Source organism: Actinospineispora eucalypti, from assembly GCF_039543365.1.
Classification (GTDB): Bacteria; Actinomycetota; Actinomycetes; order Mycobacteriales; family Pseudonocardiaceae; genus Pseudonocardia; species Pseudonocardia eucalypti.
In genome coordinates, this window is record NZ_BAABJP010000068.1 from 149763 (window position 1) to 205463 (window position 55701).

57 protein-coding genes and 2 pseudogenes (1 of these 59 cut by a window edge) are annotated in these 55701 nt (G+C 72.8%); 31 read left to right on the top strand and 28 right to left on the bottom strand.

What is annotated here, in order from left to right:
- Nucleotides 1-196, bottom strand: a pseudogene (locus tag ABEB12_RS40975) (DHA2 family efflux MFS transporter permease subunit); the annotation flags it as partial.
- 454 nt (nt 197-650) lie between these two features.
- On the opposite strand from ABEB12_RS40975, the gene ABEB12_RS40980 reads away from it, so the two are divergent.
- Nucleotides 651-986, top strand: coding sequence for a DUF2867 domain-containing protein (locus tag ABEB12_RS40980; protein ID WP_425572322.1), 336 nt, complete (start codon nt 651-653; stop codon nt 984-986).
- Here ABEB12_RS40980 and kynU read toward each other — a convergent pair.
- The 3 genes from kynU to ABEB12_RS40995 are packed head-to-tail and all read right to left on the bottom strand — an operon-like array spanning nt 919 to nt 3556.
- Nucleotides 919-2151: a kynureninase gene (kynU, locus tag ABEB12_RS40985; RefSeq protein WP_185065694.1), complete on the bottom strand. Its 1233-nt coding sequence runs from the start codon at nt 2149-2151 to the stop codon at nt 919-921. The two genes, ABEB12_RS40980 and kynU, sit on opposite strands and share 68 nt — an antisense overlap.
- Nucleotides 2151-3005 (bottom strand): tryptophan 2,3-dioxygenase, encoded by an 855-nt coding sequence (locus ABEB12_RS40990; protein ID WP_345703589.1) that lies wholly within the window; start codon nt 3003-3005, stop codon nt 2151-2153. Before ABEB12_RS40990 ends, kynU begins: the two co-directional genes overlap by 1 nt.
- A 14-nt stretch (nt 3006-3019) precedes the next feature.
- Nucleotides 3020-3556: a cupin domain-containing protein gene (locus ABEB12_RS40995; RefSeq protein WP_185065696.1), complete on the bottom strand. Its 537-nt coding sequence runs from the start codon at nt 3554-3556 to the stop codon at nt 3020-3022.
- A gap of 138 nt (nt 3557-3694) precedes the next feature.
- Between ABEB12_RS40995 and ABEB12_RS41000 the strand changes: the two genes are divergently transcribed.
- From ABEB12_RS41000 to ABEB12_RS41015, 4 genes and pseudogenes are all read left to right on the top strand, one after another.
- Nucleotides 3695-3928 (top strand): DUF3311 domain-containing protein, encoded by a 234-nt coding sequence (locus ABEB12_RS41000; RefSeq protein ID WP_185065697.1) that lies wholly within the window; start codon nt 3695-3697, stop codon nt 3926-3928.
- Nucleotides 3928-5418 (top strand): sodium:solute symporter family transporter, encoded by a 1491-nt coding sequence (locus tag ABEB12_RS41005; protein ID WP_185065698.1) that lies wholly within the window; start codon nt 3928-3930, stop codon nt 5416-5418. The genes ABEB12_RS41000 and ABEB12_RS41005 overlap by 1 nt, the downstream gene beginning before the upstream one ends.
- Nucleotides 5415-5729: a TIGR04076 family protein gene (locus ABEB12_RS41010; protein WP_185065699.1), complete on the top strand. Its 315-nt coding sequence runs from the start codon at nt 5415-5417 to the stop codon at nt 5727-5729. Before ABEB12_RS41005 ends, ABEB12_RS41010 begins: the two co-directional genes overlap by 4 nt.
- Nucleotides 5726-6619 (top strand): annotated as a pseudogene (locus ABEB12_RS41015) (LLM class flavin-dependent oxidoreductase); the annotation flags it as partial. The gene ABEB12_RS41010 and the pseudogene ABEB12_RS41015, both read left to right, overlap by 4 nt.
- A 96-nt stretch (nt 6620-6715) precedes the next feature.
- On the opposite strand, the gene ABEB12_RS41020 reads toward ABEB12_RS41015, so the two are convergent.
- The 7 genes from ABEB12_RS41020 to ABEB12_RS41050 form a co-directional block, all read right to left on the bottom strand.
- Entirely contained in the window at nt 6716-7339 is a 624-nt protein-coding gene (locus ABEB12_RS41020) for a LysE family transporter (protein WP_185065700.1), read from the bottom strand.
- A gap of 145 nt (nt 7340-7484) precedes the next feature.
- Nucleotides 7485-8729, bottom strand: coding sequence for an alpha/beta hydrolase (locus ABEB12_RS41025; RefSeq protein WP_185065701.1), 1245 nt, complete (start codon nt 8727-8729; stop codon nt 7485-7487).
- Nucleotides 8726-8971, bottom strand: coding sequence for a hypothetical protein (locus ABEB12_RS41030; protein WP_185065702.1), 246 nt, complete (start codon nt 8969-8971; stop codon nt 8726-8728). Before ABEB12_RS41030 ends, ABEB12_RS41025 begins: the two co-directional genes overlap by 4 nt.
- Entirely contained in the window at nt 8968-9621 is a 654-nt protein-coding gene (locus tag ABEB12_RS41035) for a VOC family protein (RefSeq protein WP_345703590.1), read from the bottom strand. The genes ABEB12_RS41030 and ABEB12_RS41035 overlap by 4 nt, the downstream gene beginning before the upstream one ends.
- Entirely contained in the window at nt 9618-11141 is a 1524-nt protein-coding gene (locus ABEB12_RS41040) for an FAD-dependent monooxygenase (protein ID WP_185065703.1), read from the bottom strand. The genes ABEB12_RS41035 and ABEB12_RS41040 overlap by 4 nt, the downstream gene beginning before the upstream one ends.
- Nucleotides 11138-12760 carry an AMP-binding protein gene (locus ABEB12_RS41045; RefSeq protein ID WP_185065704.1) on the bottom strand — a complete coding sequence of 541 codons (1623 nt, stop codon included), beginning with the start codon at nt 12758-12760 and terminating at the stop codon, nt 11138-11140. The genes ABEB12_RS41040 and ABEB12_RS41045 overlap by 4 nt, the downstream gene beginning before the upstream one ends.
- An 11-nt stretch (nt 12761-12771) precedes the next feature.
- Nucleotides 12772-13989, bottom strand: coding sequence for an MFS transporter (locus ABEB12_RS41050; RefSeq protein ID WP_185065705.1), 1218 nt, complete (start codon nt 13987-13989; stop codon nt 12772-12774).
- A gap of 97 nt (nt 13990-14086) precedes the next feature.
- On the opposite strand from ABEB12_RS41050, the gene ABEB12_RS41055 reads away from it, so the two are divergent.
- Complete coding sequence (locus ABEB12_RS41055; protein ID WP_185065706.1) at nt 14087-14839, top strand: TetR family transcriptional regulator; 753 nt, start codon at nt 14087-14089, stop codon at nt 14837-14839.
- A gap of 127 nt (nt 14840-14966) precedes the next feature.
- Complete coding sequence (locus ABEB12_RS41060; protein WP_221498789.1) at nt 14967-16061, top strand: alpha/beta fold hydrolase; 1095 nt, start codon at nt 14967-14969, stop codon at nt 16059-16061.
- 4 nt (nt 16062-16065) lie between these two features.
- Here the strand turns inward: ABEB12_RS41060 and ABEB12_RS41065 are convergent, their stop codons facing one another.
- Entirely contained in the window at nt 16066-16821 is a 756-nt protein-coding gene (locus tag ABEB12_RS41065) for a PEP-utilizing enzyme (RefSeq protein ID WP_185065707.1), read from the bottom strand.
- Between the two features lie 405 nt (nt 16822-17226).
- Nucleotides 17227-17520, bottom strand: coding sequence for a hypothetical protein (locus ABEB12_RS41070; protein ID WP_185065708.1), 294 nt, complete (start codon nt 17518-17520; stop codon nt 17227-17229).
- A gap of 258 nt (nt 17521-17778) precedes the next feature.
- Between ABEB12_RS41070 and ABEB12_RS41075 the strand changes: the two genes are divergently transcribed.
- On the top strand, nt 17779-18327 hold the full coding sequence (locus ABEB12_RS41075; RefSeq protein ID WP_345703591.1) for a hypothetical protein: 549 nt from the start codon (nt 17779-17781) through the stop codon (nt 18325-18327).
- Here the strand turns inward: ABEB12_RS41075 and ABEB12_RS41080 are convergent.
- The gene (locus tag ABEB12_RS41080) at nt 18311-18625 is read right to left on the bottom strand and encodes a 4a-hydroxytetrahydrobiopterin dehydratase (protein WP_185065709.1); all 315 of its coding nucleotides are present in this window, start codon (nt 18623-18625) and stop codon (nt 18311-18313) included. The two genes, ABEB12_RS41075 and ABEB12_RS41080, sit on opposite strands and share 17 nt — an antisense overlap.
- 21 nt (nt 18626-18646) lie before the next feature.
- Nucleotides 18647-19849 carry a helix-turn-helix domain-containing protein gene (locus ABEB12_RS41085; RefSeq protein ID WP_185065710.1) on the bottom strand — a complete coding sequence of 401 codons (1203 nt, stop codon included), beginning with the start codon at nt 19847-19849 and terminating at the stop codon, nt 18647-18649.
- A 335-nt stretch (nt 19850-20184) separates the two neighbouring features.
- Between ABEB12_RS41085 and ABEB12_RS41090 the strand changes: the two genes are divergently transcribed.
- The 3 genes from ABEB12_RS41090 (at nt 20185) to ABEB12_RS41100 (ending at nt 21441) form a co-directional block, all read left to right on the top strand.
- Nucleotides 20185-20463 (top strand): hypothetical protein, encoded by a 279-nt coding sequence (locus tag ABEB12_RS41090; protein ID WP_185065711.1) that lies wholly within the window; start codon nt 20185-20187, stop codon nt 20461-20463.
- A 62-nt stretch (nt 20464-20525) separates the two neighbouring features.
- Nucleotides 20526-20714 (top strand): hypothetical protein, encoded by a 189-nt coding sequence (locus ABEB12_RS41095; RefSeq protein ID WP_185065712.1) that lies wholly within the window; start codon nt 20526-20528, stop codon nt 20712-20714.
- 181 nt (nt 20715-20895) lie between these two features.
- Complete coding sequence (locus ABEB12_RS41100) at nt 20896-21441, top strand: hypothetical protein (RefSeq protein WP_185065713.1); 546 nt, start codon at nt 20896-20898, stop codon at nt 21439-21441.
- On the opposite strand, the gene ABEB12_RS41105 is transcribed toward ABEB12_RS41100, so the two are convergent.
- A complete protein-coding gene (locus ABEB12_RS41105; RefSeq protein ID WP_185065714.1) occupies nt 21438-21869 on the bottom strand; it encodes a hypothetical protein in 432 nt (143 codons plus the stop codon). The genes ABEB12_RS41100 and ABEB12_RS41105 overlap by 4 nt on opposite strands.
- A 110-nt stretch (nt 21870-21979) precedes the next feature.
- On the opposite strand from ABEB12_RS41105, the gene ABEB12_RS41110 reads away from it, so the two are divergent.
- Both ABEB12_RS41110 and ABEB12_RS41115 read left to right on the top strand, forming a co-directional pair.
- Nucleotides 21980-24643, top strand: a complete 2664-nt coding sequence (locus ABEB12_RS41110; protein ID WP_185065715.1) for a LuxR C-terminal-related transcriptional regulator — start codon at nt 21980-21982, stop codon at nt 24641-24643.
- A 76-nt stretch (nt 24644-24719) separates the two neighbouring features.
- Nucleotides 24720-26273 (top strand): AMP-binding protein, encoded by a 1554-nt coding sequence (locus tag ABEB12_RS41115; protein ID WP_185065716.1) that lies wholly within the window; start codon nt 24720-24722, stop codon nt 26271-26273.
- Here ABEB12_RS41115 and ABEB12_RS41120 read toward each other — a convergent pair whose 3' ends face one another.
- Nucleotides 26274-27185, bottom strand: a complete 912-nt coding sequence (locus ABEB12_RS41120; protein WP_185065717.1) for a LysR substrate-binding domain-containing protein — start codon at nt 27183-27185, stop codon at nt 26274-26276.
- 89 nt (nt 27186-27274) lie between these two features.
- Between ABEB12_RS41120 and ABEB12_RS41125 the strand changes: the two genes are divergently transcribed.
- From ABEB12_RS41125 to ABEB12_RS41135, 3 genes are read left to right on the top strand one after another with little or no spacing between them, the layout of a single operon-like run.
- A complete protein-coding gene (locus ABEB12_RS41125; RefSeq protein ID WP_185065718.1) occupies nt 27275-28504 on the top strand; it encodes an acyl-CoA dehydrogenase family protein in 1230 nt (409 codons plus the stop codon).
- A gap of 9 nt (nt 28505-28513) precedes the next feature.
- Nucleotides 28514-28879: a hypothetical protein gene (locus ABEB12_RS41130; protein WP_185065719.1), complete on the top strand. Its 366-nt coding sequence runs from the start codon at nt 28514-28516 to the stop codon at nt 28877-28879.
- Nucleotides 28880-28888: 9 nt separating this feature from the next.
- Complete coding sequence (locus tag ABEB12_RS41135; protein ID WP_185065720.1) at nt 28889-29620, top strand: SDR family oxidoreductase; 732 nt, start codon at nt 28889-28891, stop codon at nt 29618-29620.
- A gap of 2 nt (nt 29621-29622) precedes the next feature.
- On the opposite strand, the gene ABEB12_RS41140 is transcribed toward ABEB12_RS41135, so the two are convergent.
- From ABEB12_RS41140 to ABEB12_RS41160, 5 genes are read right to left on the bottom strand one after another with little or no spacing between them, the layout of a single operon-like run.
- Nucleotides 29623-30630: an LLM class flavin-dependent oxidoreductase gene (locus ABEB12_RS41140; RefSeq protein WP_185065721.1), complete on the bottom strand. Its 1008-nt coding sequence runs from the start codon at nt 30628-30630 to the stop codon at nt 29623-29625.
- Entirely contained in the window at nt 30627-31445 is an 819-nt protein-coding gene (locus ABEB12_RS41145; RefSeq protein ID WP_185065722.1) for an alpha/beta fold hydrolase, read from the bottom strand. The genes ABEB12_RS41140 and ABEB12_RS41145 overlap by 4 nt, the downstream gene beginning before the upstream one ends.
- Nucleotides 31446-32234 (bottom strand): ABC transporter permease subunit, encoded by a 789-nt coding sequence (locus ABEB12_RS41150; protein ID WP_185065723.1) that lies wholly within the window; start codon nt 32232-32234, stop codon nt 31446-31448.
- Nucleotides 32231-33049: an ATP-binding cassette domain-containing protein gene (locus tag ABEB12_RS41155; RefSeq protein ID WP_221498790.1), complete on the bottom strand. Its 819-nt coding sequence runs from the start codon at nt 33047-33049 to the stop codon at nt 32231-32233. The genes ABEB12_RS41150 and ABEB12_RS41155 overlap by 4 nt, the downstream gene beginning before the upstream one ends.
- Nucleotides 33050-33054: 5 nt before the next feature.
- The gene (locus ABEB12_RS41160) at nt 33055-34032 is read right to left on the bottom strand and encodes an ABC transporter substrate-binding protein (protein WP_185065724.1); all 978 of its coding nucleotides are present in this window, start codon (nt 34030-34032) and stop codon (nt 33055-33057) included.
- Nucleotides 34033-34201: 169 nt separating this feature from the next.
- On the opposite strand from ABEB12_RS41160, the gene ABEB12_RS41165 reads away from it, so the two are divergent.
- The 13 genes from ABEB12_RS41165 to ABEB12_RS41225 all read left to right on the top strand — a co-directional run bounded on the left by ABEB12_RS41165 (nt 34202) and on the right by ABEB12_RS41225 (nt 48893).
- On the top strand, nt 34202-36532 hold the full coding sequence (locus tag ABEB12_RS41165) for a CoA transferase (RefSeq protein ID WP_185065725.1): 2331 nt from the start codon (nt 34202-34204) through the stop codon (nt 36530-36532).
- The gene (locus ABEB12_RS41170) at nt 36529-37299 is read left to right on the top strand and encodes an enoyl-CoA hydratase-related protein (protein ID WP_185065726.1); all 771 of its coding nucleotides are present in this window, start codon (nt 36529-36531) and stop codon (nt 37297-37299) included. Before ABEB12_RS41165 ends, ABEB12_RS41170 begins: the two co-directional genes overlap by 4 nt.
- An 85-nt stretch (nt 37300-37384) precedes the next feature.
- Nucleotides 37385-38599, top strand: a complete 1215-nt coding sequence (locus tag ABEB12_RS41175; protein ID WP_185065727.1) for a Rieske 2Fe-2S domain-containing protein — start codon at nt 37385-37387, stop codon at nt 38597-38599.
- The gene (locus ABEB12_RS41180) at nt 38600-39541 is read left to right on the top strand and encodes a DODA-type extradiol aromatic ring-opening family dioxygenase (protein WP_185065728.1); all 942 of its coding nucleotides are present in this window, start codon (nt 38600-38602) and stop codon (nt 39539-39541) included. It abuts the gene before it with no gap.
- Complete coding sequence (locus ABEB12_RS41185; protein WP_185065729.1) at nt 39538-40812, top strand: peptidase dimerization domain-containing protein; 1275 nt, start codon at nt 39538-39540, stop codon at nt 40810-40812. The genes ABEB12_RS41180 and ABEB12_RS41185 overlap by 4 nt, the downstream gene beginning before the upstream one ends.
- An 8-nt stretch (nt 40813-40820) precedes the next feature.
- Nucleotides 40821-41672 carry an alpha/beta fold hydrolase gene (locus tag ABEB12_RS41190; RefSeq protein WP_221498791.1) on the top strand — a complete coding sequence of 284 codons (852 nt, stop codon included), beginning with the start codon at nt 40821-40823 and terminating at the stop codon, nt 41670-41672.
- A 112-nt stretch (nt 41673-41784) separates the two neighbouring features.
- Nucleotides 41785-42651 (top strand): alpha/beta fold hydrolase, encoded by an 867-nt coding sequence (locus ABEB12_RS41195; RefSeq protein ID WP_185065731.1) that lies wholly within the window; start codon nt 41785-41787, stop codon nt 42649-42651.
- Nucleotides 42651-43604 (top strand): alcohol dehydrogenase catalytic domain-containing protein, encoded by a 954-nt coding sequence (locus ABEB12_RS41200; RefSeq protein WP_185065732.1) that lies wholly within the window; start codon nt 42651-42653, stop codon nt 43602-43604. The genes ABEB12_RS41195 and ABEB12_RS41200 overlap by 1 nt, the downstream gene beginning before the upstream one ends.
- Before the next feature lie 77 nt (nt 43605-43681).
- Nucleotides 43682-43849, top strand: a complete 168-nt coding sequence (locus ABEB12_RS41205) for a hypothetical protein (protein WP_185065733.1) — start codon at nt 43682-43684, stop codon at nt 43847-43849.
- 145 nt (nt 43850-43994) lie between these two features.
- Complete coding sequence (locus tag ABEB12_RS41210) at nt 43995-44759, top strand: IclR family transcriptional regulator domain-containing protein (RefSeq protein ID WP_221498792.1); 765 nt, start codon at nt 43995-43997, stop codon at nt 44757-44759.
- A gap of 87 nt (nt 44760-44846) precedes the next feature.
- A complete protein-coding gene (locus tag ABEB12_RS41215; RefSeq protein WP_185065735.1) occupies nt 44847-46787 on the top strand; it encodes an FAD-dependent oxidoreductase in 1941 nt (646 codons plus the stop codon).
- Nucleotides 46787-47455, top strand: a complete 669-nt coding sequence (locus tag ABEB12_RS41220; RefSeq protein ID WP_185065736.1) for an isochorismatase family protein — start codon at nt 46787-46789, stop codon at nt 47453-47455. The genes ABEB12_RS41215 and ABEB12_RS41220 overlap by 1 nt, the downstream gene beginning before the upstream one ends.
- Before the next feature lie 4 nt (nt 47456-47459).
- Nucleotides 47460-48893, top strand: coding sequence for a cytosine permease (locus ABEB12_RS41225; protein ID WP_185065737.1), 1434 nt, complete (start codon nt 47460-47462; stop codon nt 48891-48893).
- 27 nt (nt 48894-48920) lie between these two features.
- Here the strand turns inward: ABEB12_RS41225 and ABEB12_RS41230 are convergent, their stop codons facing one another.
- The 4 genes from ABEB12_RS41230 to ABEB12_RS41245 all read right to left on the bottom strand — a co-directional run bounded on the left by ABEB12_RS41230 (nt 48921) and on the right by ABEB12_RS41245 (nt 53752).
- Nucleotides 48921-50342, bottom strand: coding sequence for an FAD-dependent oxidoreductase (locus ABEB12_RS41230; RefSeq protein WP_185065738.1), 1422 nt, complete (start codon nt 50340-50342; stop codon nt 48921-48923).
- 23 nt (nt 50343-50365) lie between these two features.
- Complete coding sequence (locus ABEB12_RS41235) at nt 50366-51631, bottom strand: cytochrome P450 (protein WP_185065739.1); 1266 nt, start codon at nt 51629-51631, stop codon at nt 50366-50368.
- Nucleotides 51628-52446 carry an SDR family oxidoreductase gene (locus ABEB12_RS41240; protein WP_185065740.1) on the bottom strand — a complete coding sequence of 273 codons (819 nt, stop codon included), beginning with the start codon at nt 52444-52446 and terminating at the stop codon, nt 51628-51630. The genes ABEB12_RS41235 and ABEB12_RS41240 overlap by 4 nt, the downstream gene beginning before the upstream one ends.
- A gap of 88 nt (nt 52447-52534) precedes the next feature.
- Entirely contained in the window at nt 52535-53752 is a 1218-nt protein-coding gene (locus ABEB12_RS41245) for an alpha/beta hydrolase (RefSeq protein ID WP_185065741.1), read from the bottom strand.
- 92 nt (nt 53753-53844) lie between these two features.
- Here ABEB12_RS41245 and ABEB12_RS41250 point away from each other — a divergent pair, with 92 nt between their 5' ends.
- Nucleotides 53845-54432, top strand: coding sequence for a TetR/AcrR family transcriptional regulator C-terminal ligand-binding domain-containing protein (locus ABEB12_RS41250; protein ID WP_185065742.1), 588 nt, complete (start codon nt 53845-53847; stop codon nt 54430-54432).
- On the opposite strand, the gene ABEB12_RS41255 is transcribed toward ABEB12_RS41250, so the two are convergent.
- Nucleotides 54429-54797 (bottom strand): nuclear transport factor 2 family protein, encoded by a 369-nt coding sequence (locus ABEB12_RS41255; RefSeq protein WP_185065743.1) that lies wholly within the window; start codon nt 54795-54797, stop codon nt 54429-54431. The genes ABEB12_RS41250 and ABEB12_RS41255 overlap by 4 nt on opposite strands.
- 375 nt (nt 54798-55172) lie before the next feature.
- Here ABEB12_RS41255 and ABEB12_RS41260 point away from each other — a divergent pair, with 375 nt between their 5' ends.
- Nucleotides 55173-55514 carry an Lsr2 dimerization domain-containing protein gene (locus ABEB12_RS41260; protein WP_185065744.1) on the top strand — a complete coding sequence of 114 codons (342 nt, stop codon included), beginning with the start codon at nt 55173-55175 and terminating at the stop codon, nt 55512-55514.
- Nucleotides 55515-55581: 67 nt separating this feature from the next.
- On the opposite strand, the gene ABEB12_RS41265 is transcribed toward ABEB12_RS41260, so the two are convergent.
- A protein-coding gene (locus ABEB12_RS41265) for a TIGR03560 family F420-dependent LLM class oxidoreductase (protein WP_185065745.1) crosses the window boundary here: on the bottom strand, nt 55582-55701 show its 3' portion. 807 nt of this gene lie beyond the right edge of the window; 120 of the gene's 927 nt are visible here — the last part of the coding sequence; the start codon falls outside the window, past its right edge; it ends in the stop codon at nt 55582-55584.

The following is a 55701-nucleotide window of genomic DNA, read 5'->3' on the forward strand; positions in this document are numbered from 1 at the left end:
CCTTCTGGATGGACGGCACCGCGACGTTGACGATCGTCACGTCGAGTACCGCCATGAAGTTCCCGACCACCAGTACCAGCACCGCCACCAGCCAGCCGCCGCTTTCGGCGGGCCGTGCCGGGCGGGGTGCCTCCGGCGGCCGGTCGGGCGCCTCCGGGAAAGGGGCACGGCTCGGTGCCAGCTCCGTATCCTGCATTGCCGGGTTCCTCTTCCAGGAAAAGGTCATGGGGTATCGCCGGAAATGGGCAGAGGCATTTCCGGGGTGCGTTTAATTCACCATATCAGCAGTTCAGGGGTCTGTTTTGTAATCAGGATCGCGCTTGACGAAATTGTTCAACTGTGGGCAACGGGCAAATTTCTAACACTTTCGTGTTCTACGATTTGCGTTTTCCGTCGAGCTCTGCACCCATTTTTTGGGTCGATCGGGGCTTGATCGCCGGCGGTGGTGGTTCCGCCTCGAATATCGACGCTGATCCGCCATGAACGACGATCACCCAGATCGGCGGCGGCGCTGCTGATCGCCCTGATCGGGATCACCCGTTGAGCGGGCGCGGGGCTTTCGGTCGGCTCCGCGCGGTGCCCGACGGCCGGTCATGGCGTTTACCGGCGCGGGACGGCGGTATCCGTGCCGTGCGGCTGAAGGAGGACGGGTGCACGACGAACCACCGATGTGCCTGGTGGCCGGGGCGACCGGCTACCTGGGCGGGCGCCTGGAACCCCGCACGCTGCTGCGCCTGCGCGCCGAGATGAAGGTGCCCGGCCTGGCCTGGCTGGAACTGGGCATCCAGGAGGAGGACGGCGGCCGGGCGACCTACCGCCAGCGGGCGATCTTCGTGCCGCGCGGGCTGGCCGGGCACCTGTACTGGTGGAGCGTGGCCCCGTTCCACGCCGTGGTTTTCGGCGGCATGGCCCGCAACATCACCCGCACCGCCGAGCGTGCCGGACCAGATCACGGAACACCGCCATCGCCCGGTAGGCCTCGCTGAAGCTGGTGGTGAGCGGGGACAGGCCGACGCGGATGGCGTCCGGGGCCCGGTGGTCGATGATCACGCCGGCGGCGATCAGCCGCTCGGACAGCGCCGGGCCATCCGGGTGGGTGACGGTGACGTGCGCGCCGCGCCGGCCCGGATCGCGGGGGGAGGCCAGCCGGACGCCGTGCGGGGCCAGCCACTGGTCGGTCAACCGCACCACCAGTTCGGTCAGCTCGACCGCCTTGGCCCGGATGCGCTCGATGCCCGCCTCGGCGACCAGCGCCACCCCCTCGGCCACGCCGACCAGCCCGGTGATCGGCGGGGTGCCGGAGAGCAGGCGGCGCATGCCGGGCGCGGGCTGGTAGCCCGGCGCCATGTCGAAGGGGCGCCGGTGGCCCATCCAGCCCCAGATCGGCTGGGCGAACCGGTCCAGGTGCTCGCCGCGCACGTACATGAACGCGGGGGCGCCCGGGCCGGCGTTGAGGAACTTGTAGGTGCAGCCGGCGGCGAAGTCCACCCCCCACTCGTCCAGCGCCAGCGGCACCGACCCGACGCTGTGGCACAGGTCCCACACGGTGAGCGCGCCGGCCCGGTGGGCCAGCTCGGTGATGGCCGGCAGGTCGGTGAGGTAGGCGGAGCGGTAGGCGGTGTGGGACAGCGTGACCACGGCGGTGCGCTCGGTCAGCACCTCGCCCACCTGCTCGGGGGTGACCCCGCCGGCCGGGTCGGACTCGATCCAGCGCACGGTCAGGCCCAGCTCGTCGGCCACCGCCTGCACCACGTAGCCGTCGGTGGGGAAGTTCTGCCGGTCGCCGACGATCTCGTCCCGGCCCGGGCGCATCGCCGCCGCGCCGCGCAGCAGCTTGTACAGGCAGACCGTGGTGGAGTCGGCCACCGCGGTCTGCCCCTCGGCCGCGCCCAGCGTGGCCTCGGCCAGCCGGTCGCCGATGGTCAGCGGCCAGTCCATCCAGCCCTCGCTCCACGACCGGATCAGCCGGCTGCCCCAGCCGTCGGTGACCAGGCCGGCCAGCGCGTCGGCGGTGGCCCTCGGCGGCCGGCCGAGGGAGTTGCCGTCCAGGTAGGCGACCAGGTTCTCGTCGTCCGGCGCCACGAACCGGTCCCGGAAGTCGCGCAGCGGGTCCCGTTCGTCCAGCAGCCGAATCTCGTCGGGAACGGACATCACGTCAGCTCGGTGCGCACGGCCAGGATCTCGGGGAAGAACGTCAGGTCCAGCGCGGAACGCAGGAAGCCGACGCCGCTGGAACCGCCGGTGCCGCGCTTGCCGCCGATGATCCGCTCGACGGTCTTCAGGTGGCGGAACCGCCACAGCTGGAAGCTCTCCTCCACGTCCACCAGCACCTCGCAGGTCTCGTAGGCCGGCCAGTTGCCGGCCGGGTTGCGGTAGATCTCCCGGAACACCGCCACCAGTTCGGGGCAGAACTCGTGCGCCTCGGTGACGTCGCGGTCGACCAGCGCGGCCGGCACCGGGTAGCCGGCGCGAGCCAGGTGGCGGAGGAACTCGTCGTACAGGCTGGGCGCGGCCAGCGCGGCGCGCAGCTCGCCGGCCGAGGGCGAGTCCGCGCCGAATACGTCGATCATGTCCCCGTTCTTGTTGCCGAGCAGGAACTCCACCGTCCGGTACTGCACCGACTGGAACCCGGACGCCGGCCCCAGCACGTCCCGGAACTGTACGTACTCGGTGGGCGTGAGGGTCTCCAGCACCGACCACTGCTCGAACAGCTGGCGCTGCACCGCCTTCACCCGGGCCAGCGCCTTGAGCGCGGGCCCGAGGTCGTCCCGCCCGATGGCCGCCATGGCGTGCCGCAGCTCGTGGATGATCAGTTTGAACCACAGCTCGGTGGTCTGGTGCTGCACGATGAACAGCAGCTCGTCGTGGTGCTCCGGGCGGCTCAGCGGGCGCTGCGCGCCGAGCAGCTGGTCCAGCCGCAGGTAGCCGGCGTAGGTCTGGTCGGCCGGCAGGTTGCGGTGCACGCCGGGCTCGACCGGCCGGGCGTTGCGGCTCGAGGTTGGCACGGCGGACCTCCCGGTCACGGGGATGGGGGAGTCACGGAGACGAGGAACTCGGCGCGGTCGGCGGACCGGTTGACGTAGCGGTGCGCGAGCCGGGAGTCGAAGGTGATCGCCTCGCCGGTGCACACCGTGCGGGGCCGGCCGTCCAGTTCCACGGTCAGCGCGCCGGCCAGCACGAACGCGCACTCCAGCGAGGCGTGGCTCCACGGTTCCTCGCTGATCGCCTCGCCCGGCTCGAGCACCGCGCGCAGCACCTCCAGCTGGCCGTTGCCGGGGGTGAGCCGCTCGTAGCCGATCCGGCCCTTCGGGCCGCGCAGGACGGACCGCTCGCCGGGCCGGCTGATCCACACCTGGGGCGCGGACTCGTCCTCGAACAGCGAGGCCACCGACTCGCCGAACGCGCCGGCCAGCCGGCGCAGGGTGGACAGGCTGGGCTCGGTGACCCCGCGCTCGACCTGGCTGAGCAGGGTCGCGGACAGCCCGGTCTCGGCGGCCAGCGCGCGCAGGCTCAGCCCGCGCCGGGTGCGCAGCGCGCGCAGTTGGTCGCCGATCATCGATGCCCTTCCTTGCAGTAGTACTGCACGAGGCTAGGCCGGTTCCCCACTAGTCACAAGCTTGACGTCGGTCGATCGGCGAACGTACGGTCCCGTTTCGTGCATTCACAGTGCACATGCCGAGAACCGGGAGCCGTGATGGCCACACCCCCGTCCCGCCGACGCTCTCTCACCCACCGGTGGCTGCTGGTGGTGCCGTTCGTCTGGCAGGTGGCCGCGGTGCCGCTGGTCAACCGGGTCAGTGCGGCGCCGCTGCACATCCCGTTCCCGATGCTCTGGCAGATGGCCGGCGTGCTGCTCACCTCGGTGCTGATCGGGGTGGTGTTCCGGCTGGATCGCGCCGCCGGCGCCCTCGACGAGGACGAGCGCTGATGGCGCTGGGCATCGCGGTGGCCATCGTGCTGGCCACGGCGGTCGGCGCGATCGGCTACGGGCGCCGGGCGGGCGCGCGGCCGACGATGGTGAACTGGGCGGTCGGCGGCCGCCGGTTCGGCCCGCTGCTGTTCTGGTTCATGAACGCCGGCGAGGTCTACACGATCTTCGCGCTGCTCGGCATCTCCGGTTACGCGTTCGCCATGGGCGCACCGGCCTACCTGGCCTTCACCTCGGTGTCCCTGAGCTACGCCCTGGGCTACTGGCTGATGCCGAAGATCTGGCGGGCCGGCCGCCGGCACGACCTGATCACCCAGCCGGACTTCTTCGCCGCCCGCTACGACGCGCCGTGGCTGGGCGTGGTCACCGGCGTGGTCGGCATCGCGGCGCTGGTGGTCTACGTGCAGATCCAGCTGGTCAGCCTGCGCCTGATCGTGGACGTGGCCCTGGGCGGCGCGCTGCCCGAGTGGGGCGCGGTCGCGCTGGGCGCGGTGCTGATGCTGGCCTTCGTGATGACCGTGGGCCTGCGCTCGGCGGTGTTCTCGGCGGCGGTGAAGGACGTGCTGGTGGTGGTGCTGGTGGTCGGCCTGGCGGTGACGGTCGCCGCCCGGGTCGGCGCGGCCTCCATGCTGGATGTGTTCCGCCTGGCCGAGGAGCGCCACCCGGGCATCGGCTGGCTGCCCGGGCTGCAACCGGAGGCCCACACCGACACGGTCTGGCTGATGACCTCGGCGCTGAACGTGGCCCTGGGCAACTGGGTGTTCCCGCACCTGTTCCAGGTGTCGTTCAGTGCCCGATCGGCCACCGCGATCCGGCGCAACGCGGTCTGGCAGCCGCTGTACTCGCTGTCCTACTTCTTCATCGTGCTGCTCGGGTTCGCCGCGCTGCTCGGCGGGGTGCGGCCGACCGAGGAGAACGCCAACGGCGCACTGGTCCAGCTGGTCAGCCAGTCCTACCCGGCGTGGGTGGTGGGGGTGTTCGCCGGCACCTGTTTCCTGCTGGCGATGGCCCCCGGCTCGGTGCTGCTGATCACGATGGGGTCCACGTTCGCCCGCAACGTGCTGCGCCCGCTGCGGCCGGGGCTGACCGACCGGGGCGCGGTGGCCGCGTCGCGGCTGGCCATGGTGGCGCTGGCCGGGGTGGCGGTCTGGCTGACCCTGCGTGACGACTCGTCGCTGGTGCGGATCCTGCTCTACGCCTACGCGGCGATCGGCATGCTGGCGCCCGGGGTGTTCCTGGCCTTCCTCTGGCGGCGGACCACGGCGATCGGCGTGCTGGCCGGCATCGTGGCCGGGTTCGTCGCGCTGCTCGCCCCGTTCGCCACCGGCTTCTGGTCGGCCGCGCTGCCCAACTGGGAACCGGGGCTGATCGCGATGGGCATCGACGCGGTGGTCACGGTGGCGGTCAGCCTGGTCACCCGGCCGCCGGGGGAGGCCGCCGTCGCGGTGGGCGTCCCGGTCGCCGCCCAGGAGCGGGAGGAGGCGCGATGAGCGAGACCGTGCTGTACGACCTGCGGGTGGTGGTCGAGCGGATCGAGGGCCGCTCGGTGTGCGGCATGCGGGTCGGCGACCACTTCGACCTGGTGAACAGCGCCCAGCTGCGGATACCGGAGGGCCGGCACTTCTGCGTGTACGCGCTGGCCGCTGTGCTGCCGCTGCTGGCCGCCAAGCAGCGGCGACTGGAACCGGGCGACTGGCTGGAGCAGGACTCGCTGGTGTGCTGCCCGGACCCGGAGGAACGCCTGGTCATGCGGATCGAGCGGCTGGGCCTGTGCCGGCTGCGCACCGAGGACCTGACGTGACCGAGATCGGCCTGGGCCTGCAGGGGGACAAGCGACCCGGCGACTACGCCCGGCTGGCGGCGCTGGCCGAGGGCCACGGGTTCGACGTGCTCAGCGTGTACGGGGACCTGATGTTCCAGCCGCCGATCGTGCCGCTGCTGGAGATGGCCGGGGCGACCCGGCGGGTGCGGCTGGGCGCCGCCTGCTGGAACCCGTTCACCCTGCACCCCTACGAGATCGCCGGCCAACTCGCCGCGCTGGACCACGCCTCCGACGGGCGCGCCTACCTCGGCCTGGCGGCCGGGTCCTGGCTGGACGCGCTGGGCCTGCGGCGGGCGCGGCCGGTGCGTGCGGTGCGCGAGGCCATCGAGATGGTCCGTTCGTTGCTCGCCGGGGATGCGCGCGGATACGCCGGCGAGGTGTTCCGGCTCGAGCCGGGTGTGCGGCTGCGCTATCCCGTGCGCCGGGCCGAGGTGCCGGTGCTGGTCGGGGCGTGGGGGCCGGGGATGGCCGCGATGGCCGGCCGGGTGGCCGGCGAGCTGAAGGTGGGCGGCACCGCGAACCCGGCCATGGTCGGCGTGCTGCGGGACCGGATCGCGGTCGGCGCTGCCGCGGCCGGCCGTCGCGCGGAGGACGTCGGCCTGGTGGTCGGCGCGGTCACCGTGGTGGACGAGGACCGGGCCGCCGCGCGGGCCAGGGCGCGCGCCGAGGTGGCCATGTACCTGGGCGTCGTCGCCGGGCTGGACCCGACCGTGACCGTGCCGCCCGCTCTGCTCGACGAGGTCAACCGGCGGGTGGCCGCGCACGACCACGCCGGCGCGGGCGCACTCGTCCCGGACGAGCTGCTCGACCGGTTCGCCTTCGCCGGCACCCCGGAGGACGTGGCCGGGCAGGTGCGGAAGCTGGTCGACGCCGGCGTGTCCCGGGTGGAGTTCGGCACCCCGCACGGCCTGGACGACGCCCGAGGCATTGACCTGCTGGGCCGCCGGGTCCTGCCGCTGCTGGACCTACTCGACGGCGAGCCGGGCGCCGAAGCCCAGCAGCGCGGTGCCGGTGACCGTGTCCATCGCGCGGCGCACCCGGCGGCGGGTGAGCCAGCCGTGGGTGCGGTGCACGAACAGGGTGAGGGCCAGCAACCACGCCGAGCCCAGCCCCGCGACGGTGTAGGCCAGCAGCAGGGCGTCCGCGGTCGAGGTGACGCCCGGCTGGAGGAACTGCGGTAGCACCGACAGGTACATCACCAGCACCTTCGGGTTGGTGATGTTGCACAGGAAGCCCTCGGCGTAGGCCCGGGACCTCGCTCCCGGGCGGTCCCCGATCCCGTCCAGCCGGTGGTAGTCGCCCCGGCGCGCGCTGCGCAGCGCCTGCACGCCGAGGAAGCACAGGTAGGCCGCGCCGATCCAGCGCACCGCCGTGAACAGTGGCTGGGAGCCGACGACGAGCGTGCCGAGCCCGACGGCGGCCGCGCTGCCCTGCAGGACGCTCGCGGTTCCGATGCCCAGGATCGCCAACGCCCCGCGCCGTGCACCGCCGACCATGGCGTGCCGGAGCGTGACCATGGTGTCCGGGCCGGGGACCAACACCACGACAACCACGACAACCAGGTAGCTGACGTACACGTGCCAGGTCATTGCCCGGAGTCTACGAGCGGCCGCACGCGCCTCGCCTGCTCGCCCCGCCGAGCGCGCGCTGGGTCCGGTTTTGATCAAGGAAACACCGGACTGAGCCAGCGCTCGACGACCAGCGGCGATCATTCAGCCCACCTCGGCCGGGGCTCTAACGGGCGGTGGGGAACCGCTCGGACAGCCACTCGGTGAGGTGTCGTCCGGCCAGCTCGGCGCCCGGGGGTTCGCCGGGGGCAATCGGTCCGCCGAAGTGGGTGCCCCGGACCCGGCGCACGGTGAGGTCGGCCGCGCCCAGCGCGTCGATCATGACCCGGCTGTCGGCCGGGAACGCGGCCTGGTCCCCGGTCAGCTCGAGGAACAGCGTCGGCGCGCGTACCCCGGGCGCGGCGCGCGTGAAGCCGGCGTTCGAGCTGAGCCCGGACCAGGTGGAAAGCCAGGCGTCCGGCGTGGTCAGCCGGCCGAACCCGACCAGCCCGTAGTTGATCAGGTCCGGCCGGCGGCCGAACAGTGAGCCGTACGGCCGCTCGTTGGGGTCGAGCGAGAGGTCCACGGTCCTCGGGTCGGCGTCGGTGCGGTACACCGTGATCAACCGAGGAGCCAGGGCGGCGCGGCGGTCCCGGGGGTCGCCGCTGCTCTTGGCCTGCCGGCGGGCGGCCGACGTCTCCGCCGCCAGTTCCCGTGCGTGCGCGTCGATCCGGGTCACCCGGTCGCGCTGGGCGGCCCGGTAGCGGGCCAGGAAGTCGGGGCCGTACCGCGAGCTCGCCGGCGGCTCGGCGAAGCCGTTCGCCGGGTCGAACGGGTCCAGCTCCGGGATGCGGGACAGCGGGTCGGCCTCGTCGGCCACCGACGGGTCGATGCAGTGCAGCAGCAGCTGCCCCTGGCCCGGGTGCGGGGCGAGGAACACCGCGCCGTCCGGCACCGGCAGCGCCGCGTCGGCCAGTCCGGTCGGTCGGCCGGCCGGCGTGCTGGCCACCCGTTCGCCCGGCGGCAGCCCGGCCTGCTCGTGGTAGTACGCGTACAGCGCGCCGCCACCGGAGTGCCCGAGGGTGACCAGCCGGTCGAAGCCCAGGTCGCGCAGGTGGCAGAGGCCGGCGGCGGCGTCCAGCAGGGCCTGCTCGTGCACCAGGTTGACGTCGTTGTTCACCGATCGGGAGGTCTGCGTCCAGACCGCGCAGCCGGCGCGCAGGATCAGCGGCACCAGCGGATGGTGGGTCTGGTCCTGGCGCGGGTGCATGATGCACACCACCGTCCCGGCGCCCGGCACGGTGCGCAGCGCGCCGGTCACGGTGGCGCCGTCCGCCGTGTCGAGCTGGTAGAGGTCGGTGCGGGTGGCGTCCGGCAGCGGCTCTCCGCGCTGGTGGCGGCCGGCGCCGAGCCGGGTCTGCGCGCGGGTCATGCCGGCACGACCCGCAGCGCGTCCTTGTCGTGCTGGGCCACCCGGGCGTCGGTGAGCCCGGCGATGCAGCTGTACCAGACGGCGTGCCGGCATCCGGTGGCCCGCCGGTCCACGGTGATCGTCCCCGGCGCGCTGATCACGAAGTAGGGGCCGAGCCGGTCGACCCGCACCGCCGGGTCCTCGGCGGCCACCTTGGGCACGGCCAGGTTCTCCGGGACGTCCAGCACGAACAGCGTGGTCACGACCGGGCCTCCTGGGTGCGCCGAGCGTCCCACTCCGCCGCGCGTTGCACGATCAGCTCCGCCTTGCGGGTGAGCAGCTTGGCCAGGCTCGGCTCCGGGCCGCCGGCCACCTCGACCAGGGCGTCCACGGTCAGCTCGGCGTCCAGGTCCTCCTGCGGGGTCACCGGGCGCATCGCCCGGGTGATCTCCACCATGTAGCCGTTCGGGTCGTGCGTGTAGATCGACTCGATGGTCTCGTGCTTGACCTGCATCTCCACCGGCCAGTCGCTGGCGTCCAGCCGGCGGCGGTACTCCAGCAGGTGGTCCTCGCCCTCGACGTGGATGGCCAGGTGCCGGGAGTCCACGAAGTAGCCGGGGACCTCGGGGCCGAAGCCGGCGTACACGTCGCCCTGGGGCTGGCGGTGCACCGGCTCGAGGCCGAAGTAGTAGAAGAAGGCGATCCGGTCGTCGTTGCCGATGTCGAAGAAGAAGTGCACGAAGTCCGGGTGCCGTTCCCGGCCCCAGCCGGCGGCGCAGATCGAGTGCACCACCGGGAACCCGAGCACGTCGCGGTAGAAGCGCACGGTCCCGGCGGGGTCGAAGGTGGGGAAGGCGGCGTGGTCGACGCCGAGGGCGAGGTGTTCCACGGTGGTTCCTCTCTGCTCGGTCACGGTCGGTTCTGGATGGCGATGAGGTCGGTGCGCCCGGCGGCGAGCCCGGCGGTGAGATCGGGGAAAAGCTCGGCCGGCCCCTCGGCGATCACCATTGGCAACCCGGCCAGGCGCAGCCGCTCGGCGAACTCCAGGCGGGTGAGCAGGTCACCCCGGTCGGCCGGGCCGGTGACCCAGGCCGCGCGCCCGGCCCGGGTCAGCCGCCGGACCAGCTCGTCCGCCTCGGCGCACCACGGATCGGCCGGGACGTTGGTGACCTCGGTGAAGTCGGTCAGCATCCCTCGGTGCACGACCCGGCTGGGGAACCCGGCCCACGGCCGGGCGGACACCCAGGCGTCCGGGTCGGCCAGGTCCACCCGCTCCGGCGGCTCGCCCGAGTACTGGGCCAGCCCGGCGCGCACCACGCCGGGCGTACTCGCGGCGAAGCGGGCCAGCGGGACGTTGCCCGCCCGGCTCATGTAGGCCACGGTCAGCTGCTCCACCGGGAGGTGGGTACGGGCGGGGAAGGAGTCCCACCAGCGCTGGCTGCGCCGGGCCAGCGCCTGCATCCGCGCCACCTCGGGCTTGCGCCTCCGCTGGTAGCCGGCGAAGGCGGCGTCCCGGTCCGGTGCGGCGGCCAGCGCCTCGCACAGCGCGATGGCGTCCTCCATGGCCAGCTTGGTGCCCGAGCCGACCGAGTAGTGCGCGGTGTGCGCTGCGTCGCCGAGCAGCACCCGGTTGCCGTCCGACCAGCGTGCGCAGGTCACCGTGCGGAAGCGCTGCCAGCGGGTGCGGTTGCCGATCAGCCGGTGGCCGCGCAGCCGCTGGGCGAACGCGTCCGACAGGTAGGCCAGGGCGGTCTCGTCGGAGGCGTCCGAGGGGGTCTCGTCGGTGGTCCGGTCGAAGCCGGCCCGCCGCCACGTGCCCTCGTCCGCCTCGACCAGGAAGGTGCTGCGGTCCGGCGCGTAGGGGTAGGCGTGCGCCACGAAGGTGCCGTGCTCGGTGGTGGCGGGGGCGAACATGGCCTCGTCCAGCGCGAAATCGGTGCCGGCCCACAGGAACAGGCCCCGGCCGACCTCCACGCTCGCCCCGAACGCGTCCGCTCCGCCGGTCCGGGTCGCGCTGCTCACCCCGTCGGCCACCACCACGACGTCGGCGTCCAGGTCGGCGGGGTCGACCCGCTCCCCGTGCCGGAGCTCCACGCCGGCCTTCTCCGCGTGCCGGCCGAGCACCGCCAGCAGCTCGGTGCGGGCGATCGCCACCAACCGCCCGCCGGGCACCCGGGCGACCCGGTCACCCACGCGCATGCTCATGTCGTGCGGATAGGAGGCGGCCAGGATGTCGCGCAGGCTGTCCGGGTCGGCGGCCTCCAGGTTGCGCTGGGTGCGCGCGCCCAGCGCGACGCCGAACCCGAACGTGGTCTCCGGCAGTCCCTGCTCGTGCACGACCACCTCGAGCCCCGGGTCGGCCAGCCGCATCAGCCGCGCCGCGTACAGCCCGCCCGGGCCGCCGCCCACCACCGCCGCCTTGCGCACCTTCATCGGGCCGCCACCCGCTCGCGCAGCTCCTTCTTGGCCACTTTCCCGACGTTGGTCAGCGGAAACGCCTCCACCAGCTCCACCCGTTCCGGCCACTTGTACTTCGCCAGTCCCTGCCCGCGCAGGAACTCGCCCAGCGAGGCCACGGTGAGCGGGGCGGCGCCGGATTCCATGATCAGGAATGCGCAGGCGCGTTCGCCGAGTACCGGGTCGGGCATGCCGACCAGGGCGGCGTTGTGCACGTCGGGATGGCGCACGATGATCTCCTCGACCTCCTCGGAGTGGATCTTCTCCGCACCCCGGTTGATGACGTCCTTGATGCGGCCCTCGATGGAGTAGTAGCGCCGGCCGTCCACCGGGCGGCACACCGCCAGGTCACCGGTGCGGTAGAAGCCGTCGGCGGTGAACGTGGCCGCGTTGTGCGCCGCCGCGCGGTAGTAGCCGGGGATCGTGTACGGGCCCCGGCAGGCGAGCTCGCCCAGCTGGCCGTCCGGGACCTGGTTCTCCCCGCCGACCTCGAGCACGCGCACCTCGTCGGCGGGGGAGACCGGCACGCCGACCGTGTGCAGCCGGACCCGCTCCGGCGCCTCGGCCGGGGTGCCCAGGAACATGCCCTCCGCCATGCCGAACATCTGGTTGCACGGCACGCCCAGCTCGGGCTCGATGCGCACGGCGACCTCCAGCGGCAGCTTCTGCCCGCCGACGCACATGCGTCGCACCCCGCGAAGGCCCTCGCCGGTGGCGGCCGCGTGGTCCAGCAGCCGGATGACCACGGCCGGCGGGACCAGCGGGATGCAGGTGACCGACTCCCGGCGCACGGTGTCGGTGATCGTTGCCGCGTCCGCGCCCGGGGCCAGCACGAACGCCGCGCCGCGCCAGTGCGCCGGCTGCAGGGCGGCGGCGATGCCCGCGTTGTGCATGATCGGCAGCGCGTGCAGCACCACCGATTCCTTGTCAATGTCCAGCGCGTCCGCCCAAGCGGCCGAGTTGTGCACGTACTCGCGGTGCCGGCGCGGGGCGACCTTGGGCAGGCCGGTGGTGCCGCCCGACAGCTGGAAGGCGACCACTCCATCCGGATCGACGGCGACCGGGTCCCGCGAGCCCGCCGCCAGCAGCTCTTCGAAACCGATCGCCCGGTCCAGCTCACCGCCTATCGAGATGACGGTCTCGAGGCCGACCGCGGCGGCCACCGACGGCAGGTCCTGGCCGGCGAAGTCGGCCTGCACCAGGTGGCCGGTGGCGCCGACGTGCTCGGCCAGCAGCCCGATCTCCCGATGTCCGTGCATGGGCAGCGTGCAGACCGGGACCACCCCGGCCTTGACCGCCCCGTAGTAGGCGATCACGGTCTCCGCGATGTTCCCGGCGGAGAACATCAGCCGGTCCCCGGGGCGCAACGGGGTGACGGCGAGCAGGCCGGCTGCGAAGGCGTCGGTGCGGCGGTCCAGCTCGCGGTAGGTCAGCCGGGTGGTCGGGGTGATCAGTGCCGGGCGGTCGGCGAAGCGGGCGGCGGCGTGCCGCAGCTCGTCGCCGACCGTGCGCTCGCCCCACAGGCCCCGGCGGCGGTAGGCGGCGGCGCGGTCCGGGGCGAAGTCGGGAAGGTCGGTGATCGTCTCGGCCAGCATCGGTGCGCTCCTCACTGCATGGTCCCGCTGGCGGCAAGGCCCTCGGCCGGGCGGGGCGCGGCGGTCCGGGGCGGGACGGCGCCGGCGGCCAGTGCGCCGAGCACCGCGACGGCGGCGAACGCGGCGAAGTTCCAGCCGAGGCCCAGCCCGGCACCGATCAGGTAGCCGCCGAGCAGCGGGCCGGCGACCGCGCCGAGCCGGCCGATCCCGGTGCTGACGCCGAGCGCGGTGGCCCGGTTCCGGCCCGGGTAGTGCAGCGCGACGTAGCCGAAGACGACGATCTGGGTGCCGACGGAGGCCGCGCCGGCCACCGCGATCAGCAGGTAGAGCAGCACCGGGGGCAACGGCTGGGAGAGCAGCCCGATCGACGTGGCGCCGACGGCGAACGCCGAGGTGGCGGCCACCCGCCCGCCGTACCGGTCCGCGACCGCCGAGCCGGCCAGCCCGCCGGCGATCGCGCCGAGGTTGAACACCAGCAGGAAGGCGATCGCCGAACCCAACGCGTAGCCGGCCTGCCGCATCAGCTGCGGCAGCCAGGTGTTCAAGCCGTAGACCAGCAGGAACCCGGCCACGTTGGCCAGCGCGAACAGCCCGAGGGCCACGCCGGCCCGGCCCCGGGTGAGCCCCGGATCGCGCACGCCGGGTTCCCGGGCGAAACCCGGCGACTCGGGCAGCAGCCACGCGGCCAGCGGGAGCAGGGTGACCAGCGGCAGCGCGCCGAGGGCGAACAGCGCCCGGAAGCCCGCCGACTCCAGCAGCGCGATGCCGGCCAGCGCGGCGAGCACCCCGCCGACCGGGAAACCGCACAGCATGACCGCGTTGAGCAGGTTGCGCCTCGGCGCCGGCGCCGACTCCACCACCAGCGCGATGGCGATCGGCGCTATGCCGCCGAAGCCGAGGCCGGCCAGGAAGCGGGCCAACCCGAGCAGCTCGGGGGAGGGCGCGGCCGCGACCGCCAGCATCATCACCGAGAACCAGGCCAGCGTGGCCAGGAACATCCGGCGGCGGCCGAACCGGTCGGTCAGGGCGCCGGCGGCGATGGCGCCGACGAACATGCCCAGCAGGGCGTAGCTGCCGATCGCGCCGACCTGCGGCGCGCTCAGCCGCCACCCGGGGTCGGCCATCAGCGCGGGCACCGCCGAGCCGTAGACGATCAGGTCGTACCCGTCGAACACGATCGCGGCGAACCCCAGGGCGACGACGGTCCGGTGGTTGGTTGGTGCGGGCATCGCTCCTCCTCAAGTTGCAACATACATGTCAAAATATCGACATCAATGTCACAAGGTCCGATCGGGTGAACCAGGGCGGCGATCTACGATGAGCGGGATGACGGTGGAAGAACGGCCAGCGGCCCAGGGTGACGGCGCCCCCGCGCGGGGTCAGGCGCGTCGGCGGATCGTGTCGAACGAGCTGCTCGAATGCTCGGCGCGCCTGTTCGCGCGGCAGGGATTCGCCAATACCAGCTTCCAGGACATCGCCGACGCGATGGGTATCAGCCGACCGGCTCTCTACCATTACGTCAGCAACAAGGAAGAACTGCTGACCGCGCTGGTGCGGGACGTTCTGGAACGCGTCGTGGAAATCCTGGAGGACGCCAAGGCGCGCACCGATCTGGCCGAGGACGCCCGAATAGAGCTGGCGCTGCGCGGAATCGTCATCAACAACGCCGGAAACACCACCCGGTTCCGGCTGCTGGACCGCAGTGAACCGGATCTGCCGGCGGAAATCGCGGAACTGCACCGGCAGGCCCGCCGGCGGGTCCTGGCCCTGTTGACCGGCCTCATCGAGGACGCGATCGCCGCCGGGAAACTGCGCCCGCTGCCGGCCCGGACGGTCGCACTGGGCATGCTGGGAATGGCCAACTGGGTCGCCTGGTGGTACCGCCTGGAAGCCGACGGCGCCCCGGAGAACATGGCCGACGTGTTGGTCGACATGGCGATGACCGGCATCCGCCGCGCCGACGACCGGACCGTCGCCCCCGGCCCCTGGCCCGCTCTCCAGCTGCTCAAGGAAGACCTGGCCCACCTCGAGTCGGCCATGCGCACCGCCGAGCAACCCTCGCCTCCCGACCCGGCCTAGCTCCCGGAGCCTGACTATCCGCTGGTGGCGGCGCTGTGACACGGGTGTCGGAAATTTGTCGGTGATGTCGCGACTTCTGCTCATGTGGCTCGTTCTCCACGGCAAGAGCACTCAGCGAGGAGGAGCGATGAGACGGCTGATCGGGCTGGCGAGCGGGCTGGCGGTTGCCCTGGCCGCGGTGACGGTGGGCAGCGCGACGGCGGTCGACATCGGGCTGGACGACGTCGCCGAGGGCGTGGTGGTCAGTGCGGAACCCGCGGAATCGCCGAGTGGGGCCGACTGTAAGAACATCTGGTTCCGGGTTCGCCAGTTCGCCTCGGCGCCGGCGAACCAGCGCGTGTTCGGGCAGCTCTGCCATCGCGGCGAGCTTTCCGCCGACACCCCGGTGCAGATTCTGATTCACGGCGGCAGCTACAACCACGCGTACTGGGACTGGCCCTATCAGCCCGGGAAGTACTCGTACGTCGACGCCGCGACGAAAGCCGGATTTGCCACGCTGAACATCGACCGGCTCGGCTACGGACATTCGGACCACCCGAACCCGCTGACCCTCGACTTCAATGTCGCCGGATTCGTCACCCACCAACTCGTCCAGGCCCTGCGTTCCGGCGAAGTCGGGCCGAAGTTCCGGAAAGTCGTCCTGAACGGCCACTCGATGGGCGGACTCACCGCGCAGCATGCCGCGTCGGAGTTCCACGACGTGGATGCCGTAATCGTCACCGGCGTCGGGCACAACTTCGCGCCGAAGGGAATCGCGCAGGTCGCGGACAAGTTCTATCCCGCCGACATCGACCCCAAGTTCCTCGGCCGGGGCTACCCGCCGGGCTACCTGACCACGCTGCCGGGCAACCGGGCGAAGACGTTTGTCGCACCCGCTAAGTACGACCCCAAGATCGAGGCCTACGAGGAACGGCTCAAGGACACCCTCAGCCCGACGGAGCTGACCGGCATCACCGCCGACTCCTACAACCACTCGATCACCAGGAACATCCGGGTCCCGGTGCTGTACGCGATCGGCCAGCACGACCTCATCTGGTGCCCGACGACCCAGGACTGCAACACCGACCCGCAGGCCCGCGACGAGGCCAACTACTACCGGAAGGGCCTGTACACCCGGTACGTGGTGCCGGGCTCCAGCCACTCGATCAACGTCACGCTGGCCGCGCCCGACTTCTACCGGGAGACGTTCCGCTGGCTGGCCGAGCAGGACATCCGTCCGTGAGCCATCAGGCCGGTTCGTCGATGGTGACCCGGCCGGTGACGCCGTCCACCGTGATAGTGGCGCCGTCCGGGATGAGCGTGACCGCGTTGCGCACCTGGGCCGACGGCATGCCGTACTCCCGGGCCAGGCACGCGGCGTGGGCGAGCGGGCCGCCGGTCTCGGTGACGATGCCGGAGATGATGTTGAACGCGGCGGCCCATCCGGGGTCGGTGGAGTTGCACACCAGGATCTGGCCCTTGCGCAGCCGGCCCAGCTCGGCCAGCGACCTGACCACGCACGCGGCGCCGGTGACCACCCCGGAGCTGGTCCCCGAGCCCCGCAGCACGCCGTCCTGGGCGCCGTCGTCCTCGGCCTGGTCCAGGTCGACCGGCTGGCCCTTGTGCAGGTACATCGGCATCTGCACCTCCTTGGCGTGGAACCGGTCCCAGTCCCGCATCCGGGCGGTGATCTTGGCCCGGGTGAGCCGGGTGGCCGTGCCGGTCTCCAGCAGGGTCCACAGCTCGTCCACGGTGAGGAACCAGAAGTCGCGATCGGTCTCCACCAGGCCGCGTTCGGTCAGCCGGCGGTTGGCCTCCAGGAAGCAGCGCTTGATCGTGAAGGTGCTGCGGTCCACGCAGTTGCGCTCGGTGTCCCGGAACACGATGAACCGCTGGATCCAGTCGACCACGATCTTGACCGCCTCGGCCCGCAGCGCCCCGAGCGGACCGCGCCGCAGCCTCTCGCACACCTCCTGGAGCACCTGTTGTCCAGCGTTGGACACAGGGCGCAGCTCCCGTTGTTGATCTCTGGCCGCTCGGTCAGGCGCTGTCTGGACTGGGCGGGGAGCGGGCGGCGTGGTCGTCGCGGTGGTGCCGGCAACCGGACCGGGGATGGGTGAAGCCGGCACGGATGGCGTTGGTGAGGGCGCAGCGGGCGGCGGGGACGGCAACGGAGAGGTCACAGGGGCTTCCCTCTGGTGGCTGATGGGGCACCGATACCTTCGGAGCCACTGTGACCCCCGTTGCTCAGGTGGCCCCGTGCTTACCCGCGTTACTAGGCGGGCCGCCGCCCAGACCGATGCATCCGGCCCGGACGGCGGTCCCGTCGCGGCTCTGAGGGGTGTCTCCCGGACGGTTGAGCCGCACCCGGTTCAACGAACGACCCCGGCGGCCGGCGTCTCGCCCGATCAGAGTGCGTCGGGCCACTCGAACCGAAGCCCCTCGTCCATCAGTCTCTGAATGAACTCGTCGAGCGAAACGATCATGTCCGCCAGTGCCTCGCGGTCTGCCTCCTCGGCGAACTCGGGGATCTGCTTTACGAGTGCATCGCGCGCTGCCTTCACCTCTTCCAGCTCGCGCAGCTCCAACATGTTGGGGGTGTCCGCAACCTCTTGAGCACGGTCGAGGAACCTCAGGATCGTGCGGTAGTGCTCGTTGTCGTGCACGTCGTGCACGTCGTGCACGTCGTGCACGTCGTGCATGCGGGCTCTCCTCGGCGCGTTGGTCGCGGCACCGGTACTTCGGAGCTGGTCTGACCTGCGTTACCAGGTGGCTAGCGGGCCGCGCGGTCACAACCCAGCAACATCCGGGCGTCTCCTTCGCCGTGCGTGTAACACCGGGCTCGCGCTGGGCGAACCGCCGTAGGCCTGGCCCGCCGCTGCCTCGGAGGCCCCACCATGACGACACCACCCGGCCCACCTAGATCACCATGGCCGAGCAACTATCCGCCGCCGGAACCGGTGCCGGTCCAGTACATGGTCACGAACGATCCGCCGGACAAGGTGAACCACGTCCTGCACCTACTACTGACGATCTTCACGTTCGGCCTCTGGCTGCCCTTCTGGATCGTTATTTCCGCGCTCGCGCAGAACCGGTCGGACCAGCAACGGGTCACAACGGTGTACGGAGCGCCCCCGCCACCTGGGTACGGTGCCCCAGCTCCGCCCGCCTACGGCACGCCGGTTCCACCGCCGCACGTGCCGACGCTGACATGGCCACCCCCGGCCGCGCCGCCGCCTGGTCAGATCTCCGGCCCGACGCGCCCGGCCAGCGGCGAGTCATTCATGGCCAAGCTGGCCAAGCTGCCGAAGCCGGTCCTCTGCTCGCTGATCAGCGTGCCCGTCACGTTCGTACTGGGCATCGCGGTTCAGAGCGCCGTGGTAGCGCTAGGGCTGCCGATGCTCGGTCTGGTCGCCGCAATCGTCTTCTGGGGAATTCACGAATTGCGCCCGCCGGACCAGGAAACGGGCGAGCCCGGCCCAGAGACTGATCTCAGCCCGCCGAGGTAGCCCCGTGATCGGCCGCGATGCGGTCGATCCGGTCCGCTAGGTCGAAGTCCAGCTCGGTGACCTGGTTGTCCACGTCGTGTGTGGTGATCCCGAAACGCACCCGGCCGAACCGTAGGTCAGCGTCCGCGTGGTGCCCGACCCGCTTCCCTTCCGCCGCCACCTCCACGATCAGCCGCACCCCGGCGTGATAGCCGATCTCGAACCATTTCTCGATCATCGCGGGGTCTCCGGTCCACCCCTCCCGGTGGGCGAGCTGGGCGGCTACGTCGTCGGCGGACAGCGGCGGCGGCAGGGTCACCGGAGATCCTTTCGGAGTTGATCAGTTCAGCGGCGCCAGTATCTCGCGGAGCTGCCCACTCTGCCGGGTGCCCGACCACGACGCGCCGACCTCGGCCAGCCGGCTCAGTTCGTCCCGCAACCGGGCCGATCCGGTGTCCACGTAGCAGGCCACGGCGTCGCGCGCGGCCGTCATCGCCTCGTCCCGTTCGGAGAGCTTGGCCAGCACGGTGGCCCGGCGGGCGGTGTACACGCCGGTGTCGCGTCGGGTGGTCGGGGGCGAGTCGCGCAGAGCCTCGGTCCACAAGGTCAACGAGGTCTCGTTCCGGCCAAGCCGTCCGAGGCAGGCTGCGCGCTGCACCGTCGTGTAGTTGCTCGACCGCCGTACTGCGTTCCCCCACGTGTATGCGTCGTCCACCGCGTTGGAGAGTGCCTCCGCGCGGTCCAGCAGGTCCATACTCGCCCGATAGTCGCCGAGCAGCGAGTAGCCGTGTGCCCCCTGCACGGCGGCCAAGATGCGCACCTTGGGCGCCAACGCGCGTTCGTCGGCTAGCACCCCCTCGGCCAGGTCCACGGCCGTGGCGCCGTCGCGCATGTCGGTAGCAAGCATGGCTTTGTTGATCAGCGCGTAGCCGATCAGTTGGGCATCTCCGGTGCGGTGGGCCAGGTCCAGCGTTTCGGTGCGCCAGCGGTCCGACGCGGTCAGGTCTCCGGCGTCCTGGTGCAGCCATCCGAGCATCGCGGCGTAGGCGGCGGCAACCCCGTGCAGCTCCTTGCGTAGGGGCCGCTCGGCGGCGCTGGCCAGCCGGCGCAACAGGTCGTACTGCGTGGTCACGGTGGGCACCAGCAGATGGGGGCCGAGGTGCATGTCCGCCGTGTAGTGGCCGGCCAGTTGGGTGGTGAAGTAGTCGACCAGCTCGGGCGCGACGTGGCGCGGCTCGAAGTCGGTCGCGGTGGGGCTCAGCGCCACCACGCCGGCCGCGCTGAGGAACTCTCGCCGCTTCACCTCATCAGGATGCGTCGCGATCTCGACGGCCGCCCGGGGACCGTTCAGCTCTCCGAGAACTTGATCGAGGTACGGCCGCCACCACCCGGGCTTCCGCGCGCCGTGCTCCCACCGGCTGATGTCGTGACGGGTCAGGGTGGGCGAGCCGGACACCTCGGCCAGTTGGGCGGCAAGTTGGGCTTGGGACCACCCGCGTGCGATCCGGCGAGCGGCAATCTCGGCGCCGATTCCGCTGGTCATCGCTGCCCCCGATCCGAACGTCGGCGGGCACACAGTACCGCGCGAGCTGGCCAACACCGCGGCCAACACCTGGCCAACAGTGCGGCTACTCCCGATCTTGATATCTCCCGCTGAACTTGTCGGTGTGCGTGCTGACCAGGGGGAATCCCGACCCGCGAAGTGCCGACCGCCACGTGAACCGTTCGGCCGGGTGAGCCTCGGCGACTGGTGGGCGTTGCTGCGTGCAACGTGGGGATACGGCCGATCGGTGTTCGAAGATCACGTGCCCCGGGCCGACGGTCGGTGCTCGGCGTGCGCCTGGTCTTGGCCGTGTCCCGGAGTGCGGGCGGTGCATCGTGGCGCGTGAGCAGTACGGGCAGATCTACGGCGTCCATGCCGTCCGCGCGAACGAGATCAGCGCGACCGCGATGCTGTGCAGCACCCTGAGCAAGGCCGAGAAGTACGCCGCCGAGCTGTCGACTGACCCGGGGGTGCTCGCCGCCGCCGTGACCCGCTACGTCGTCGATGAGCAGGGGCGCCGGACGGCCGTGAGCCTCTACGTGGACGGCCGCAAGCAGGAAGTCGGGTACATCTCGGATGACCGGCGGGTGTGGGCCAACGGCAGGAAGGCGTGACGCTGCGAGCGCGGCCGTTCCCGCGTACCGTCGTTCGGCAACATTGATCATGGAGTGACCGCGTGCTGAGCAACGCCCCGAACGTCACGGCCTACACAGGCCTGCTCGCTCGGTTCCCGGCCGTGCTGGTGGCCACCGAGGCCGAGCACCTCGAACAGCCGCCGGGCCGCTGCAAGGGATGTCACCGGGCGTTTCCCTGCGTCCATGTTCGCTGTGCCGAGACGGCGGTGTTCGCGGTCAGTGGCCACTGAGCGGGAGCAGCGCATGCATCAGTTCGGACGCGCGGCGGTCTCTGCGGGGTAACGACGGCCGGTAGCGGGCCAGAAAGCCCCCGAACAGCCCATACAGGCCACCCGTACGGCGGCGTAACAAGCGCGGCTCACATGCGACAACCAGTCGCCCACCGTCCCAACCAGCAGAGAGACCGCCACCATGAGCGCTCTGGACGGCCCGCCACCTGGTCACCCTGAACACCTCCCGCCCGTTCCCGGCGTTCCGCCGCTACCCCCGTTGCGCGCGGCCAAAGGCGGGGCCGGGGCTTGGTGCACGCTGCTCGGTGGGGCGTCCATCCTCTTCGGCGTCATGCTGCCGTGGACGGTCTCCTCGGCCGTGGTGAAAGGCGCATACGACCGCTCGTGGAGCGGCTTTGAACACCCCGACGGCGGGATCTACGTCTTGGCCGGCCTGATCGTGGCCGGGTGGGGCGTGGTCCGCCTGGTTGCCGCTGTGCCGGTCGGGGTGCAGTATCTCGGGGTGCTGCCCGGGTTCCTCATCGTCGTGCTGGGACTCGACACCTACAACGCCGCGTTGCTCTGGTCGAACACGCCGCAATACGGGTTCCGGTTGTGGGTCGGGCCCGGCATCGGCGCGATCATCCTGGGCGGCGCGGCCGTGTTCGTCGGTGCGCTCATCGCCTCACAGGAACCGGCCACCCGGCCCGCTGATCATTCCGACCTTAGGGGCACCGCGTTCGACTAGTGTGGATCTTCGAGTGATCGACAACTCGGGGTATTTTCCCTCGCCGAGCCATCGGTATGGCTCGGCATGAACGAGTCCCAGCGCAGGTCCAGCTTGCAGCCGTCGTTGGCGTAGGACAGCTCGAAGGAGCGCAGCGGCTCCAGGCACCGCACGGTGAGGCCGTTGGCCGAGCGGAAGTCGAACATCTCCGCCCCCGGCTCGAGCGCGACGGTCTCGCCCCAGTCGTAGTAGAGGCAGTCCCACTCGTGTTCGCCGGTCGGGTCCCAGAGGGCCGTACCGGCCACCGTGTAGTTCATGTTCGGCCGGTGGTAGAAGTACACCCAGCCGGAGATCAGCCGCTCCGGGATACGGAACCCGAACCAGGCGCTCTCGTTCCAGTACGGGTCGTCCGAGCGGGGATGGAAGAGGTCGTCTCTCGCGGTAATCACGGCTGGCAGCATCGCCCGCACCCCGAACCGGCGGCCTGAGCAACGATTACTCATATCGCCTGGCAGCCGCTGGTCTTCCGCCCGGGTGGAGAAGGCGGCACCATTCGTGGATGGAGGCAGAGTGGCCGATCATCGGACGGGAGTCCGAGCTCGCCGCTCTCACCGGCGCCCTGGATGACGCGGACCGGCGCGGCGTGGTCCTGGCCGGTGCCGCCGGGGTCGGGAAGACCCGGCTCGCGGCGGAGGCGCTGCGGGCGGCCGAGTCGCTGGGCCGGCCGACCGCGAGGGTCACCGCCACCCGGGCCGCGCGGACCATCCCGTTCGGCGCCGTCGCCGCGCTGCTGCCAACCGAGGGCGCATCGAAGGACCGGGCCGCGTTGCTCCGCCGGGTCAGTGAGGCTCTCGCGGCCCGGGGCGGCGGCCACCGGCTGGTGCTCTACGTCGACGACGCGCACCTGCTGGACGACGCCTCGGCCACCCTGATCCATCAGCTGGCCACGGCGGGCACGGTGTTCCTGCTGCTGACCGTGCGGGCCGGTGAGCCGGCACCGGACGCGGTGGTGGCGTTGTGGAAGGACGCCGTGCTGACTCGGATCGAGCTGGCCGGACTCACCGAGTCCGCGGTCGGAGACCTGCTCGGCTCCGTGCTGGCCGGGCCGGTCGACCCGGCGGTGACCGCCGCGCTGGCCCGGCGCTGCCGGGGGAACGCGCTGTTCCTGCGCGAGCTGGTGCTCGGTGCGCGGGCCGAGGGGACGCTGCGCCAGGACGGGCACCTGTGGCGGCTGGTCGGCCCGCTGGCGCCGTCCAGCCGGCTGGTTGAGCTGGTCGAGGCCCGGCTCGCCGACCTCTCGGACGCCGAGCGCGCGTTCATGGAGATCGTGGCGGTGGGGGAGCCGCTGGGCCGCGCGGAGCTGGCCGCGCTGGGCGACCAGGGGCTGGCCGAACGGCTGGAGCGAATGGCGCTGCTGAGCTGCCGGCCGGCCGGGCGGCGGCTGGAGCTGCGGCTGAGCCACCCGATCTACGGTGACGTCCTGCGCGCCCGCATGCCCCCGCTGCGGGTGGCCGACGTGTCCCGCCGGCTGGCCGAGGTGATCGACGGGTGCGGCGCGCGCCGGCGGGAGGACACCCTGCGCGTGGCCACCTGGCGACTGGACGGGGGCGGCGGCCGGCCCGAGCAGATGGTGGAGGCGGCCGTGCAGGCCCGCTGGCGGCACGACCTGGCGCTGGCCGAGCGGCTGGTCGGCCACGCGCTGGTCACCGGCGGCGGGTTCGAGGCGCGGTTCCTGGCCGCGCAGATCGCCAACCTGCAGGGACGGGCGCACGACGCGGAACGGATGCTGGAGGGTCTGGCCCCGGCCACCGACGACCAGCTCGGCCGGGTGGCGATCAGCCGGATCGACAACTCGGCGTTCCATCTCGGCGATGTGGACCGCGCGGTGCGCATCGCCACCGAGGCGGAGGACCGCCTGGCCGACCCGGAGTGGCGGCACAAGATCGCCGGACGGCGGTCCGCGCTGCTGCTGGCCACCACCGGTCCCCGGGCCGCCGCCGCGACGGCGGTGCCCCTGCTGGAGACGGCGGAGGGCCCGGCGCTGGTGTGGGCCTGCCAGGTGGCCGCGTACAGCCTGGGGCGGCTGGGCCGGCTCGACCAGGCACTGGCCGCCAGCGAGCGCGGCCACCGGGCCCACCAGCACCTGAGCGAGCCGGCGCAGTGGTACCCGTTCGACTGGCATCCGTGGGTGCAGCTGTTCAACAGCTGCGAGATCCATGCCTTCGCCGGGCGCCTGGCCGAGGCCGAGCGGACCGCCACCGAGCAGTACCGGCAGGCGCTGGCCGAGCGGTCGACGGAGGCGCAGGCCTGGTGGGCCTGGCAGCTGTGCCGGGTGCTCGGCCAGCGGGGGCACCTGGGCCGCGCGGCCCGGCACGGCCGGGAGGCCGTTGCGCTGTTCGAACGGCTGGGGCGGCCGCAGTTCACCGCGTTCTGTCTGGCCCACCTGGTGCCGGCCCTGGCCGCGCTCGGCGACCACCCGCGGTCGAAGGAAATGCTCGCGTCGCTCACCGGTCTGCACCTGCCCACCAACCTGCTGATGGCCGCCGACATCGAGCTGGCTTCGGCGTGGGCGGCGGTGGCCGACGGGAACCTGCGCCGGGCCCGGGCCCGGCTGCGCCGCACCGCCGCGCTGGCCGCTTCGATCGACGACCGGGTGATGGAGTCGACCGCCCTGCACGACCTGTGCCGGATCGGTCACCCCGCCGACGCGGCCGACCGCCTGGCCGAGCTGTGCGGGCTGATCGACGGCTCGCTGGCCCTCGCCCGCGCCCGCCACGCGCGGGCGTTGCTGGACGGGGACGCCGAGGCGCTGGAGACGACGTCCCGGGACTTCGAGGAGATGGGCGCCGACCTGCTCGCCGCCGAGTGCGGCTGCGACGCGGCGGTGTGCTGGCAGCGGTCCGGCCGGGAGCAGCGCCGGGCCCGGGCGGTCCGGCGCGCGGCCGGCCTGATCCAGCGCTGCCGGGGTGCCCGCACCCCCGCCCTGCTCCCGCTGCACGGCCGCGCGGTGCTGACCCGGGGGGAGCGGGAGGTCGTGCTGCTCGCCGCCTCGGGCCGCAGCACCAAGGCCATCGCCGCCGAGCTGCAGCTTTCCGCGCGCACGGTCTCCAACCACCTGCAACGCGCCTACGACAAACTGGGCGTGAACCGCCGCACCGAACTGGCCGCCATCCTCGCCGAGGAACCCGACGCCCAGATGACCCGGTCCGGCGAGCACCCGTAGGTGGCCGCCTGCCTGTGGTGGACCGTTCAGCGGAACCCGGGTTGCTGGCGGGGGTGGGGCGGGTGAGGGTCGTGGGGTGGAGCCGGCGGAGCTGGGTGGTGTGGGGACGGCGGTGGGGGCGCTGGAGCGGCGGGCGGATGCCGACCCGGACGCTGAGCTGGTGCGGTTCGAGGACGGCACCCGGGTGGGCGTCGGCGAGCTGGACGCCGGGTCGCGGGCGGTGGCGGCCAGGTTGGCGGAGCGGGCCGAGCCGGGCGCCTCCGTGGCCACCTGCCTGGTCCCGGGCCGGGACGCGGTGGAGCTGGTCTTTGGGTTGGCTCGGCTCGGGGTGGCCGAGGTGCCGCTGCCGCTGGACGTGACGGCGGCGTCGGCGCGCGCCCTGCTGGTCGCCACCGGCGCGCGCACGCTGGTGGTCGGCGCGGAGGCGCTGGCCGGCAACGAGCGGCTGGCCGAGCTGGTCACCGTGATACCGGACGTGGTGGTGGTCGGAGCGGGAGCGCCGAAGGAACTGCCGCTGTTGGACGAGCTGCCGCTCCGGCCGGGCGCCGCGGCCCGCCGCCCGCCACCGGAACCCGGCGCTCCGCTGGCCGTGCTGTCCACCTCCGGCACCACCGGCCGGGCCAAGGCGGCCGTGCTGCCGCACTTCGCCGCCGTCCGCCACGCCCAACGGGTGCGGGCCACCATGGGCTACCGTCCCGGTGACGTGCTGTTCAACGTGTTCCCGTGGAACCACATCAACGTCCGGCACGCGGCGCTGCTGCCGGCGCTGCTCTCCGGCGCCCGCCTGGTGGCGCACCGGCGGTTCTCCGCCTCCGGCTTCTGGGCCACCTGCCGGGCCGAGGGGGTCACCGCGTTCAACTTCATGGGCGCGATGCTGGCCATCCTGGACCGGCGCCCGCCCGCGCCGGAGGATGCGGCGCACCGGGTGCGGCTGGCCTATGGGGCGCCGGCGCCGGTGGACCTGGCCCGCCGGTTCCTGGACCGGTTCGGGGTGCGCGCACTGGAGGCCTACGCCTGCACCGAGCTGGGTGACGTGGCCGCCAACACCCCGGACACCTGGCGGCCGGGCACGGCGGGCCGGGTGGTGCCGGAGTACGAGGTGGCGATCCTGGACGAGGCCGGCCGGCCGCTGCCGCCCGGGGAGGTCGGCCAGATCGCCGCCCGCCCCCGGCTGCCGCACATGGCGTTCCTGGAGTACGCGGGCGACCCCGACGCGACGAGCTCGGTGCGCCCGGACGGCTGGTTCCGCACCGGCGACCGGGGCCGGCTGGACGCCGACGGCTACCTGAGCTTCGCCGGCCGGCGTGCCGACGTGGTGCGCCGGCGCGGGGAGAACGTGGCCGCATGGGACGTCGAGCGGGTGCTGGTGGAGATGCCGGGCGTGCTGGACGCCGCCGTGGTCGGCGTGGCCTCCGAGCTGACCGAGCAGGAGATCCTTGCCGTGCTCACCCCGGCCGGCGGCGCCGACCTGACCGGCCCGGCGGTGCGCGACTGGTGCCGGCCCCGGTTGCCCCCGCACGCGCTGCCCCGGTTCGTCCGGATCGTGCCCGAGCTTCCGCGCAACCCGAACGGCAAGGTGCTCAAGGCCGCGCTCGGCCTGGATCCGGACACCTGGGACGCCGGGCGCTGATCACCCGGCCGCCCGCGTCACCAGCTCCACCGCCTCCCGGCACTGCCGGGCGAAGACCGCCATCCGGCGGTTCGGCCGGACCGCCGCCACCCGCAGCAGCCCGATGTCCAGCGGTTCGGCGTCGGTGATGGTGATCGCCCTGGTGGTCTCGTCCGGGGCGGCCGGGCGCTGGTTGAGGATGGTGAACCCCTCGCCGGCGGCCACCAGGCCACGCATGGTCTCGAAGCTGGTGGTCCGGATGATCTCCGGTGGCCGGGCGCCGGCGGCGGCCAGCATGCGCAGCATGAACCGGCTCGGCTCGGGCAGGTCCAGCAGCACCATCGGCGTGCGGGCCAGTTCGCGCAGGGTGGCCCGGTCCCGGCCGGCCACCGGGTGTTCCGGCCACACCAGCGCGTAGGGCCGCAGGGTGGCGAGCGGGTCGAAGGTCATGTCCGGCTCGATCTCCAGCCGGTAGCTGAGCGCGATCTCGCACTCGCCCTGGCGCAGCGCGGTGTGCAGCCCGGCGCCGTCGGACTCCAGCACCCGCACCCGCAGCTGGGGGTGGCGGGTGCGGACCCGGCTGAGCACGTGCGGCACGTAGAACGGCGCCAGCGTGGTGAAGAAGCCGGCGGACAGCTCGCCGGCCGGTTTCTCGCACAGCTCCCGCCCGGTGTCCTCCAGCTCCAGCGCCGCGCGCAGCAGGTGCCGCGCCCGCTCCAGCAGCCCCCGCCCGGCCGGGGTGAGCGCGATGCCCCGGGCGTGGTGGCGGATGAACAGGGCGCAGCCCAGTTCCCGCTCCAGCCGGTGGATCGCCGAGGACAGCGCGGACTGGGAGGTGTGCAGCTGCCCGGCGGCCGCCGAGATGCTGCCCGCCTCGGCGGCGGCCACGAAGTACTGCACCTGCGCGAGGGTGACGTTGGGGCGCCGAAACACGGCCTGACCTCCCTGGATCACGTGATGCGATGCACCGGGGTGAGAAGTTCCGTTTGATCGGCGACCCGCGACCGGCCGAGACTCGGCCCATGCACCAATGTCTCACCACGCGGCAGCGGGAGTTCGTGGATCTCGCCGGCGGGCTGGCCGACGCCTTCGCCGGGCGAGCCGAGAAGCACGACCGGGAAAACAGCTTTCCGGTCCAGAACTACCAGGACATGCGGGAGAGCGGCTTCCTGCGGCTGACCCTGCCGGAGGAGCTGGGCGGCCTCGGCGCGACCCAGGCCGAGGCGATCCCGGCCATCGAACGACTGGCCATGGGGGACGGGGCCACCGCGCTGGCGGTGAACATGCACCTGTCCCCGCTGGGCCAGTGGGCCACCGTCTGGCGGCGCACCAGGGACCCGCGCATCGAGGCGTTCCTGCGCGAGGCGGCCCGGGACAAGCTGGTCTGGGCGTCGGTGACCAGTGAGCTGGGCATGCCCAACCTGATGACCGACGCGCGCACCGCGGCCGAGGCGGTGCCCGGCGGCTTCCGGCTGAACGGCCGCAAGAGCTTCGGCACCAACACCTCGGTGGCCACCCACTGCTCGACCACCGCGCGCTACGAGGACCCGGAGCGCGGCCCCCGGCTGCTGCTGCTCCGGATCTCCCTTTCCGACCCGGCGGTGGTCATCCACCCGACCTGGGACACGCTGGGCATGCGCGGCACGCAGAGCAACGACGTGGAGTTCCGGGACCTGTTCGTGCCGGCGGAGGCGGTGGTGCACTCGCTGCCGGTCGGCCACCTGGACGCCCGGGTCCTGGAAACCGTGTTCGCCTGGGCGATGCCGGCGTTCGGCGCGGTCTACAACGGCATCGCGCTGGGTGCGCTGGACTGGACCCGGCGACAGCTGGCCCGGCGCGGCGGCCGGCCGAAGCCGGCGGTCCTGGACAGCCTGGCCCGGGCGGAGATCCTGCTGGAGCAGTCCCGCGCGACGCTCTACCGGCACGCCGAGGAGGTCACCTCCCGGCGGCTGTTCGAGCAGCTGGACGTGCAGCAGGGGCTGGCCCGCTGCGCGCTGGTCAAGTACGTGTGCTCGAACAACGCGGTGGCCGCGATGCACCTGCTGGTGGAGATCCTGGGCGGCGCGTCCTACACGCGGGCGCTGCCGTTCGAGCGGATGTGGCGGGACGTGCAGGCCGGGCCGTTCATGCCGTTCGGAAACCACGCCGCCCGCGAGCTGATCGGCGCCACCTCGGTCGGGGTGGAGCTGGCGCCGGTGATCGGGTTCGACGAGACCGGCCCGGACAGCCGGCCCAAGACCGTCACCGCCTAGGGGAGCGAGATGAGCGACCACCGCGAGGACACCACCGTGCGCGCGCTGTTCTGCATCGGCGTGCGGGACGCCTTCTTCGCCGCCGGCGACGACGAACGGGCGGCGGTGATCGACGGGTCCCGCCGGGCGTTCGACGACCTGGCCGGCCGGTTCGGGCTGCGCGTTCTGGGCACCTTCGACGACGACGAGGTGATGGTCGGGCCGTCCACCACGTTCCCGTGGACCGCGTACATCCTGGCCGACGTGCCGGACTACGCCACGGCGGCGCGGGTGTGCGGCATCCTGCGCGAACACCCGGTCGGCGAGGCCCGGCTGTGGAAGTACTTCACCATCCAGGCCCGGCTCGGCCGGCCGCTGTTCTTCGGCAACGAGTAGGGGGCCGCGATGACCGGGAAAGTGGCCGTGGTCACCGGGGCCGCGCGCGGGCTGGGGGCGGCCGTGGCCGGCGAGCTGCACGCGCTCGGCCACCGGGTGGCGCTGCTGGACCTGGACGGCGAGGGGGCGCGGCGGCGGGCGCAGGAGCTGGGTGGAGCCGCGTTCGGGGTAAAGGTGGACGTCCGGGACCCGGTGGCCGTGCGGGCCGCGCTGGACCGGGTGCGCGAGCGGCTGGGCGTGCCCCAGGTGCTGGTGAACAACGCGGCGCGGACCGTCTCCCGCTCGGTCTGGGAGATCGAGCTGGACGAGTGGGACGACGTGCTCGCGGTGAACCTGCGCTCCGTGCTGGTGCTGACCAGGGAGCTGGCGCCGGCCATGCGCGAGCGGGGCTGGGGGCGGATCGTGAACATGGCCTCGCTGGCCGGGCAGCAGGGCGGCCTGGTCGCCGGCGCGCACTACGCCTCGTCCAAGGCCGGCATCCTGGTGCTGACCAAGATCTTCGCCCGGGAGCTGGCCCCGTACGGTGTCACGGTGAACGCGGTGGCGCCGGCCGCCGTGCGCACCCCGGTGATGGACGGCATGGACCCCGAACGGTTGGAGAGCGCCCGCGCCGCCATCCCGGTCGGCCGGTTCGGGCAGCCGGAGGAAGTGGCCGGGCTGGTCGGTTTCCTCTGCGGCGAGCGGACCGGCTACCTCACCGGCGCGACCGTGGACGTGAACGGCGGCGCGTTCATGCGCTGAGCTCATCGGGCCAGCCGGGGCAGCACCTGGTCGCGGAAGCCGGTCAGCAGTTCGTCCGGCAGGTCGTAGGAGCCGACGTGCTGCAGCAGCACCCCGTCCACCCCGGCGGCGCGCACGCCGGCCAGCCGCTCCGCGATCTGTGCGGCGGTGCCGAACAGACAGAACGCCCGGGCGAACCGGGCCGCGTCGGCGTCGGTCAGGTACCGGTCGCAGGCCCGGACCGCCGCCGGCCAGTCCTCGGCGTGCACCAGGTCCGGGTAGACACCGGGCACCCGGTCCGGCGCCTCGACCCGCACGCCGGCCATGGCCAGGAACGGCCCACCGCCGCCCTGGGCGATCGCCACGCAGATCGGTTTCAGCTCTCGGGCGTCCCGGTCCACGTCCTCGGTCACCCGGCAGAACGCGGACGCGGTCACCGGCACCGGCTCCCGGCCGGCCCGTCGCGCGCCCTCGCCAACCCGGGCCACGGCGGCGGCCAAGGGCTCCGGGGCGATCCCGGCCAACAGGATCGCGCCGTCGGCGATCTCCCCGGCCAGCCGGAGGTTGTTCGGCCCGGTGGCGGCCAGGTGGATGGGCACCGGCGCCGGGTCGCGCAGCCGGGACACCGCCCCGGCGCCGAAGTCCACCTCCGACCCGGCGAGCAGCGCGCGCACCGTGCCCAGCCGTTCGCGCACCTCGCGCCCGGTGGACGGGCGCAGCCCGATGGGGGCCACCGAGCTGTTGCCCACCCCCGCGCCCAGCGTGAACCGCCCGGGGGCCAGCTCGGCGACCGTGCGGGCGGCGGAGGCGAGCACGCTGGGGTGGCGGGTGACCACGTTGGTCACCGCCGTGCCGATGCCGATCCGCCCGGTGCCCGCCGCGGCCAGCGCCGCCACCGCGAACACGTCCCGCCAGAGCAGCTGCGAGTCGGGGAACCACACCTGGTCGAACCCGGCCCGCTCGGCGTCGGCCGCGAACCGGGCCAGCCGGCCGGCCGGCGCGCACGGCGGTACCCGGATGCCGATCCTCATACCGGCATCCGGGCGCTCAGCTCGGACAGGAACCGGACCACGGCCTCGGCCACCTCGGTCGGCTTCTGTTCCATTAGCGGCACGCATCCGCCCGGGATGATCACCTGGCGGGGTTCGGTTACCGGGTCCAGCCGGTTCGCCAGCTCGGCGAGCGCGGGCAGCGCGAACGGGTCGCCGTCCCCGGTCAGCAGCAGCACCGGGGCGCGCACCAGGCCGATCCGCCGCTCCATCCGGTAGCGGCCGCAGGCCCGGTGCCCCTCGGCCGGGTCGACCCCGGGGGCCAGCGCGTCGCGGATGAAGCGGTCCAGCAGCGGCGCGGCCGGTTCGGGGTAGTAGGGCGCCCGCCCGGCCCACAGCTGCCCGAGATGGGCGCCGTCCCTGCTTTGTTCCGCCACGTCTACGGCGGGGCCGCCGGCGTGTTTCGCCCGGTACTCCGGCCCGGTCCACGGGGTCGAGGAGAGCACCAGGGCGGCCACCCGAGCGGGGGACCGGGCGGCCAGCTCGATCGCCACCGCGCCGCCGGTGTGGTGGCCGAGCACGGTGGCCCTCGGCACGCGCAACGCATCCAGCAGCGCCAACGCGCCGGCCGCGTAGTCCTCGATGCGCTGCGGCGCGGGCAGCTTCACGCTCTGCCCGAACCCGGGCATGTCCATCGCCACCACCCGGTTGCGGGTGGCCAGCAGCGGCAGCAGCTCGCGGAACTCGTCCACCGAGCGCGGCGTCTGGTGCAGCAGCAGGACCACCGGGCCTTCGCCCTGCTCGACGTAGTGCAGCTGGCCCACCGGGGTGTCGGCGTAGCCGAAGCGCGGGGCCACCTAGACCTTCACCGAGTAGCGGCGCAGCGCCCGGGTGGCCACGATGCGCAGCACCCGGTCGAACAGGAAGCCGAGCACGCCCAGCGTGACGATGCCGACGAACACCCAGTCGATCCGCCCGTAGTTGCGGGAGGTCCAGATCAGTGCGCCCAGCCCCACCTGGGAGGCGACGATCTCGGCGGACACGATGGTCAGGAAGCTGTTGCCCATGGCCAGCCGGGCGGCGGTGACCACGTGCGGCACCACCGCCGGCAGCACCACGAAGCGCAGCGTCTGCACCCGCCCGGCGCCCAGGCTGGCGGCCGCGCGCAGCTTGTCCTCGTTGATCGACAGCACCCCGGCGATGGTGTTCAGCACCACGATGAACACCGAGGTGTAGAAGATCAGCACCACCTTGGAGGACTCGCCGATGCCGAACCACACCACGGCCAGCGTGACGAACGAGATGGGCGGGATGAACCGGAAGAACTCGATGTACGGCTCCAACAGCGCACGCACGATCCGCACCCGGCCCATGAGCAGCCCCATCGGCACGCCGACCAGCAGCCCGGCCAGCCAGCCGACCAGGATCCGCCGGGACGAGGCGACGACCGAGTTGCCCAGTGTGCCGTCCGCCGCCAGCTCCCCGAACGCGCGCACGGTGTCCACCGGCGAGGCCACCAGCGCCGCCCCGTACACCGAGGCCAGCGCCTGCCACACGGCCAGCCCGAGCAGCAGCGAGGCCGCGTAGACCACCGGCGAGCGCAGGGAACGCCGGTCCTTCACCCTCGGTGCCTCGGTGATCGTCATGCCGGCTGGTCCAGTCCCTGGTCGCGCATGGTCTTGCGCACCTCCTCGCCGATGTCGGCGCGCAGCGCGGCGGCCAGCTCCAGCGCTTCGGCGCCGACCAGTGAACGCGGCCGGTCCAGCGGCACCCGGTAGATGCTCTTGATGGACGCGGCCGGGCCGGCGGTCATCACCGCGATCCGGTCGGCGAGCAGGATCGCCTCGCCGATGTCGTGGGTCACGAACAGCACCGTGCACCCGGAGCTGCGCCAGATCCGGTCGGTCTCGACCTGCAGGACCTCGCGGGTCTGCGAGTCCAGCGAGCCGAACGGCTCGTCCATCAGCACCAGCCTCGGCCCGTTGGCCAGCACCCGGGCGATCTGCACCCGCTGGCGCATGCCGCCGGAGAGCTGGCCGGGCCGTCGGTCCGCGCAGTGCCGCAGGCCCACCAGGCCCAGGTACTCGTCCGCGATGCGCGCGCACTCGGCTTTCGGCACGCCGCGCATCCGGGGGCCGAAGGTGACGTTCTGGGCCACGGTCAGCCAGTCGAACAGCGCCTCGCTGCTCTGGAACACCATGCCGCGGTCCGGGCCGGGCTCGGTCACCGGCGCGCCGTCCACGGTCACCGATCCCGAGCCGGGCGAGAGGTACCCGGCCAGCGTGGACAGCAGCGTCGACTTGCCGCAGCCGCTCGGCCCGAGCAGGCAGAGGAACTCGCCGGCGGTGATCTCCAGGTCGATGTCCCGCACCGCCTGGAACGCGCCGAACCGGATCCCGACGCCGTCGAACCGGGCGCTGGCGCCCCGGGTCCGCGCCAGATCGGTCGCGGGTTGGGTCACGGCCATCATTGCCCCGCGTTCCGGCTGTACCAGCCGATGAGGGCCGCCCGGGACACGTCCGGCTTGCTCTTGGCCACGCCCCGGTCCAGGTAGAACTGGGCCACCGAGTCGTAGGCCCGGACGTCTTCGGCCGTGATGTCCCGGACCCGGAAGTCGATCTGCTTCACCGCGTTCAGGGTCTGCTCGGGCGGGATCTTGGTCTCCTTCTGGGTGTCGGCGGCCGCGGTGTTCGGGTCACTCCGCACCCGGTCGGCACCCTGAGCCAACGCCCGGGCGACCTTGCCGGCCAGCTGCTCGTTGTCGCGCAGCCAGCTCTCCTTGGTCATCAGCCAGTGGGTGTACTTCCACCCGTACTGGCCGGTGGTCGAGACGATCTTGTTGCCCTGGTCGGCGCCCTTGGTCGGCCACGGTTCCCACAGCACGTAGGCGTCCGCGTCGCCGCGCCGGACCAGGGTCGGGATCTCCGCCGCGCCGGCGGTGACCATCCGGACCCCGGCCGGGTCGATCCCCTTGGCCTGCAGGAACTTCACCGCCGAGACCTCGGAGAGGCCGGGCACCACGGCCATCGTCCTGATCTGTGCCGGATCGGTGATCTCCGGCCGGGTGACCACCTTCAGGTAGTCCCCGGACTGCTCGTAGACCAGCAGCGCGCGCAGGTCCGGGATGTGCCCCAGCTGGCCGATCGAGGTGACCTCCGAGCTGGCCGCCATCTGCACCTGCCCGGTGGCCAGCGCGTCCACCCCGTCGCCGCCGACGGCGTACCGCACCAGCTCCACGTCCACCCCCTGCTGGTGGAACAGGCCCTGGTTCTTCGCCACGAAGAACGGCGCGTACGCCTGGTCGATGCCGACCGAGATGCGCACGTGCGGCAGCGAGGCGTTGCCTTGGGCAGGCGAGCCGGCGGAGTCGGTGGACCCGGCCGTGCAGCCGGTCAACAGGGCCAGACCGGCGATCGACAGTGACGCTCTTTTCCGCCAGGACATCGCTACCTCACGTCGTCTCAGGTTGTGCGCTGGACCGTAGGGAGCGGGCGGGCGACGCGCGTCACATTCGGTCCGCTGAACGGACCGGGCGGCGTCTCGGTAGGCAGAACGGAGCATTGGGGCGAGGCGTGGGCGGCCACCTAACGTCGAGCGCGACCGAGGAGGAGACTTGCCCGATCGCGCCCGGCTACGAGTGTTGGACCTGACCGACGAGCTGGCGTTCCAGGGGGCGCGGTTGCTGGTCGGGCTGGGCGCCGAGGTGCTCAGGGTGGACGACGGCGGCCCGCTGGGCGCCGCCGCGGCCGCCCACTGGCACGCCGGCAAGCGCCGGCTGCCCGGGGGCGACCTGGACGAACTGGCCGCCGGCGCGGACGTCGTGCTGGAGAGCGGACCGCTGCGCGAGCTGCGGGGCATCCGGCCGGACGGTTCCTCCCGCTGGCCGGACGCGGTGCACGTGGTGGTCACCCCGTTCGGGCTGACCGGCCCGCGCCGGCACTGGCTGGCCGGCGACCTGGTGCTGGCCTCGGCGGGCGGGATGAGCTGGCTGGGCGGCCGGGCGGACGGCCCGCCGAAGCCCCCGCCGCGCGAGCAGGCCGTGCAGCTGGCCGGGGCGCACGCGGCCATCGCGGCGCTGCTCGGCGTGTTGGCCGCCGACCGCATCGGCACCGGGCAGCTGGTGGACATCTCCGCGCAGGAGGCGGTGGCCGCGACCCTGGAGACCGCGGCGATCAGCTGGATCCACTCCGGCCGGTTCCCGGTACGCAACGGCGGGGTGTACGAGCACGTGGCGCACCGGATCTTCGCCGCCGCCGACGGCCACGTGGCCGGTGGCTACTCCGGCAGCAACCGGATGTGGACCGACCTGCTGGCCTGGATGGTCGAGGAGGGCGAGGCCGGCGAACTGGTCGACGAACGGTACGCGGACCCGGTGACCCGCTGGCGCGCCCGCCCGACCGTGGACGAGATCGTCGCCCGGTTCGCCGCGAAACGCACCGCGTCGGCGCTGGCCGAGCAGGCCCGCGCCCGCGCACTCCCATGGGCCGAGGTTGTCCCTCCGGCCCGCCTCACCGAGAACCCCCAACTGCTGGCCCGCGACTTCTTCGCCCGAGTGACCGGCGAGGCCCTCCCCGAGGCCGGCGCCCTGAACACCGGCTTCCCCTGGAACGCCCCCGGCCGCCCCCGCCCCGTCACCCTCCACCCGCTCCGCGAAACCCACACCCCCTGGCACTCCACCCACCCACGCGGCCGGCGCGCGGTCGCCGCGCCCGGCCTGCCCGGCGGGCCGGGCCTGTCGGGTGTGCGGGCGTTGGGTGGGGTGCGGGTGCTGGATCTGACGTGGGTGTTGGCGGGGCCTTATGCCACCAAGGTGTTGGCGGAGCATGGGGCGGAGATCGTGAAGGTGGAGTCGCGGCACCGGCAGGATCCGACGCGGTTCGCGCCGTCCATGCGGCTGCGGCCCGACGGCGGACCGGACTCGAGCGGGTACTTCGTCAACTTCAACCGGGGCAAGCGCGGGGTGGCGCTGAACCTGCGCACCGAGCGGGGCCAGGGGCTGCTGCGCGAGCTGGCGGCGCGGTGCGACGTGGTGGTGGAGAACTTCAGCCCGGGTGTGCTGGCCCGGTGGGGCCTGGACTACCCGAGCCTGCGCGCGGCCAACCCGGACGTGATCCTGCTGTCCATGGCCGGGGTGGGGCAGACCGGGCCGTGGCGGGACGCGGTGACCTTCGCCGACACGCTGGCCGGGATGTCCGGCCTGTCCAGCGAGACCCGCGACCCCGGCGGCCCGCCGCAGGGGCTGACCTTCGGCCTGGGTGACATGGTCGCGGCGAACGCCGGGGTGCTCGGCGTGCTGGACCTGCTCGCCGCCGGCCGGGGCGGCCTGGTCGACCTGTCCCAGCTGGAGGCGATGGCGGCCACCATGGGGCCGGCCGTGCTGGAGGCGGCGCTGCCGGACGGCGAGCGCGACCAGCGCACCGCCGAACACCCGAACCGGTCCACCCGGGCCTGCCCGCACGGCATCTACCCGGCGGCCGGTGAGGACCGGTGGGTCGCCATCGCGGTGCGCACCGACGAACAGTGGTCGGCGCTGGCCGAACTGGCCGGCCTGGATCTCCCCCGGCACAGCGGCCTGGCCGCGCGGCGGGCCGACGAGGACCGGATCGACGCCGCCCTGGCCGCCTGGACCGCCACCGAGGACGCCGCCACCACCGCCGAGCGGCTGCAGGCCGCCGGGGTGCCGGCCGCGCCGGTGGCCACCGGGCGGGACCTGGTGGAGGCGGACGAGCAGCTGGCCGCGCGAGGGTTCTACCCGACGCTCACCCACCCGCTGATCGGCCCGGTGCGGCACGAGGGAGTGGTGGCCCGGCTGTCCGCGACCCCGGGCCGGCTGGACGCGCCGGCCCCGCTGCTCGGCGAGCACACCCGGGACGTGCTGCGGGAGCTGCTCGGCCTGGACGAGCGGGAACTGACCGAGCTGACCGAGGCGGGGGTGCTGGAGTGAACGCGGTGCTGCGGGTGGAGACGGACGGCAGAGTGGCCACCGTGCGGGTGGACCGGCCGCCGGCCAACGCGGTCACCCCGGCGGTGATCGAGGAGTTCCTGGCCGTGCTGCCGCCGCTGGCGCGGGACCCGTCGGTGCGCTGCATCGTGATCACCGGCACCGGCCGGTTCTTCATCGCCGGCGCGGACATCGCGGTGATGCGCGACCTCTCCGCCCCCAACCAGGACCGGATGCGCCGGTGGATCGAGGTGCAGCGGCTGATCGAGCTGACCCCCAAGCCGGTGCTGGCCGCGATGAACGGGCACGCCCTGGGCGGCGGCGCCGAGCTGTCGCTCGCCTGTGACCTGCGGCTGCTCGCCGCCGGAGCCACGTTCGGCTTCCCGGAGACGGCACTCGGCCTGTTCCCCGGCGCGGGTGGCAGCCAACGGCTGCCCCGGCTGGTCGGGCCGCACCTGGCCAAGCGGCTGATGATCGCGGGGGAGCGGCTTCCCGCGCGGCGGGCGTGCGAGCTCGGCCTGGTCGACGAGGTGGTCCCCGACGACGAGTTCCCGAAGGTGGTCGCGGACCGGGCGCGCGAGCTGGCGGCCGGGCCGACGGCGGCCATCGGCCTGCTCAAGCGGGCGGTGGACGCGGGGGCGGACCTGCCCATCGACGAGGCCATGCGGGCGGACGAGGAGTTCGTGCGCGCCCTGATGCGGACCGAGGACGCGGCCGAGGGGCTGCAGGCCTTCCTGGACAAGCGCCCGCCCACCTTCCGGGGCCGGTGAGCGGACCCGGTTCACCCAGCGGACCGGTGATCTTGGGAGCGGTGGGCGGCGGTGGTGGACTCGCCGAAAGACCGAATGGAGCGTCATGAGCGTACCGAGCGCGGCGCGGCGCGGCGCCCGAGAACGACACAGTCAACGGAGCAAGCAGAGGCTGGGCACCTTGCCCGGCCGGCAGGACTGGTCGACCTGGCCGCACTACCAGGATGCGGCGGCCGGCTTCCGGGGCTACTGGTACCCGGTCACCTACTCCTCCCGCATCACCGGCAAGCCCACCGCGATCACCCTGCTGGGCGAGAAGCTGGTGCTGATCCGCGACGACGGGGTGGCCTACGCGCTGAAGGACCGCTGCCCGCACCGGGGCGTCCCGCTCAGCCAGGGCAACCAGCAGTTCCCCGGCACCATCAGCTGCCCGTACCACGGCTGGACGTTCGACCTGGAGACCGGCGAGCTGCGCGCCGCGATCACCGACGGCCCGGACTCGCCGATCTGCGGCAAGGTGGTCCAGCCGACCTACCCGGTGGCGGAGCGGCTGGGCATGGTGTGGGTGTTCATCGGCGACGGGGAGGACGCCCCGCCGATCGACGAGCAGCTGCCCGAGGAGCTGGTGGGCAACGCCGCCGTGACCGGGTCCCGGATGCAGCCGAGGGCCGGCAACTGGCGGTTCGCCTGCGAGAACGGCTACGACGAGGGGCACGCCAAGTACCTGCACCGCACCTCGCTGTGGCGGCTGTTCAAGCCGATGCCGGTGTGGAACGAGACCCGCATCGTGCGGCGCGGCCGGTGGATCTACCGGGTGCAGGAGAAGCAGTACTGGGACGCCGACTTCCCCGGCCTCGGCCGGTGGAGCAACCAGGCCTGGTACAAGCTGAAGCCGCCGACCGAGGTGGCCAACATCGGCAACACCGGCAGCCACCGCGAGGTGCACCCGGTGATCGCCGCGCAGGAGTTCCCCGGCTTCGCCTCGGTGAGCATGCCCGGGGTGCTGCGCATCGCGTACCCGACGTTCATTCACTACGAGTTCTACGTGCCGGTGGACGCGGGAAACCACCTGTACGTCGGCGTGCTGGTGAACTTCCACCGGGGGCTGCGCGCGCTGCCGTTCTACCTCAAGTACCTGGGCTTCATGCGCTGGCTGTTCCACGGCCAGTTCTCCGCGCAGGACAAGTGGATGGTGGAGCTGACCGACGCCCCGCCGGAGCGGCTGTACCGGCCGGACGACTCGCTGCTGCGCTGGCGCAAGCTGGCCGAGGAGGTCACCGAGGAGCGCCTGTCCCGGCTGCGCGAGCAGGGGGTGCTCTAGATGGCGCGGGTGGTACTCGGCGTCGGGGCGTCCCACTCCACGCTGATGAACACGCACTGGGACAAGGTGGTGCACCGCGCCGACGCGGAGCGGTTCCGCGACGCCCTCGGGGAGGCTCGGGAGGCGATCGCGGCGGCCCGGCCGGACGTGGCGGTGATCATCGGCTCCAACCACTTCCGCGGCTTCTGGCTGGACCTGATCCCGGCCTTCACCCTCGGAGTGGGCGAGGTGATCGCCTCCGGGGAGTCCGGCACGCCGTCCGGGCCTCAGCGCACCGATCCGCCGTTCGCCCAGGCGCTGGCCGAACGGCTGGTAGAGGCGGGCACCGAGGTGGCCATATCCGCCCGGCTGCAGATCGACCACGGCCAGACCCACGCCATCCAGTACCTGTTGGACGGGCTGGACGTGCCGGTGGTGCCGCTGGTGGTGAACGTGTTCGCCGCGCCGCTGCCCCGGCTGGACCGGTGCGCCGAGCTGGGCGCCAACCTGGCCGCCGCGCTCGGCGCGATGCCGGGGGACACCCGGGTGGCGGTGATCGCCTCCGGCGGGCTGTCCCACCAGCTGCCCTGGCCGGCGGACTGGCGGGACCCGCAAGGCGCCGACGAGGAGTTCATGGTCGAGGCCTGGCTGAACGGCCGGGGCGACTGGCAGCGCTACGACGCGCACCGCCGGGAGATCATCACCGCCGCCCGGCCGGTCATCTTCGACGAGTTCGACCGGCGGTTCCTGGCCGACCTGGAGGCCGGCCGGTTGCGCGACTACCTGGCCCTGAGCACGGCGGAGCTGGGGGAGCGGTCCGGCAACGGCGGGCAGGAGCTGCGCACCTGGCTGACCATGGCCGCCGCGCTCGGCTTCGCCCCCGGCCGGAGCCTGGCCTACGCGCCGATGCCGGAGTGGCTGACCGGCATGGGCGCCGCCGTGATCGAACCCGAGCCGGCATGACCGAGGCGACGGTGGCCGACGTGCTCCGGCACGTCACCGAGGACCGGCTGCGGGCCGCCGCGCGCGCAGTGACCGGCATCCCCAGCCCCACCGGCCGGGAAGCGCCACTGGCGCACTGGCTGGCCGACCGGCTCTCCGCCGCCGGGTTGGCCGCGCAGGCCCAACACCTGGACGAGCACCAGGCCAACGCGGTCGGCCGGCTGCGCGGGCGCGGCCAAGGCCCGGACCTGATGCTCTACGCACCGATCGACACCTTGACCACCGGCGACCCCGAGCTGGACCTGCCCTGGATCGGTCCGGAGCTGCGCCCGGACATGCAGCCCGAGGCCCGCAATGAGCACGGGCCGTTCGTCTCCGGCCTCGGCGCGAGCAACCCGAAGGGCCACGCGGCCTGCGTGCTGGTGGTCGCCGAGGCGCTGGCCGCCGCCCGCCCGCCGCTGGCCGGGGACGTGGTGGCCGCGTTCGGCGCCGGCGGCATGCCCACCAACGCGATCTACCCGGAACGACAGAACACCGGGCACGGCGTCGGCTGCTCGTTCCTGCTGGAGCGGGGCTGGCACACCGACCACGCGGTGATCGCCAAGCCGGGCGACTTCATCGCGCACGACGAGGTGGGGCTGTGCTGGCTGGAGGTCACCGTGCCGGGCATCCACACCTACGTGGGCAGCCGGCACCGCCTGCCGTACCGGAACCCCGTCGTGACCGCCGCCCAGGTGGTCACCCGGCTGGAGTCCTGGCTGGCCGACTACCCGGCCGGCCACCGCACCGCCACGGCCGCGCCGCAGGGCGTGATCGGTTCCATCGCCGGCGGCTGGGAGCGGATGCTCGCGGTGACCCCGGCCGCCTGCCGGATCCGGCTGGACCTGCGCATCGCGCCGGGCACCCCGACGCTGGCGGCGAAGCGGGAGCTGGCCGCCTATCTGCGCCAGGTCGGCGCCGAGCTGGGCGTGGACCTCGGCGTGGAGCTGGTGCTGGCCATCCCCGGCACGCGCACCCCGCCGGACGCGCGGATCGTGCGCCTGGCGGTCGACGCCTGGGAGCGCACCAACGGCCGGCCGCACACCCCCGTGCCGGACAACAGCGGCGCCACCGACGCCAACATCCTGCGCGCCCGGGGGATCCCCACCGCGAGGGTGGGCATGCCCAAGGTCGCCTCGGACGAGTTCGACGTGGACTTCTCCCGGGGCATGAACACCGTCGACGTGCGGGCCATGCGCCGGCTCTGCGAGGTACTCACCCGGATCGCCGTTTCCGCCACCTCGCCGGAATGAGGAGAACCATGCAACCCCCGGAGAGCAAGTACGTGAAGGCCGACGGCGTCACGTTCCACTACCACGAGCTGGGCACCGGCCCGGACACCGTGTTCCTGCACGGCGGCGGCCCCGGTTGTACCGGCTGGAGCGACTTCGGGCCGGTCGCCCCGCTGTTCGCGCGGGCGCGCCGCTGCCTGCTGGTGGACCTGTTGCAGTACGGCCGCTCGGACAAGCTCCGGATCACCGGGCCGATGTGGGACTTCCACGCGGCCAAGACGGTGGCGCTGCTGGACTCCCTCGGGCTCGAGGCGCCGGACATCGTGTGCAACTCCTGGGGCGGCACCATTGCGCTGAACCTGGCCGCGAAGTACCCGGACCGCGTGCGCTCGCTGGTGATCACCGGCAGCATGCCGGTGTTCTACGGCCCGCTGGCGCCGCTGCCCGAGGGCGGCCGGCGCGGCCGCAACGCCCGCGACGTCTACTACGGCGGCGAGGGGCCGACCCTGGCCAAGATGCGCGAGCTGATCACCCGGCTGGAGTGGTACGACCCGGCCAAGCTGCCCGAGGAGACCGTCGAGCTGCGCTACCGGCAGAGCCTGGACCCGGGGGAGCGGGAGCTGGCCGCGATGTCCGACTCCCCGCGCGGGGACTGGCAGGACCTGACCGACGAGCTGCCCCGCATCCAGGCGCCGACGCTGTTCATGTGGGGCATGCAGGACGCGTTCCTCACCCCGGACTACCCGTTGATGCTGGCCCGGATGGTGCCGAACGGGAACCTGCACGTGATGGACCACGCCTCCCACCACCTGCAGGAGGAGCGGCCGGCCGAGTACCACGCCGTGGTCAGCGGCTTCCTCGACTCGGTGGCCGGCCGATGAAGCGAGTGGCTCTGGTCCTGGGCCTGGTCGCGGCGGTGGTGCTGGCCCGCCGCCTGGCCGCGCGCAGCAACACCCAAGTGCACCGAATCAATACGCGCGAGAGGACAACGCCGTGAGCATCTGGAACGAACTGGCCCCGGCCGCCTTCCGGCTGGAGTACGTGGACGCCGGCGGGGTGCGCACCCGCACCCTGCGGGCGGGCCCCGAGGGCGAGCACCGCGGGCCGGCCGTGGTGTTCCTGCACGGCACCAGCGGGCACCTGGAGGCGTTCACCCGCAACATCGCGGTGCACGCCGAGCGCTACGACTGCCACGCCGTCGACATGCTCGGGCACGGCTACACCGGCAAGCCGAACCGGCCCTACGAGATCCCCGACTACACCGAGCACCTGCTGGCCTACCTGGACGCGGTCGGGGTGGAGCGGGCGCACATCGTCGGTGAGTCGCTGGGCGGCTGGGTCGGCGCGCGGGCGGCGGTGGAGCACCCGGAACGGGTGGCCAGCCTGCAGCTGCTCTGCGCCGGCGGCACGGTGGCCAACCCCGAGGTGATGGACCGGATCCGCACCAGCACCAAGGCGGCGGTGTCCAGCGACGACGTGGAGCTGACCCGCAAGCGGCTGCGCCTGCTCATGGCCGACCCGGTGGATGCCACCGAGGAGCTGGTCGAGGTCCGGCACGCGATCTACCACGCCCCGGACTTCGTGGCGAACGTGGACAACCTGCTGTCCCTGCAGAACATGGAGATCCGCCGGCGCAACCTGCTGACCCCGGAGTACCTGGGCCGGATCACCCAGCCCACCCTGATCATCTGGGGCCGGCAGAACCCGTTCGGCGAGGTGCCGGAGGCGGACCGGATGCACCGGGCGGTCCCCGGCTCCCGGCTGGAGCTGTTCGAGAAGTGCGGCCACTGGCCGCAGCACGAGCAGGCCGACCGGTACAACCCGATCAGCCTGGAGTTCCTGGCCAAGGCGGCCGGCTGATGCGGGCCGCCCGGTTCCACGCCTGGGGCCGGCCGCCGGTGATGGACGAGGTGGCGGAGCCGGAGCGGGCGCCGGGCGAGGTGCTGGTCCGGGTCACCGCCGCCGCCGTGGCCCACCTGGACCTCACCGTGGCGGCCGGCGACTTTCGCATGCGTCCGGAGCTGCCGTACACCGGTGGCGTGGAGGGCGCGGGCGAGGTGCTGGCGGCGGACCCCGGGGCGCCGGTCTCCGAGGGGGACCGGGTGATGCTGCGCGGCGGCGGGCTCGGGCTGCTGCGCGACGGCTGCTGGACCGAGCGGGTCAGCGTGGCGGCCAAGGCGCTCACCCCGGTGCCCGCCGAGCTGCCGGCGGAGGTGGCGGCGACCTTCTTCGTGCCGGCCACCACGGCCTACGTGGCGCTGCACGACGTGGCCGCGCTGGGCGAGGGCGAAGAGGTGGTCGTGGTCGGCGCGGCGGGCGCCGTGGGGGCGATGCTCACCCAGATGGCGCTGGCCCGGGGTGCCTCGGTCACCGGCGTGGTCGGCCGGGCGGAGCAGCTCTCCTGGGTCCCCGGCGGCGCCCGGGCGGTGGATGCCTCCGACCCGGACCAGGTGGCCGCGCTGGCCGGGCGGCGCTCGGCGACGTTGCTGGTGGACACCCTGGGCGGCCAACGGCTGGTGGAGCGCACCCGTTGGGTCCGCCCGGGCGGCCGGGCGGTGGTGATCGGTTACGTGACCGGCCCGGAGGTGACGGTGGATCTGCCGTCCTGGCTGCTGGACGACGTCGCGCTGCTGCCGGTGAACATGATCCGCCGGGAGCGGCGGGCCCGCGAGGTGGCTGGTTCGTTGGTGGAGCGGCTGGTGGCCGGCGAGCTGCGCCTGGACGTACAGGCCTACCCGCTGGCCCGGGCCGCGAAGGCGGTGGACGACGTGCGGGCCGGCCTGGTGCGCGGCCGGGCCGTGTTGACCCCGTGAACCTAATTGAGCTTGTGAGGTTGGAGGTGGCGGTGGTTCCATACGAGCCCACCGCCACCCGCCTCCGAGGAGCGACGATGCTCAAGCGACTGCTCGTGGCCACCCTGAGCGTCACTGCCTCGGCCCTGCTCGGCATCGGCGTGGTGACGGCCGCCCCGGCGCCGACCGAGTACGCGGTGGCCTGCTACACGTGGTGCTACCCCAGCTGCTTCTGCGCCGCCCCGCCGTCCAACCCCGAGGCTTGATCACCCGGTCCTCCGCCTTCGAGCTCGCCGAGGCGCGGATAACTCGTTAGTGGCCGGGCGTTCCGTTCAGCGGACCGGGTCCGTTGCCCGGGTCACACCGGGCAATCAGGATACTGAGATGACGGCTACGGCAGACGCTACGGCAGTGACCGCCGGATACCTCGAGCAGCAGAACAGCGTGCTCGGCAAGGTCCAGTTCATCCTGGAGGCGTTCGGCCCGGACGACGAGCACCTGAGCCTCTCCGAGATCGCCCGGCGGTCCGGGGTGGCCAAGGCCTCGGTGCACCGGCTCGCCCAGGAACTGCTGCGCTGGGGCGTGCTGGAGCGGCGTGGTTCGGACTACCGGCTGGGCATGCGCCTGTTCGAGATCGGCCAGCGGGTGCCCCGGCAGCGCATTCTCCGGGAGGCGGCCCGGCCGTACATGGAGGACCTCTACCAGGCCACCGGCGAGACCATCCACCTCGCCGTGGCCGACGGGCTGGACGTGCTCTACTTGGAGAAGGTGTCTGGTCACGGGCAGGTCCGCCGCCCGTCCCGGGTGGCCGGGCGGATGCCGCTGTACTGCACCGCGACCGGGAAGGCGCTGCTCGCCTTCGGCCCCCGGCGGCTGCTGGACGAGGTGGTCGCCAACCCGTTCGAGCGGATCACCCCGCAGACCGTGGGTGCGCCCGGGCTGCTGCTGCAGGAGCTGGCCCGGATCCGCGAGCTGGGCTACGCGGTGGAGCGCGAGCAGACCAAGACCGGCTACCTCAGTGTCGCCATCCCACTGCGGAGCCCGACCGGGGCCGCGCTGGCCGCGCTGTCGGTGACCGGGCCGGTGTTCCGGGCCGACGTGCCCAAGTACGCCGGCCTGCTCGACATGGTCAGCCACCGGATCACCAAGACCATCGGCGCACTGGCGACTGACTGAGCGGCCCGGTCCGCCCAGCGGGCCCGGATGGTTGCCGGTTCAACGGCTCCTGGTGAGGGTGGCCACACCCGAACTGGTGAGGTGACCATGACCCAGATGGTGCGGCCACCGGACGACCGGACCACCACCCGGCGCGCGCGGACGCTGGCCGAGGTGTGCGACACCCTGGTCCCGTCCGTCGAACCGCCCGCCGGTGAGCCGGCGGAGTTCTACGCCCGGACGGCCGGCGACCTCGGCATCGCCGAGCTGCTCGCCCCGGACGCGGCCACCGGGGCGCTGCTGGACGCGCTGGGCGAGCGCGGGTTCGCCGATGCGCCGCTGCCCGAGCGCACCGCCCTGCTGCGGGACTGGATGCTGCGCGGCCCGCACGCCCCGGCGCTGCGCGGGCTGTGCTCCGAGGTGCTCGGCGCCTACTACTCGCTGCCCGACGCCGGCGGGCGCAACCCGAACTGGGCCGACCTCGGCTACCCCGGCCCGGTCAGCGCCCCGCCCGCCGTCGCCGAACGGCTGGACACCCTGCGGCCCGAGGGCGACCAGGTCACCCTGACCGCCGACGTGTGCGTGGTCGGCTCCGGCGCGGGCGGTTCGGTGATCGCCGCCGAGTTGGCCGGCTGGGGGCGGTCGGTGCTGGTGGTGGAGGCGGGCCGGCAGTGGACGCCGGCCGACTTCCGGCAGCTGGAGCACGACATGGCCGGGATGTACCTGCGCGGCGGCCAGTTCAGTGCCGAGGGCGGCACGATCGGCCTGCTGGCCGGTTCGGCGCTGGGCGGTGGAACCGTGATCAACTCGATGGTCTGCCTGGACCCGCCGGCCGAGGTCCGCGCGGCCTGGGCGGCCGAGCACGGGCTGGCCGACGTGGCCACCGCCGCCTTCGACGAACACCTGGCGTCCGTGCGCGCCCGGCTGAACGTGAACACCGAGCGCACCGTGCTCGCCCCGGCCGCCGAACCGATGGTCGACGCGCTGGACAAACGGGGCCTGGCCTGGGAGGCCATCGCGCGCAACTGCGCCGATGACGACGACGCGCGGCTGTGCGGGTTCTGCAACGCGGGCTGTCAGCAGGGCTCGAAACAGTCCACCGACCGGACCTACCTGCGGGACGCGGCCCGGGCCGGCGCCCGGTTCCTGACCGGCACGAACGTGCGGCGGATCCTGGTGGACGGCGGTGCGGCGCGCGGCGTGGTCGGCACGCTGACCCGGCCGGACGGCTCCACCGCGGAGGTGACCGTGCACGCGCCCACCGTGGTGGTGGCGGCCGGCGGGATCGAGACCCCGGCGCTGCTGCTGCGGTCCGGGATCGGCGGCCCGGCTGTGGGCCGGCACCTGCGGCTGCACCCGGCCTACTTCGTCAGCGGGGTGTATCCGCGGGAGATCAACGCCTGGTCCGGGCAGATCCAGACGGCGGTCTCGTTCGCCTTCCACAACGCGGCCGAGGGCGCCGGCTTCCTGCTGGAGCACGTGACGCTCAGCCCGCGCGGCTGGGCGGCGCAGCTGGACTGGACCGACGGGGCGGCGCACAAGCGGGAGATGCGCAAGCTGGCCCGGGTGGCGCCCTGGCACGGGGTGGCGCACGACCACGGCAGCGGGGAGGTGGTGCTGGACGCCGAGGGTGAAGCGGTGGTGCGCTGGCGGCTGGCCGACCCGGTGGACCGGCGGGTGGCCGCGCTGGCGCACGTGGAGCTGGCCCGGCTGCACCACCTGGCCGGGGCCGAGGAGATCTACACCTTCCACACGCCGGAGCTGCGCTGGCGGGCCGGCCAGGACTTCGAGGAGTTCCGCCGGCGGCTGGACGCGGCGGAGCACGAGGGGGTGCCGGCCTCCGCGCACCAGCTGGGCTCGGCCCGGATGGGCGCCGACCCGGCCACCTCGGTGGCCGATACGCGCGGGCAGCTGCACGACGTGCGCGGGGTGTGGATCGGGGACGCGGCGGCGATGCCCACCTCGCCGGCGGTGAACCCGATGATCACTACCATGGCGCTGGCCCGGCGGACCGCGTTCGCCATGGCCGGCGAGCGGGTGAGCGCCTGATGGCCGAGCGACACATGATGGCGGTGTCCGACCGGGAGCTGCCGTTCCACCCGGACCGGGCGGCGCTGCTGGTCATCGACATGACCAACGACTTCGTGGCCGGCGGCGCACCCTACGAGTGCGCGGCGGCCCGGGCGCTGATCCCCCGGATCAACCGGCTGATCGGGCTGGCCCGCGATCGTGGGCTGCCGGTGGTCTACACCACCCAGGTGCACCGGGCGGACGGCGCCGACCTGGGCATGGTGCGCTACCTGCACCCGATCACCGCGTCCGGCGCCGCGCTGGTGGAGGGCACCGAAGGCGTCCGGGTGCACCCGGACGTCGACTTCCGGGAGGACCGGGACGAGCTGCTGGTGAAGCGGCGCTACTCGGCCTTCCACGGCACCGACCTGGAGGAATCCCTCCGGGCCAGGGGAGTGGACTCGGTGATCGTCACCGGCGTGGCCACGCACTCCTGCTGCGAGGCCACCGCCCGGGACGCGCTGTTCCGGGACTTCGCGGTGTTCTTCGTCGCCGACGCGACCGCGACCGTCGGGCTGGCCGACGCCGGCTGGGGCGAGTTCACCCCGGAACAGGTGCAGCGCTTCGCGCTCACCGACATCGCGCACTTCATCGGCCGGGTCGGCGACACCGACGAGCTGGCCGCGCTGCTGGAATCAGGGAGGTAGACAGGTGCCCGAGGAGAACGCGCGCGCCGCCGGCCGGCTCTGGCAGGCGATCGACGACAACTCGCTGACCCCGGTGCCGGAGGAGGAGCGCAAGTCCGGCTGGTACCTGTCCTGGCTGCCGGCCGGGATCGCCACCTCGCTGCTGCAGCTGACCATCGCCGGCACCATCACCGCGCTGGTCGGCTCGGTGCTCGGGCTGGTGGCCGGGGCGCTGGTCGGCGTCTTCGTGATGGCGCTGGGCTGGCTGTTCGGCAACATCGCGCGGGTGGAGGGGCTGTCCAGCACCGTGCTGCCCCGGTTCTACGGCCTGGGCCTGCGCGGCTCGGCGATCTCCTCACTGGCCTTCGGCGTGATGATCATCGGCCTGCTGGCCAGCGAGAACGTGGTGCTCTACCACGGCACCCTGTTCGCCTTCGGCTGGCCGGACAGCACGGGCAACCGAGTGCTGATCTACGGCCTGCTCACCCTGGTCTGGGTGCTGCTGAGCATGTTCGGCATCAAGATGGTCACCCGCACCTCGTCGGTGCTGGTGGTGGTATTCCTCTGCCTGCTGGCCTACATGACCTTCCGCATCTACGGCGAGTCCCCGGTGACCCTGGCCGACGCGTTCACCCAGGCCAGCACCTCGGTGGTGGGGTCGGAGGAGGCCCGGTTCTTCACCGTGGTCGGCATGCTGGGCGGCCAGGGCGGCGCGCTGATCCTGGTGAACGCCGACTACGCGCGGTACGCGCGGGGCAAGGGCGCGGTCGGCGGGGTCAGCCTGACCGGGGTGATCATGCTGGACATCGTCGGCATCGCGCTGGGCATCCTGGTGCTCACGGGCGGGAACAAGCTGGTCGGCGACCACCTGGTGGCCAGCGGCCAGGCAACCCCGGAGACCGCCGTGGCGGCGGCCGGCGCCCTGGCCACGCACAACACCGGCGCCTACTTCGTGATCCTCTCCGGCGTGCTGGGCTTCGCCCTGATGTACGTGGCGCAGACCAAGGTGCAGGTGCTGAACGTCTACTCCGGCGCGCTGGCCCTGTCCAACCTCTGCTACGTGCTGTCCGGGCGGCACCCGAACCGGCTGGTGATGATCCTGGTGGCCAACGCGATCTGTCTGCTGATGATCGCGGCGGGCGTGTTCGAGAAGCTGTCCGGGTTCCTCAGCGTGCTGGGCATCGTGATCATCGGGTTCATCGCGCTGGCCATCGCCGACTTCTACCTGGTGTCCCGGTGGCGCCCCCGGCCGCCGGGGGTGGAGGTGGTGAACTGGGCCGGCGTGGGGACCCTGGCGTTCGCCTCGGTGGTCGCCTACCTGCTGGCCGAGACCGGGGTGTTCCCGTTCGGGTTCGTGGCCTCCACGGTGATCGTGCTGGTGGTGTACCCGCTGGTCCGGCTCCGGTTCGGCCCCCGACCGGGGGCGGAGGAGCCGGCCGAGGCGGTCGCCGCCCGGTGAGCGGGCAGCCGTCGGCGCTGGAGTGGGCTAGGAGCTGAGCCGTGCGGACGCGGCCGCCGACCGGCCGGCGATGCGCCCGAAGGTCAGGCAGTTGCACAGCGAGTTGCCGCTGCCCATGTACACGTCGCCGAGCACGCCACCGGTGCATTCGCCGGCCGCGAACAGGCCGTCCACCGGTGCGGTCGTCGTGGCCAGCACCCGGGCGTCCGGGTCGATGCGCAGCCCCGCGCTGGTCAGGCCCAGCTGGCTGAGCCGGACCTCGGCGGCGTAGAACGGCGGCTGCTCGATCGGCCGCATGACGCTCGGTTCCTTGAGGTACAGCGAGTCCCGGCCGGCCGCGACGTCGGCGTTGTACCGCTCGACGGTGCCGCGCAGGTTGGCCTCCGGCACCCCGATCGCCCGGGCCAGCTCCTCCAGGCTGTCGGCCCTGGTCACCCGCCCCTTGCCGACCATCTCGTCGACCACCGGCTCCACCCAGTCCTCCCAGTCGGCGCCCGGGATGTGCACCTTCTTCGCCCCGGCGGACGTCTTGGGCTGGGCGGCGCGCTTGGCCGCGTCGTCGAAGATCGCGTGAATCGGGTGCGGCTGGGACAGGAAGATCGGCTGGGTCACGCTGTACGGGGCCATCTCGTTGAAGAACCGCCGCCCGGTGCCGTTCACCAGCACCAGCCACCCCGGAAGGTAGGCGTCCGGCAGGTGGGCGAAGTTGGGGCGGACGTTGATCTGGCACCGGTCGTGGCCCAGGACCTGGGCCCCGACCTGCGCGCCGAGGGTGAACGCGTCGCCCTGGGAGGTCTCCGCGCCGATGTACCAGAGGAAGTCGCCGGACAGCCGGGAGACGGTGGGCAGGTGCTCCGCGACCAGCTTCTCGTTGGCGCCGAACCCGCCCAGGGCGAGCACCACCGCGCCGGCGCGCAGCTCGTCCGACCCGCCGTCCGCGTCCACCGCGACGCCGACCACCTGGTTGTCCTCAACGACGAGCCGGTTGACCCGCCGGCGCAGCGCCACCTCGATCCCGGGCCGCCGCTTCACCTGGGCGTACAGCGCCTCCACGATCGCCGCGCCCTCGCCGATCGCCACGTGGCCGCGGGCCTGCGGCTCGTCCCCGGAGAAGTAGATCTGCTCGTAGAACCGGACCCCCAGGTCGCCCAGCCAGTCGATGGTCGGGCCGCACTCGTCGGCCAGCCGGCGCACCACCGGCGGCTCGACGTTCCAGTGGTTGGTGGACAGGTAGAAGGAGTAGAGCGCGTCCGCGCTGTCCTCGATGCCGGCGGCCTTCTGGTAGCGGGTGCCGGCGCCCATGACCACGCCGGAGGACAGCCGGCTGGACCCGCCGACCACGTCGGAGCCCTCGATGAGCAGCACGCTGGCCCCGGACGCGGACGCCTCCAGCGCGGCGGCCAGCCCGGCCGCGCCGGTGCCGACGACGGCGACGTCGAAATCACTCACGGTGGTTTCCTCTCGGGGTGTGATCACCAGCGCACCGGCAGGGTGGCCCAGGTGCGGGTGTGGAACCGGTCCAGGTCGCGCCGGGCGGGGTTCTCCGGGTCCAGCCGCAGGCCGGGCAGCCGGCGCAGCAGCGTGCGCAGGGCGATCTCCAGCATGGTGCGGCCCAGCGCCGCGCCGAGGCAGGCGTGCGCGCCCCGGCCGAAGGAAAGGTGCCGGCGGACCTCACTCGGGTCGCGGTCGATGCGGAACTCGTCCGGGTCGCGGAACGCGGCGGGGTCACGGTTCGCGGCGGCGAACAGCACCCGGACCTTGGCGTCCGCCGGGATCGGGATGCCGGCGACCACCGTGTCGGCGGTGGTGGTGGTGCGGAACAGCGCCTGGGCCGGGGCCTCGTAGCGCAGGATCTCCTCGACGGCCAGGCCCCACCGGTCGGGCTCGCGGGCCAGCAGCTCGCGCGTCTCCGGGTGGGTCAGCAGCAGGTGGACGCCGTTGCCGATGGCGTGGTTGGTGGTGTCCACGGCGGCGACCAGCAGGATCTGCAGCGCCATCAGCAGTTCCTCGTCGGTGAACTGCCGGTCCTCGTACTCGGCGTGGATGAGGTGGGTGAGCACGTCGTTGGGCGGCTCGGTGCCCGCCGCCAGGTCCTTGCGGCGCACGGCCACGGCCTGGGAGAAGTACTCCTGAAGCTCCACCAGCGACCGGTACGAGCGCTCGTAGGCCTCTGCGTCCCCGCCCAGCGCCAGCAGAGTGTCGTCGCTCCAGCGCTTGAACCGGTCCCGGTCCTCCGCCGGCACGCCGAGGACCAGCGCGATCGTCTCGATCGGCACCGGTTCGGCATACCCGGCTATCAGGTCGGCCGGAGCGCCGGAGGCCTCGAACGCGTCCAGGCGCCGCTCGCAGATCCGCTCGATGTCCGGGCGCATCGGGTTGATCACCTTCGGCTGGAAGGCGGCCACCACGATGCGCCGCTGCCGGGTGTGGTGCGGCTCGTCGGCGTAGATCAGCATGCCGACACCGTCCGGGGCCACCAGGCGCTCCGGCCCGGGGCCCTGGCCGCTGGCGAACGTCCGGTTGTCCTGCAGCAGCGCGGTCACGTCGGCGTAGCGGGCCACCGAGTAGAAGTCGGTGGTCGGCCGGGCCACGATCGGGTTCGCGTTGATCCGGTCGACCTCCACCCCGGGCACGTCCAGGTGGTGCACCGGGCAGCGGTCCCGCAGCTCGGAGTAGCCCGGGTAGGGGTCCTCCCGCCCGGCGCGGTCGTACGGGTCGTAGCTCGGCTGCCCGCTCATTGCACCGCCTCCGCGAACGCGGCCGGGATGTTCGGCAGGTCGCGGCTGCACATCAGCCCGCCGTCCAGCTTGATCTCCGAGCCGGTGATGTACCTCGAGGAGTCGGAGGCCAGGAACAGTGCCGCGTCCGCCACGTCCTCGGGGGAGCCCGGCTCGGTCAGCGTGGCCGCCCGCAGTGCGGCGCCGGCCGTGGGGTGGCCGTCCAGGTAGGCCAGCGCCTCGCCGCTGAGCACGTAGCCGATCACGATGGTGTTGGACCGCACGCCCCGGCGGGCGTAGTCGACGGCCACCTGCCGGCTCAGCGCGTTGAGCGCACCCTTGGCCATGCTGTACGCCGGCATGCCGGGCATGCCCAGCTCGGCCGCCATCGAGGAGATGTTCACGATCGACCCGTGCCCGGACTCGATCAGGTGCGGCAGCGCGTACCGGCAGGCCCAGACCTGCCCGTACAGGCCGGGCACCAGCATGGCCCCCAGGTCCTCGGTGGTCAGGTCGAGCAGCGACCTGTCGGTGCCGGCGATGATCTGGTCGGTCGGCGCCGCGTTGTTCACCAGGATGTCCAGCCGGCCGAACTCCCGGACGCAGTCGAGTACCACGGCCCGCACACTGTCCTCGCTGCCGATGTCCAGTGGCAGGTAGCGGGCCGTGCCGCCCCGGCCCCGGATGTCCTCGGCCACCGCCTCGCCGGCGTCGGCCGAGCGCCCGCAGACCCCGACCATGACGCCGGCGCCGGCCAACCGCTGGGCGATCGCGGCTCCGATGCCACGCGTGGAGCCGGTCACCAGTGCGACCCGCCCCGCTACCGAAGCCAACATCAGACCGCCCCCGGCTCGTCGTTGTGCCGCTAAGGAAGTGTGCGGTCACTACCGTAATGGCGAGCCGTTGCGTTCACAATCCCCGCGATCAGCGCAGCGTCTCGTCCAGCCAGTCGTAGATCCGGGCCATGGCCAGCCGCTGCGCGCCGACCTGGCAGTGCGCGTCCGCGCCCTCCTCCTCGGTGAACCGCAGCAGGGTCTTCTTGCAGGTCAGGCGCTCGTAGAGCCGCTCGGGCTCGCCGGGAAGCGCGCCTTCCCCGGTGAAGAACAGGTCGTCCTCCGCCGCGCAAACCAGGGTCGGGCAGGCCACCCGCTCGGCCACCCCGTCGCCGAGGTGGTACTCCAGGAACCGGGCCAGGAACTCCCGCGGCGTGGCCGCGCCCATGACGAACCGTCCGTGGCCGATCGCCCAGCGCAGGGTCGGGTTGGTCGCGACCGCCACGTCCAGCATCTGGTCCAGCTCGTCGTCGCGCTCGGCGTTGGCCCGGCGCACCAGCTCGGCCCGGTCCAGGTCGGACGAGGCAAGCACGGGCCGGGCCGCGTCGAAGACGCCGTCCAGGGCGACCAGCGCGGCGATCCTCGGCTCGAAGGCGGCCGCGCGCGGCGCGAGCATGCCGCCGAGGCTCAGCCCGAGCAGCGCGATCCGCTCGGGGTCCACGGTCGGCTCGGTGGCCAGCAGGTGGTCCAGCACCGGGGAGACCACGTGCTCCCAGTCCGGCTGGAAGACCAGGCCCTGCCGGTGGATGGCGCTCGGCTGGCCGGGGCCGTCGAAGGTGAGCACGTGGTAGCCGCGCTCCAGTCCGGCCAGGGCGCCGAACGTGTGCAGTTCCTCGGCGCCGCCGTCGAAGCCGCTGTGCATGACCATCGTCGGGGTCGGCCCGCTCGTCGCGGCCCGGTAGAAGTAGCCGTGCAGCTCGGTGTCCCGGTAGGGGATGCGTACCGGCTCGGCCTCCGGCACGGCCGCCCGGAAGCAGTCCACCGAGCGCCCGTAGGCGTGGGCGATGCGCGGGTCGGCCGGGTTGTCGTGCAGGAAGAACTCGGCGGTCCGGTAGTAGGTGGCGGCGCGCAGGTAGCCCTGGCGGGCGCTGACGCCGTGCCCGGCCCCGGCCGCGCGGTCGGCCTCGCCGGCCAGCCGGTCGGCGATGGCGGCCCAGGCGTCGTGCCAGCTGTCGTAGTCGCCCGGCGTGATGCGGCCGGCCGTGGCCACCACCTCGCCGAAGTCGGATCCGCCGTAGGCGGCCTGGCCGAACACGCGCAGCGTCTCGAACCAGAACTGCGGGTCGTCGTGGAACATCAGCTGCTTCATCGGGGCACCCCAATCGAATTTGGACGGGACGGTAGCGTCCCGACCAATATAGACAGGACGGTACCGTCCCGTCCATCAGCTATAGTGGCGCGATGTCACCCCGCACGGCCACCGGCGCCGCGGTCCTGCGTACCGAGATCACCCGGGACATCTCCCGCGCGGTGTTCGACGAGCTGGTCGAGCACGGGTACGCCCGGGTGTCCATGGAAGCGGTGGCCAAGCGGGCCGGGGTGGGCAAGAGTGCGCTCTACCGGCGTTGGCCGGGCAAGCGGGACATGGTGATCGCGGTGCTGGCCGACTTCAGCGTGCCCAGGGCGGTCCTGCCGGACACCGGCTCACTGCGCGGCGACGTGCTGGCGCTGCTGCACGGGCTGCACGAGTGGGTCACCCACCCGGCGTTCGGCCGGATCCTGGCCGACCTGGTGGCCGAGGCGAACCGCGACCCGGGGCTGGCCGAGGCCACCCACGCCGCGGTCGGCGAGCCGCGCCGCGCCCTGGCGGCGGACATCCTGCACCGGGCCATCGCGCGGGACGAGCTGCCGGCCGATCTGGACGTCGACGTCGCCCTCGACGTGCTGGCCGGGCCGCTGTACTGGCGGGTCGGGGTGCGCAGCACCCCCGCGACCCCGGACTACCTGGACCGGTTGGCCGACTTCGTGCTCCGCGCCCTCGGCGCCTAACGGGCTCCGGCCGGGTTGGTGTCGGTGCCGGGGTAGGTGCCGTAGCCCTGGGTGACCAGTGGGCCTTCGAAGATCAGTACCTCGTTCACCAGGCCGCCCTTCTGGTTCCGGTAGTTGATCACTAGGCAGTCCACGCCCAGGTAGCTGCCGACCACCTCGAAGCGCAGGTCGGGAATGCGCCGCAGGCCCTCCGCCCAGTAGGCGCGCAGCGCCTCCTTGCCCCGGATCACCCCGTCGCCGCCGAGCAGCTGGGCGGCCACCGGAGAGCGGAAGGTCACGTCGTCGGCGAAGTGGCTGAGTACGGCGTCCAGGTCGTGCGCGTTCCACGCCGTCACCCAGGAGTCGACAAACGCCTCATGATCCATGCGCCCATTCTGCCCGGCCGCCCGCTCAGGACGGCCCTGGTCGCCGCCGCGGCCTCGGCGCCGCGCGGAAACCGGGCGCGGTGATCGGACCGTTTCGAATCCGTGGGTCACTCGTTGGGTCCGGTGTGGTCGAGTAATTGACGGCCGTATTGGGGGGAACGAGCCGCCGCCTGGGCCGGATGCATCGGCCCTGGCGGCGGCTTTCCTGTTCAGCCGCGTTGCTCGCCCGAATGGGCGGCGGATAATCCCCTTCCGGTGTAATGGGTCGATTGGACTTGTCGCGGGAGGCGGGTCTAGTCTGGCGTTGATTCTGGGAATTGGGCCGCGGGGCGATACGCGGTTTAGCCGTTCCAGCTTGTTGGAGGTGTGTGCGCAATGGCGCAACAGGTACTGGTTTCTCTGGTGGATGACCTCGATGGTCAGGTGGCGCAGGAGACCGTCGAGTTCGGGCTGGACGGCAAGTCCTATGAGATCGACCTGTCCAGCGAGAACGCCGGACGGTTGCGGGACACGCTCGCCCAGTTCATCGCGGCGGCCCGCCGTCCGGGCAATGCGCGCCGCCGGCCGGCCGGTGGTGCCGCCGTTCCGCGCCGCGCGGCCGCGGACCGCGAACAGAACCAGGCGATTCGTGAGTGGGCCCGTGAGCGGGGAATGAAGGTCTCCGACCGCGGCCGTATCCCCGCCGACCTGCTCGAGGCATATCACCAGGCCAACTAATCACCGGGGAACGAGCGATTCCCCGGTGATTGCCGGCGCGGATTGCGAGGTCCGAAATCGTCTGGCGCTAAGACAGCTGCGGCGCGACCTCGGCGGCAACGAGTTCGAGCTGCTCCAGATCGGTGAGATCGAGCACCTGTAGGTAGAGCCGGGTAATACCGGTCTGTTCCCGCCAGTGCCCGATCTG

Coding starts and splice junctions, on each gene's coding strand:
- kynU (WP_185065694.1), bottom strand. CDS start 2,151: ATGTCCGTTCCCGACGAGATTCGGCTGCTGGACGAACGGGACCCGCTG.
- ABEB12_RS40995 (WP_185065696.1), bottom strand. CDS start 3,556: ATGATCGGCGACCAACTGCGCGCGCTGCGCACCCGGCGCGGGCTGAGC.
- ABEB12_RS41000 (WP_185065697.1), top strand. CDS start 3,695: ATGGCCACACCCCCGTCCCGCCGACGCTCTCTCACCCACCGGTGGCTG.
- ABEB12_RS41005 (WP_185065698.1), top strand. CDS start 3,928: ATGGCGCTGGGCATCGCGGTGGCCATCGTGCTGGCCACGGCGGTCGGC.
- ABEB12_RS41010 (WP_185065699.1), top strand. CDS start 5,415: ATGAGCGAGACCGTGCTGTACGACCTGCGGGTGGTGGTCGAGCGGATC.
- ABEB12_RS41020 (WP_185065700.1), bottom strand. CDS start 7,339: ATGACCTGGCACGTGTACGTCAGCTACCTGGTTGTCGTGGTTGTCGTG.
- ABEB12_RS41025 (WP_185065701.1), bottom strand. CDS start 8,729: ATGACCCGCGCGCAGACCCGGCTCGGCGCCGGCCGCCACCAGCGCGGA.
- ABEB12_RS41040 (WP_185065703.1), bottom strand. CDS start 11,141: ATGAAGGTGCGCAAGGCGGCGGTGGTGGGCGGCGGCCCGGGCGGGCTG.
- ABEB12_RS41045 (WP_185065704.1), bottom strand. CDS start 12,760: ATGCTGGCCGAGACGATCACCGACCTTCCCGACTTCGCCCCGGACCGC.
- ABEB12_RS41050 (WP_185065705.1), bottom strand. CDS start 13,989: ATGCCCGCACCAACCAACCACCGGACCGTCGTCGCCCTGGGGTTCGCC.
- ABEB12_RS41055 (WP_185065706.1), top strand. CDS start 14,087: ATGACGGTGGAAGAACGGCCAGCGGCCCAGGGTGACGGCGCCCCCGCG.
- ABEB12_RS41060 (WP_221498789.1), top strand. CDS start 14,967: ATGAGACGGCTGATCGGGCTGGCGAGCGGGCTGGCGGTTGCCCTGGCC.
- ABEB12_RS41070 (WP_185065708.1), bottom strand. CDS start 17,520: ATGCACGACGTGCACGACGTGCACGACGTGCACGACGTGCACGACAAC.
- ABEB12_RS41085 (WP_185065710.1), bottom strand. CDS start 19,849: ATGACCAGCGGAATCGGCGCCGAGATTGCCGCTCGCCGGATCGCACGC.
- ABEB12_RS41100 (WP_185065713.1), top strand. CDS start 20,896: ATGAGCGCTCTGGACGGCCCGCCACCTGGTCACCCTGAACACCTCCCG.
- ABEB12_RS41110 (WP_185065715.1), top strand. CDS start 21,980: ATGGAGGCAGAGTGGCCGATCATCGGACGGGAGTCCGAGCTCGCCGCT.
- ABEB12_RS41125 (WP_185065718.1), top strand. CDS start 27,275: ATGCACCAATGTCTCACCACGCGGCAGCGGGAGTTCGTGGATCTCGCC.
- ABEB12_RS41130 (WP_185065719.1), top strand. CDS start 28,514: ATGAGCGACCACCGCGAGGACACCACCGTGCGCGCGCTGTTCTGCATC.
- ABEB12_RS41135 (WP_185065720.1), top strand. CDS start 28,889: ATGACCGGGAAAGTGGCCGTGGTCACCGGGGCCGCGCGCGGGCTGGGG.
- ABEB12_RS41140 (WP_185065721.1), bottom strand. CDS start 30,630: ATGAGGATCGGCATCCGGGTACCGCCGTGCGCGCCGGCCGGCCGGCTG.
- ABEB12_RS41150 (WP_185065723.1), bottom strand. CDS start 32,234: ATGACGATCACCGAGGCACCGAGGGTGAAGGACCGGCGTTCCCTGCGC.
- ABEB12_RS41160 (WP_185065724.1), bottom strand. CDS start 34,032: ATGTCCTGGCGGAAAAGAGCGTCACTGTCGATCGCCGGTCTGGCCCTG.
- ABEB12_RS41175 (WP_185065727.1), top strand. CDS start 37,385: ATGAGCGTACCGAGCGCGGCGCGGCGCGGCGCCCGAGAACGACACAGT.
- ABEB12_RS41180 (WP_185065728.1), top strand. CDS start 38,600: ATGGCGCGGGTGGTACTCGGCGTCGGGGCGTCCCACTCCACGCTGATG.
- ABEB12_RS41185 (WP_185065729.1), top strand. CDS start 39,538: ATGACCGAGGCGACGGTGGCCGACGTGCTCCGGCACGTCACCGAGGAC.
- ABEB12_RS41190 (WP_221498791.1), top strand. CDS start 40,821: ATGCAACCCCCGGAGAGCAAGTACGTGAAGGCCGACGGCGTCACGTTC.
- ABEB12_RS41200 (WP_185065732.1), top strand. CDS start 42,651: ATGCGGGCCGCCCGGTTCCACGCCTGGGGCCGGCCGCCGGTGATGGAC.
- ABEB12_RS41205 (WP_185065733.1), top strand. CDS start 43,682: ATGCTCAAGCGACTGCTCGTGGCCACCCTGAGCGTCACTGCCTCGGCC.
- ABEB12_RS41215 (WP_185065735.1), top strand. CDS start 44,847: ATGACCCAGATGGTGCGGCCACCGGACGACCGGACCACCACCCGGCGC.
- ABEB12_RS41220 (WP_185065736.1), top strand. CDS start 46,787: ATGGCCGAGCGACACATGATGGCGGTGTCCGACCGGGAGCTGCCGTTC.
- ABEB12_RS41235 (WP_185065739.1), bottom strand. CDS start 51,631: ATGAGCGGGCAGCCGAGCTACGACCCGTACGACCGCGCCGGGCGGGAG.
- ABEB12_RS41240 (WP_185065740.1), bottom strand. CDS start 52,446: ATGTTGGCTTCGGTAGCGGGGCGGGTCGCACTGGTGACCGGCTCCACG.
- ABEB12_RS41245 (WP_185065741.1), bottom strand. CDS start 53,752: ATGAAGCAGCTGATGTTCCACGACGACCCGCAGTTCTGGTTCGAGACG.
- ABEB12_RS41250 (WP_185065742.1), top strand. CDS start 53,845: ATGTCACCCCGCACGGCCACCGGCGCCGCGGTCCTGCGTACCGAGATC.
- ABEB12_RS41255 (WP_185065743.1), bottom strand. CDS start 54,797: ATGGATCATGAGGCGTTTGTCGACTCCTGGGTGACGGCGTGGAACGCG.
- ABEB12_RS41260 (WP_185065744.1), top strand. CDS start 55,173: ATGGCGCAACAGGTACTGGTTTCTCTGGTGGATGACCTCGATGGTCAG.